The sequence below is a fragment of the Microcoleus sp. PH2017_12_PCY_D_A genome (assembly GCF_020738565.1).
Classification (GTDB): Bacteria; Cyanobacteriota; Cyanobacteriia; order Cyanobacteriales; family Microcoleaceae; genus Microcoleus.
The window spans coordinates 1-57,671 of the sequence record NZ_JAEQCI010000046.1; the positions used below are offsets into that span (position 1 = coordinate 1).

The following is a 57,671-nucleotide window of genomic DNA, read 5'->3' on the forward strand; positions in this document are numbered from 1 at the left end:
TAGCTAAGATTGTAGGAAGAAACCCGGTTTCTGAACCCCCGCGCACAGATCCCCCGCGCACATCCAAGAAACCTGGTTTCTACGATAATTTAAGCATCGCAGCTAAGATTTACGCAGAAACCCGGTTTCTTTATCGCAGTCAAAGAACCTCAGCCAGCAATAAACTTCATCGCCACACCATTCATGCAGTAGCGTTTACCAGTAGGTGCAGGCCCGTCATCAAATACATGACCCAAATGCCCGCCGCAGCGACGGCAATGCACCTCAATTCTAGTCCCAAACAGCGAATTATCGATCGATGTCGCGATCGCCCCTTTGATCGGATCGTAAAAACTCGGCCAACCAGTACCGCTATCAAATTTAGTTTGCGACGTATAAACTGGCAAATCACACCCAGCACAGGCATAAATTCCCTTCCCGTATTGCTTGTCGAGAATGCTAGTATGAGAGCGTTCAGTAGCGTGTTTTCGCAACACATTAAACTGTGCCGGAGTCAAAAGTTTGCGCCACTCTTCCTCAGTTTTAGCAACTTCAAAAACCTCCTTAGAAGCAGCCATAACATCTGAATTTCCAGGCACACAGGACGATAACCATGCCATGCTTACTGTTGCTATACCCGCTTTCAAAAATAATCGTTTCTTCATGATAGATATTCCACTTTTTGCTAATTAACTACATTATGACTTATATTATATCCGATCGATTAACATAACAAAAATGGTTCGTAGTGCGGACTTTAGTCCGCTCAATTTGCGGACTTCAGTCCGCACTACGAACCTTACTTATTGCGGTAAATCATCGCTCAGAAATACTGTAATCGATCGCCCTATGATACAAATCCTGTGAGGACTTTAATCCCCACAGGACTCACCGCCTTTCAAACATCAACCGCCTAAGCCATAGCCGGAGCACCAACAACCTCACCCTTCAGCATTCGACCAGCAGCATCAAGCAACTGTTCCTCCAAATAAGGCTTAGTGAAATAGCCCTTCGCACCCAAACTGTAAGCCATTTGGCGGTGTCTGTCAGCACCGCGAGAAGTTAGCATCGCGATCGGCAATTCGCACAAAACCGTATCCTTCTGCATCCGAGAAAGTAGTTCCAAACCATCCATTCTCGGCATCTCAATATCGCAGAACACGATATCGCAAGGCAGGCCAGACTTCATCTTTTCCCAAGCTTCCTTACCGTCGCGAGCTTCCTCAACTCGGTAGCCAGCCTTCTCAAAAGTAATCGACAAGAGCGATCGCACCGTAATCGAATCATCCACAATCAACACAGTAGGCTCAGTCTTCTCAACTTCCGCCTCAGCAGCAGCTCGATCGCTCTCATCCCAAAGCGTACCGCCAGCTTCCTTCCGCAGCCTTCCAGTAGCCAAATCGATCAATTCCAGAACATCCGCGATCGCCACAATCCGGCCATCCCCGAGCACCGTAGCACCCGCAATCCCGATCGGCTTCGGCACAGGCCCCTCCAACTGCTTGATCACGATTTCCTGTTCCGTCGAAACCTGATCCACCTGCACCGCCAAGAAATTGCCAGCAGAGCGCAGCACGATCACCGAAATCATGTCATCGTCAGTATTAAACCCGTAAACGCTGCCCCGGCCCAAATGGCGGTTGTAACCCAACAAATCCCGCAGCGGGCGGAACGGCAAAATCGAACCCCGCCACTCAATGCAAGGCAAACCGTCCGCCCCCGTCGTCACCTGATCGCGAGGCACATCGATCATGTCCTCCACCCCGTCCATCGGGAAAGCAATCCTTGCTCGATCGCTAATGCAAGTCAGAGCCTTAGAAATACTCAACACCAGAGGCAAACGGATGGTAAATACTGTACCTTTGCCGATCGTCGAATCAATCCCCACAGTCCCCCGAATTTCGTGCAGCGAGGTCTCTACAACGTTCATACCGACCCCCCGGCCCGCGTACTCCGTCGCCTGTTCCTGAGTGCTGAAACCGGGCATAAACAGCAAATTGTAAACTTCCGAGCGAGACATCCTCTGAGCCTGAGCCGCCGTCAGCAAATTCTGCTTGATCGCCTTCGCCTTCACCTTTTGCGGGTCAATTCCCGCCCCATCGTCAGAAACCGAAACCACCGTTTGATTCCCTTGGTGGAAAGCCCGAATCGTAATCCTGCCCATCGCAGGCTTCCCGGCCGCCAGACGCACCTCCGGCGCTTCGATCCCGTGGGTAATCGCATTGTTCACCAAGTGAGTCATCGGGTCATAAAGCTGATCCACAATCATCTTGTCGATCAAAATATCCTTACCCTCAACCTGCAACTGAGCCTGCTTGCCGCACTTAATCCCAATTTCCCGCACCGCCCGGAACAGCCTGTCCGTCGTCTCCGCAAACGGCTTCATCCGGGCGCGAGTCAAACCTTCTTGCAGTTGAGTCGTGACTTGGCGCAGTTGGCGAGTCACCTGATCCGCCTCATCCACCAAAAACTCAATGTCCGCCGCCGACTCCCGCACCCGCACGATCAGCTCGATAATCTCCTGAGCCAAACTGTGGAAAGGAGTAAACCTGTCCATTTCCTCTGGTCTCCAGGCACTTTCCCCCCGGTTTTGGGGCCCCTCCTCATTGCGCCAAGCCGATCGGTGTCCCTGACGGTTTGCTAGCAAAGCAATCTCCAAAAGACTCCGCTCGTAGAAATCCTGAGTCCGTTGGCTGACATCGCTCAGCAGCGTCACCTGGTGCAGCAAATTGTCCAAAAACTGCCGCATCCGTTCTTGGTCTTGCTCCAAACTGTTGCGGTTGACTACCAGTTCGCCCATCAAGTTGCTGAGGTTGTCCAGTTGCTTGACCGGTACGCGCATGGTTTGGTCGCCGAACCCGCCCGCGCGGGGATTCCGCCTGGGTCTGTTGTTGACCGCCGACTGTCCGATATTGGTTTCGCCTTGACGGCCGCTGTCCTTTGGATCTTCCAGCAGTTTTTCTAAGTCGCCAAATTCGTCGTCGCTCTCCGCAGCAGGAGGGGGTGGAGCTTTGCGGGCAGTTTTCGCCGGTGCTGGAATTTCCGGCATAGTTGCGCTCTCGCTCAGCAGATCTTCGAGATCGGAGAAAACTTCCGTCGTTACCGGACTTGGATTTGCACCCCCAGAGGCGGCCATTGCCACCCCAGCACCGCCTGCGATTAACAGCGCTTCTAAATCGTCAAAATTGCCTTCGGAATCCTCAGTGCCTGATTGAATGTCGCTAAAAAAGTCCGCCAGCGACTCATCTTCCAACTCCGCAGCACCGGCTTCGCTCGATTCTTCGTCATCGTCGCCAAAGCCCGTCAGTTCCGAAGTCACCAGAGGTCCAGCATCTAGCGAATCCAACAAGTCATCAAAAGCATCCAACTCTTCGGTATTGAGAGTCGCCCCGGTTTCGAGAGCAGCCAGCAAATCAGCATCGCCGTCAAACATACCATCGAGAGATTCTGCCGACAGCGCCTCTAAATCGCCAGCCGAAAAATCGGTTTCCAGCGCGGCAAACAAATCATCTTCCTCCTCGGATTCACTAGCGGCATCTGTTTGGGTTCGATCGAACAAATCCGCACCTTCAGACTCGAACAAACCCTCAGCAACTTCGGCCGACAACTCCTGCAAATCAAAATCAGCTTCGGCATCCACCGACGCAGGAGGCGCTTCGCCAAACATATCCTCCAACAAATCGAAACTGCCCTCATCAGACTCGGCACTGGCAATTTCTGGATCGGGACGATCGGACAATACTCCAAATTCAACCGCCGCCAAATCTGCCAAGCCTGCCTCCGAAACAGTCGCCTCCGAGTCCGAGAACAAACTCGCCAAGTCGCCCTCATCCGCAGCCGTACCAGCACTGGGCAATGGAGAATCCACATTTAAATTCAACCAATCCCCATCGACTTCTTCTGGCGAATCTTCCCCGTCATACTCAGTACCCGTAGGTACAGAACCGAACAGATCTGCCAAATCCGCCGCCTCTCGGGAAGGAACCGCCGGACGATCGCGCCCAGCCTCCTCATCCTCAGAAATCGAGTCCGAGGTAATATCCCCAAACAGCGCATCTAAATCTGTATCCTCCAGATCCAGGTTGGTTGATTGTGCAGACTCGTCTTCCAGGCCAAAAGCATCTTCTAGCCAATCTCCATCCGCAGAAATATCTAAATCAGAATCAGAATCAGAATTTGATGTCATGTTAACGCTGCCACTTTCCTCATTTGGTGTGCTGCCAGTAGCTGAAGATCGATGGCCCCTGCTCTCCCCACCTTCACCTTCAGAAGAAAGGAAATCAGAAGTAATGCTCAACAGCTCGCTGAAATCCGAGTCTTCCTCCACCTCAGAGAGCAACTCGAAATCATCTATTTCGGCTACAGCCGGTTTTTCTGCATCCCCTGAATCATTGCCACCACCTGCGGCATCCAAAAATTCTGCGTCGAAAGCATCAGGGTTGAGAGCATACTCCTCGGAGACTGCCGGCACAGCCGCTTCCTCAGATGAACCTAAATTGCCGAACAAGTTATCCAAATCAGCATCTGCCGTCACAACAGAAGTTTGGGCCGCCACTTCGTCCAAAAGCGTACCGAGAGCATCTTCATCAGCTTGCCTCCTGGTAATGCCCGCCCTGCCCTCTCCCCGATCCAAACCTTGCCTGTTACCAGTTTCAAGCTGTTTGCGAGTTGGCGGCTGCTTCAAACCCGCATTTTCCCGATCGGCTGCCACCGCCGAACCATCAGCCTCGCCTCCAAACAGCAAATCGTCCCCAAACAAACTCGTGAGGTCCTCCAAAGGATGCGCCGCATTCGTTTCCGAATTTTCCTCACCGTATTCGTCAAACAACAAATCAGTAAAATCGCCGGAATTGTCATCATCGTCTAATTCCATGATTCCCCCCGTCGGCATCCTAGAAGCAGATTGTACGTAGTCGAGATCTTCTTCTTCTTCCCAAGCGCCGTCGAGATCCGGAGATTCGCCTTCAAACAAGTCTGCTAAGGTGTTGAGTTCGGCCGCCCCCACTTCCGGGCCCGTGCGCGTCGAGATTCTAAAAGAACCAGTCTCTACATCTGATTCTCCGAAGCTCGGGGAAGTGTCCAACGGCGATCGACCTCCGGCGTAATCGTCGCTCTCGTCGCCGTCGAGTTGCTCGAACAGCTCGTCTATGCTCAGCCCTGAAATAGTTGGCTGCAACTTGTTCAATCCATCCGGGGAATCGCCGCCCAAAGCCAGATCCCAGGCTGCATCTTCAACAGAAACCGCCTTTGAACCCAACGTACCCGGTTGAGCGAAGGCCAGCAAGTCTTCAAAATCTGTTTCGGGAACCACAGCCACGGGTATCAGGGCCAGAAGTTTGGCACTGGGTGCGATCGACCCAGAATTACCCGAAAGTACCTGTTCTTGCGCTTGTTTGATGTCTTTGATGACCGTTGGGGCTAAGGTGCGGTAGGTATTTTCTGGGTTGGCGATCGCCTTTTCTACCGCAGCGATCAATTCTATCCACTCGGGCAGTTCAAAGTCCTCCCCCGCCATTTTCAAGTTCCGACAAATATTCCTAAGTTGTCGCCTGCTCTCAGAGCCCTCAGGCTGTTTGAACTCTTGCAGCATTTCCCGCATCCTCGCCGGCACATCCGAGTCAAATACCAGGTGCAGCGCGCTTTCTTCCGTTGCTGTGACATCAGATGCGTAACCTGAATCCGACTCCGCAAAACTCACTGATGAGTTAAACGCCCCGGCTCCCATTCGGGCCATAACTGCTTGTGGTACTGGCAGCGGGCTGCTCTCGTCATCGTTAACGCAGTGTCCGACAAGTCCTCCCAAGTGCCCGTTAAGTTCTTCAAATACAGGTTCTAATTCTCGAACCATCTGCTCTCCCAATTCCTCTGTCAGCCCAAAAGGCCCCGACAGTTGCTCTAACAGCCCTTGCAACGTGTCAAAAATTCGCAAAAACAGCGACTCTAGCTGTTGGTCAACTTTAACGCTGCACTCTTTTAAAATTTTAAAACTATCTTCCAGTCGGTGAGATGTTTGCTGAATGCTCGTCAGGCCTAGCATTGCGGCTCCTCCTTTGACAGAGTGAGCAGCCCTAAATACTTCGTTAACCAGTTCTGGGTCTTCGATCGTCGCTTGCAGGTTCAGCAACCCTTGCTCGATCGTATTGAGGTGGTCTTTTGCCTCCTCAATAAAGTAGCCCATAATCCTCTGTTGTTGTTCCGGCAGCATAGTTTTATTCCTGATTTTAAGCGTTATTGTATTGGGTCTATTTTAGTATTCTTAGAGAATGTCTCTGTAAATCTCTCCCCTTGACAACAGAATAATCTGACTGCGAGATATTGCAAATCTCCTAGCTATTTCTGCTTTCGAGATCCCCTCACCTAAAAGATAGCGAATCTGCTGCACCTGTTCGGGTTTTAGCTTGCGGGTAGGACATATCTTGCCCTGAACGAAAGGAAAGCGGTTTTTTTCTATAGAATCGCGGGAGTTATCGGCGGGAGTTCCTTCCCACAAATGATCGGGGTTGACACAACCGCGATCGTCGCAACTGTGACACGCAAAATAACCAGGTTTTACAGGTCGTCCCAGTTTGTGTTCCAGTACCAATCTGTGAGCGTAGAAACTTTTAGTTTTGCCATTAATTTTAGTACCCTTAATGGCGTAACCATCACTTCTTTTAGCCAAGATACAAATCATGCAGCCATTCGGCTGTATTTCGGCCCTAATACCGGGAATTATTTCTACGCCTCGCAGTTGTTTTTGAGGTTTAGGAGCAGATGTGCTTCCTACATCTTTAACCCGTCCTTTTCTAAACCTATCTTGAGAATTTTCCAGTCTAGATCCTTCCCATAAATGGTTGGGATTAATGCAGTTACGAACATCACAAGTATGGCAACAAAAGTATTCGGATCTAATCGGACGACCTAAAATATTTTCTAATACCAAACGATGAACAGTAAGCGTTTTCCATTCACCGTTAATCCGAACTCTTTTGTTGGAATAGCCACTGCTAGATCTGGTTAAAGTAGAGATAATACAGCCCGTCGGCTGAATCTCACCAAATATCCCAGGAATAACCTCTACTATGTTATCGTTCATCTGTACAACTCCTAGTTTGTTTAGGTGCTGAATTGGCATCCCCGCAGCGGTTTTAAGGCTGCGAGGTTGCTTTTTGTTTGCCATCATTGCCACACTAACGTGCTTGTAAATCAGGAAGTAAGAAAAGCATTAAACAATCAATTATTGTCTTTCTGCTGTTTCTACTCGGAACCTTTCCACCGATGTCAAAAGGTCGCGAGCAACGCCTACCAAATTTTGCAAAGCACCCGAAACTCGCTGCGCTTCTTGGGACGTTTCCTGAGCAGTTAGCTCGACAGCCTGCATCACAGCGGCCACCGAACGAGCTGTTTCATTCTGTTCTACAGTGTCCGCAGTAATCGATCGCACTAACACGTCAATGCGATTGGTAACTTGAATGATATCTTCAAGCGATCGCTTCGCCTGTTCTGCCAATCTTGTCCCCTCAATCACCTGCTGCGTCCCTTCTTCCATCGCCGTCATTACCGCGCCGGTTTCACTTTGAATTTGCATCACGATCTGTTCGATTTCTTTCAAAGATTTCGCCGATCGATCTGCCAACTGTCGCACCTCATCCGCCACGATCGCAAAACCCCTACCCGACTCCCCAGCTCTCGCCGCCTCAATACTAGCGTTAAGAGCCAACAAATTCGTCCGAGAGGCGATCGCCGCAATCAAACCCACAATCTTAGAAATTTCTTGAGAAGCTTCCGCCAACCTCTTGACTTTTCTCGTGGTTTCTGCTACAGTTTCTCGAATTTCCAAAATCCCGGCCACCGTCCGCTCCACAGCCTCGCCCCCTTTCAGAGCCGTTGCCGCCGCGCCCCGAGCCACTTCTTCCGCCTCTCTAGCACTCTCTGCGACCCGCTGAATCGCATCAGTGAGGACTTGCACCGAATTCAGCGTCGCCGCCAGTTCCTCAGCCTGCCGCAGCGCGTCAGAAGACAAATCGCCCGCAAACTTGGCACTATCCGTAGCGCCTTTGCTAACCTCCCGAGCCGCCTGCTTCACCTGATGGACGATTTCGCGCAGGTTTTGAATTGTCAAGTTAAACGAGTCAGCAACAGCGCCCAAAACGTCTGCCGTCACTTCCGCCGTCACCGTCAAGTCACCCCGAGCCGCTCCTTCCACGTCATCTAGCAAGCGAATCACTTGGCGCTGCAAATCTTCTTTTGCCTGTTCCTGCTCGTCAGACTTGCGTCTGGTATCGCTAATCGTAGTTTGGATCACCTTCGCCATGTGGTTGAATTTAGCAGCCATTTTGCCAAATTCATCTTCCGAGTAAATCGTAGCCCGAGCGTCCAAAGTTCCTTGAGATACAGCATCGAACTGAGCTTGCAAATTGTCCGAAGACTTGCGTACCTGCTTGGCGATCAACTGCCCGATGCCCCAAGAAGTCAAAAAGCTCGTAAAGCCTGCCGCTGCCGTCATTACCCAGCCTGTTTGGCGCAGGTAAACGATCGCCTCCGGCTTGTCTTGCTTCAGAGCTTGATAGGAAGCAATGTTCGTCACGAAAGCCACAGCTACCAGAGAAACCAATCCGGCCCCGATCGCCGTGTACAACTGTTTGGTAAACAGAGGGGCATTTTCCAAGAAAGCCAGTCCGCCCTGTTCTACAGTCACCGAAGTATCGATCGCTTCAGTGTCTGTGGGAGCAAAAGTCGGCACCGACGCATCAGCAGGGCCGGAAATGCTAAAAATTTCGTCGTCTCGAATTGCCGAGCCGTCGCTGTTGTCAAAGTCCAGACCGCTGCCGCTCGTACCCATCATGCCGCTGGTCGAGTTGCCAAAATTGGTGTTACCTCTCAGGATCGAACTGTTCGCATCTTCTGAGATATCAAAATCCGGCAAATTGCCCAAATCGTCAAAATCGTCAAATTCGTCTAAAAAGCCGCTGTGTTCTTGAGTGTTCCCTGTTTTTGACGACCAGTCGCTGCTGTTCTTGGTTGCAGCCCCGAAAGCAGTGGCTTGCTCGTTTTCATCCAGAGAGAAAGAATCGCTAAAAGCGTCGTCATCAAAAGCATCTAACTCAAAGCTGTCTATGGAGCCAAATGCCGGTGGTTCCGAGTCGCCGTAACCGTTTCTGTTAGAGTTCGATCGATCGGCCGAATTAAATTGTCCCCGGCTCGACCTTGACGAGTGAGAATTGGGGACAGCACCTCCCATCAACAGCGTTTCGTCTTCCGCCAGCGAATAATTTGACGAGTATTCCGAGTCAATATTCGGCTGCTTGCTTTGCGATCGAGAAGACCCAAAACCCGAGGACATCGGCTGAGCAAAAGGGTCTGCCTCTTCTGACAGGGGTGGCTTCTGACCTTGATTTTGCCCGGTCACGGGCGGGGATTGATAGTCGTAATCGTCATCATTCAAGTCAAGTTCGTCTGGCAAATCGAGCGGTGCAAAAGGTTCGCCAAAATTGTCAGACGGCCCGGTGGGGGAGTCTAATTGCTGCGAGTCGAAGGAATTCCCGCTTTGGGAACCAGCAAAACTTTGACCGTTGAGTACCTGAGTTGGAGCTTCTGAAAACAACTCTCCTGAATAAGGCGCCTTGGAACCAGAAACTTTGCTATCAGAGAAGTCACCAGCCTCAAACCCAGGGTCATCTAGGCCAAAAGGATCTCCCAAATCCGAGCCGAATTCGTCCATGTCTAGCGGCTCGGACGCATCAGCATAAGCTGCCATTGCGCCGCTGTCCCCAGCAAAGGGGTTACTTAAATCTTCGACAGAGGTTGCAGCACTGCTGTCTTGTGGTTCCCACTCCAACCCGCTCATGCCCAAATCTGCCAAGTCCTCGTTTTCCATATCCTGCGGCGATTGACTCCCATAGGACACGGATGGGGAATTTCCTTGGAAAAGTGCTAAATCCGGGTCTTCCAACCCTTCTTCCAGAGACAAGTCTGGGTAGAATTCCAATTCAGTTTCCGCAGACAAAGCCTCGAAACTTTCCGTGTGCAGTTCTCCGGATAAAAATTGGTCTGTGTGGCTAATACCGCCGTGAGCGTGTTCGACCAAACTCGGGTCGTCACTCAGGCTCAGCACCACCATGTACTGTTCCCGTGCCACCTCATACTGTTGCAGTCCGTAGCAGTAGATGTGCCCGCACAGCAGCCTAGCGCTCGGGTCTTCCGGGAAATCTTCTACTAATTGATAAACTAGGGCCGCGGCTTCTGAATAGTTGCCATCCATGTAGGCCGCTTCTGCCCGTTGGTAGTCCTGCTGAAAGTTGGTACTTGTTGCCATTTGCCGCCCTCTTTTGATTTTAGATTTTAGATTTGAGATTTTAGATTTTTATCTTGCTGGAATGTTTAGATGCGTGCCTCAAGTCCTGTGACTGTTGATAGTTAGACCCCAATCGAAAATCGCAAATCGCAAATCTAAAATCGATTTCACGCTGCCCACCGCGCAGAGCGCAGAATTTTCACTTGATCTAGCAGTCGGAGCACTTTAGTCGCTGGTGCACCTAACATCCATTCTCCCCTCAGAAATGGAATCATGCCGTCTGGTGCATTGTTCTGAGAGTGCAGTTGGTCTACGTCGAGCCAGTCCATCCCCACAATTCGATCGACTGCCAGCCCCAAAATCGTGTCTTGGTCTTCCACAGCCACGATCGGGATTTCGGGTCGATCGGTGTTCAGAGGTGTTTGGTCTCCCAGAAATTGGCCCAGATCGGCCACCCAAATCACTCGCCCTCTCATGTTTAGCGTACCTAAAAGCAAAGAGGAAACGTTAGGAATCGGTGTCATTCGGTCTGGGGAGGGGGATAGCACCTCTCTAATCCCTGTCGCCGGCAGTGCGAACTCGTTCCCCGAAGGAACGTAGAACCGCAGGTGCAGCTCGCCTTCGGGAGTTTCTAGTTCTTGGAATTCCGGAGCCTGATCTATGCCTTGTCCTGGTAATATAAAGTCTGGGCCGCCACTAATCATAATTCTTCTCTCTGGGAAACCCACATCGTACCCGTACTCAAGTCGGTGTTGGGAGGAAAATGGGAGTTCGGTCTCTGAAACATAACTATAACCGTCCTTTTTGTAAATGTGTTGGCAGTATTTATGACTAATTCCTTGCGCCAATCCTGCTGGGGTTGAGACCTAAAAACTTCCACTGGTGCAGGTTGCCTTTTTTCTACATAATTCCCTATTTTGTTGCTGCTATTAACTATCTGATACTTTTACCCTGAAGATTCGGATAATTTTAGACTTCCTGCTAGATGCTAAGTACAACACGAGGGAGCTCGGACATTAGCGATCGATATTTTATCCCACAAAGCTTTCCCCAAAATCTTTACAACCGGGGAATCTCTAGAAATTTCATACCCACAGTCAGGAAACTTACAATTTGGGCAACCACCCAATTTTAAGTATAATTTTTCCCACGGCACGAATGTTTTAGAGGTGGGTTCGTCTTTGCTCCCAACTAACTTGGAACCGTCAAGGCAACACAAGTTTTGTAAGGTTTTCCTGGATTTTTGCCAGCCAAATTCATCATTGATGTCGCCGTTTTACTCCTTAAAATGCGATTTTTTTGAATTACTCTTTTATACATCTCAAATGTCGGAAAAAATATAAAATCGTAAGTTGTGGCAAAAGCAGAAGCAATTTGTTTGTCACATTCCCAACCTAAATCATGAATCCTGGTTTTGAATGCTGCCAGCGTTCTAGGGATGCACCATTTAGGAATTAAACCTGATGTTTTTAGCACCATTTTTAAGCCTGGCTTTTCTCCACTATTGCTGATTCTGCTAAAACCTTGATGTTCGTCTAGGTAAGCAATTGAAATGTTGTAAACTTTGCGAACAGCGCTCACCCACTTTTTCCGGATTACCCCTAATTTATGGCACGGGTAAACTTGGTAACTAACGGTCTTGGCATACTTGCTGTTGGTATTTTCTGAGTCTGACACCCAGGCTGCAACTAAAGATGTGGATGATGGCGAGGACATCTTCAACGATTTCTCATTGTGGGCTAAAGTCGCCCGATTTGAGAAGCAATATCTCAGTTTTTGCGGGCGGGTTCGGACATGAGATAAGATTGAATCCCAACCTGCACCAACCAGCTTTGCGGGCAATGACAACCAACCCGACTTCTTTTGACAAAACGGATTCCAGTTTGGTTGGAAGGTCTTTTCTTGTGAATTTGAGTCCTGAGCCGATTTCGGTTTAGCCATAAAGCCAGTGTTTGCTTTACCGGGGAAATTTAACAGAAGATGTCTTGTATGTCCAGATAGTTCAGTCTGTTTGAAATTTGAGCTTCAAGGAGTCGTTGCTGTGCCCATCTGTTTTGGCGATCGGCTGCAAGTGGAGAACAAGTATATTATATTTGCACTTTGAGCGACTTCGGCCCCTTCGCGATCGAGAAATTGCACTGAGTTTGACAGACGCCGGACGGCGGGCGCGCGAATTTATACATTCTAGTTGATGGTGCGATCGCCCGCAGCAAAGAGCTTTCTGTCTCTGAATGTCGAGACTGCGCTGGCATCCTCGGCTACAAAAAAGCTGGAATCATGCCACCGGTGCGGAATTTATTTTGCTTCTAATTCGTCTTCTAGCTTAGACCCTAATAATTTTTCCGAGAGATTGGCCTCAGGATAGCCCGGCCCTACATATTTTTCTACCAGCATTAATAACTCGCTTTCGCCAAAAGGTTTGGTGAAGTAGTCAGTCGCCCCCGCCATGCGGGCTTTAACGCGATCGATAAATCCGTCGATCCCTGTCAGCATGACGATCGGCGTGTGCCGGAAAGCGCTAGAATTTCGCAGCATCGCGCAAATTTCGTAACCGTCGAGTTCGGGCATGGCGATGTCGCACAAAATTAAATCGGGTTTGAGTTTAAAAACCAAACTCAGGGCTTCGAGGGGACTGCTGATGCCAGTAGCTTCGTAACCTTGTTCGTTTAAAATTGACTCAACTGTTTTGCGAATCACATTGTCATCGTCTATACAGACAACTCTCTTGACCTTGGTTTCTGGAGACGACCACCCCCCCCTATTGTTGGCCGGGGCAACAGAGGGCTCATAAAATACTTGCACCAATCCCTGCTGCACGAAGGGGTAAATTGCCTTAGCGACAGTCAGCACGTCTCGGTTGAGGTAGCGCGCCATTTGGCGGATCGAAGTGTGACCGTCGGCCCAGCGTCTGAGAGTATTAAAGGTATTGGCAGGCAGGGCGACTCGGAGCTCGGCGGGATCTGAAATCATCGGGCATTGGTTGGGCGACTGAATGTGAGGGTGAAACTGCTTCCACTGCTGCACCTGTTGGACAATCTTCGCCAGCAGCGAGCTAATTTCTAAGCTGGTGAGTTGAGGAGCCAATGCTGAGCCCATTTCAAAAGTGAAGGAACCCTGGTGGAGGCTGAGCAAGTCAAACAGGGTTTCGTGGATCATGCTGTGGATGATGTTGCGCCCTTGAGCTGGGGTGAGGATGTGGTTTTCTAGCAGCGCCCACAGGTAGCCGTATTCTGGGGCATTGGTAGATGCCATATAGGGAAGTTGGATTTTGTCGAGGGCAGTGTCTGCTTTGTAGCGGCGCAGGTAGTCGCGCAAGCGAAACAAACTGCCCGCACTCTGGGTAGCGTAAATAACCTGACCGTTGAAGCAGAAGACATACCAGGATTGTCCTGCACCGGAGCGCTGGGTAGGTAGATTACCCGAGCTGCCGGTGAAGCTGTAGGCCTCTACGAACAGTTCTCCGGTGCGCTGACCTAACTCAATTAATTGCAGGATGCTGCGGATGTCAATTTCACTCAAATTTCCCTGCATGCAGCTAAAGTATCCTCCTTAAAACCGTTGGCGTCTGAAATTAGAAAGACTGTGCGATCGCGCTTATATTAACTTTAGTTTCTGTCAAGAATTTACGGGTTCGATGCCACTGGCACAATTAGGAATTGACGAAAGGGCGATTTTCTCTTGTTGACATACTCCCCAGCTATGGAGGCCTGGGGATTTTGAGCTTCGGGCAGCAATTTCAGGCATCAGCCTGTCTAGAATTAAGTCTTACAAGCCGCTTATAAAAACCTAGGCAAACCTAGGTAAACTCTGCGGTATAAGTTTGAAACATTCTTTCTTAGCGCTTTACGCTTCCTCAGTATCGAGGTTGACCAAGAAACGACCGTTAGAAACACGCTTGATAATCACAACGACGTGATATCATAGCGGAACGTTTGATTTTTTTATTCAGTTTGTTCCACTCGCTCCAAACGTGCTTTTCTGAATTCACTTCAGAATAGGCGGTTAAGGAGCAAGGTATTTTTTCACTTAACTTGCTTGCCCTACGAGCAATTACCAGTGCAGCCGCTTCGTCACTAGCTAAGCCATACATTCTCAGGTATTTCACCAAGCTGATAATGCTTGAATAAGCTGGATTGACCGTTGTCAACTCAATCCCACGATTCGACAAAATAGAACTGAGTTGTTTATAAAACTCACTATACGCCCAACCCGACAACATTCGAGCATACTTTCTACCTTTCTCTCCCAGCGATTGCTTTTTTGTTGAGAAATCAAGTTCTTCACAAACCACAGGACATTCAAATTCTGTGGCTTTTGCAGCTAGTTGCAGACAAGCATCAACAATTTGAGCCTGTTGCTTGCCGGAGGGTAAACCTATCTGCAATGGGATCTGCCCTTTGGCTTTGAGATTCCCTTCAGAATCGACATACACCCACCCAATAGAACCGGGATTTATGTCGATACCAATGCAACCGTACATTCTCTCTCTCGAAACCTGCTTCGCGGGATTTGGGGTAAACTGCACGGCAGTAACCCACTTTCCATTCTTGCGATAGAAATGCCAGGTTTTAGCACCGCATTCTGGCAGTCTGTTGATGTTGCGGCTGAAATCACCAACAAGAGAGGACACAGTTTTTCCAAATCGTGACTCTAAGCATTTGGGGACTCTAAAAGTTATTTTATCCCCATTCCACTGGCAGACTTGATTGCCAAAAGACTCATCCTTAGAGCCGACAACAAAAATATCCCTCATCGGGATGAAGACTTTGACTGGCGAAAGCCTTAAATGTTCTACTCTGTTAATTAACCCAGTCAGTTTACGCTTTTTGTTGTGAATTTGAAAGCGCAAATTCTGCCAGTTTGTGGATTTATATTGAAGTGAGCAGGCTAGGGGAAAATTGCAACCTGTTTTTGATTTCTGCCATTTTTTCTTGGCATAGAACTTACGAGCTAATACCAACTTGCGTTCGGCTTTCTTGAGCCACGCACCAATAGATTTAATTTTTCCTTCAAGAGCTTTTAGATGTAAAATCCTGTGTTCTTTAGCACCATCTACACGACCCTTGGCAGAACTGATTACACCATTGGCGTGGCGCTTATTGATGCCGTAGGTTTGCTGTAAATGCGTGTTCCAATCTGATTTCTTGAACTCTGTGCCTAAAAGTAAGTGGTCAACTGTTTCAATGCTTGCAGCCCTAAAAATTGGGGCGTAAGCTTCTAAGAACATCTCGAAATCTGTAAATCCTAGTTCGTTGAGTTCGTGTACTGGTGTGGGCAAGCCTTTGCAATAAGTTAGGGTAGCCATTGATTCGACCTCTCAATGTGTTTATCTCTTCGTATGTTAACAGCTTTAAAGCTCTGCTAACTCGCCAATACTCATCAATCTATCCATTGGCTTACCGAGAATCTAACTACTAAATCCTGGGTAAATCTAGGTAAATTGTTAACAGTCATCACCCCGGCATTGGTGCGTGGGGTTTATGACACACACAATTGTCTGGGCTTTTCGATCGTCGTCCAACGCTGGCAGGGACGACTGGTTCAAGTCTTCGACCGCCAAAATTTTGACGTTTACCTTGCGCTGTGCGTCCTTGCGGTTGGGTTCTGTCTTAAAGCATTGACCTTTTTGCTCAAGAGTAGATCTCGATGACAGGCTCGCGTGATTCCACTATTCTAAGGCAGTGCGGTTCAAATCCCTAGTCCGCCTGCGGAGAAGACGCGGTTTGGGCAATTAAAGGACGAGATGGCGATCGACCCTCACCGAAAGCCTGATACAATCAATGAAAGTTTTTGACTGACTGATCTTTTTCGGCTTTGGGCTATGGCAGTCCCCCCAGTTTTGCTAGTCTTGAATCAAGCGGCATTGATACTGCTCTCCCATTGGTTCAGAAAGCAGGCGGCGGCAGTGCTTTCTAGACGCAGTGCGAGAGAAGCAGTGCTGTCGGCGAGTGCTGAAGACAGTTGGAAAAGGATGCTATTCCCGATCGGGCAAACGACACCAAAGAGAGGACTATTAGTGTGCTGTATCTAGCAGAAGTACAAAAACAGAGAAGCGGCTTTGGTCTCGGTGGCGGTAAGGCTGAACTGAAACTGCTAGCTTGTCAGCGGGGCGAACACAACTGGAGCGCCGTACCAGGCGATGACTCGATCCCAGTTGAGGAAGCTAATAAGTTTAACGACGGCACGCTGGTGCTGGTGGAGTTGAGCGCTAACAAGCAAGTGCAGCGGATTCAGGAGGCTGCCCGCCAGTTGGTGAGCATTCTGCAAAATTTCTCCCGCTTGCAGGACAAGTTTAAGGATAAGGAAGAGGAAATTGAGCAGTGGAAGGCTTCTCTGACGTTTTCGAGTCAGGAACTCAATCGCCGGGAAATGGAAATGCAAGCCCGCGAAGAGCAGTTGGCTCAAATGGAGGAGGAGTTGGAGCGCCTGGAGGCTCAACGCTCGGAAATTGAAAATACTCGGGATGAAGCTAACCGACTGCGAGAAGAGGTCGATCGCAGCCGCACGGAAATGGAGACGGCTTGGGAACAGTTGCGGGGCGAACAGCAGCAGGTTGCCCAGCAGCAGTCTCAGGCTTCTCAGGGGGCGGTGGTTGACGAGGAACAGGCACGGAGGATTCAGGAGTTGATGAACAAGCTGGGAGGAGCAATTTCTGCAGCCCTTGGAGTTCGGGAACAACTCAATCAGTCTTTTGGTGTTGTGGGCGCTCAGCAGGCAATTCTGGATTTGCACTGGCAACAGTTGGAGCAAAAACGCACAAACGCTCAGCAACAGCAGGAAGAGGTCGATCGACTTGGGCAGAGCCTCCAAAGCCGCTGGCAGGAGTGGTATCAATCCCAAGATGCTTTGGCCGGGGCTCGGGCCCAACTCAAAGGGCAGCAATGTACCCTCAGCGCTAAGCAGGAACAGGCTCAGTCTATGTCTGTGCAGGTGAAGGCTGTTGAGAATATGTACCAGCAAATCTCCGGGTTGGCGTCTGGTTCGGGTGCTGGGGCTGTGGAGCAGGTAGTAGATGTGTCTGCTCTGGAGCAGATGCCGGTTGAGGAATTACAGGGGCTGGTGCAACACCTGCAAGAGGATTTGGAAAAGGTGTTCCGGTTTGTTAACGATCAAGAGGAGGAGTTGACTCTCCAGCGGGAAACAATCGAGGAGTTGCAAGCCAAAATTCAAGCGGCTTCCGAGTACGATCGCATGGCTTTGGAAAATGAAATGGCCGATGAACTCGAAAGTTATCAGATGTTGAATGAAACTTTGGTGGGACAGCGCCTCCGCTTGCAGGAACGGGAAAATGTTTTGAAGCAGCATCAGGCGGTGCTGTGGCGTCGCTTGGGTACTGCTAATCCTCAAAAAACAGAGCCCGGAGATATTGATTTGGGGCCGATCGTCTCACAGCTCAATACTCAACGCCAGCAGCAAAGCCAAGAATTGCAACGGCTGGAAACGGAAATTCAGCAGGTGCGGGATTCCATATCTCAAATTGAGGGAAATGTCAACCGTCAAAATGGGGAAAGTGAAGCGAAACGCAATGAACTTAAGCAGTTAGAGCAGAATTTGTTCAACCAGAAAGGTGCTGTGGCGGAACTCTGGGGCCGGGTGAATGTTTATCAAGAAATGTTGCAACCGGTGCAGGACAATTTGAGCGGGCTGCGCCAAAAGCTGGAAGCGGTGGGGGGAGAACTCGATCGCGTGCAGCAGACTGGAGAGCAGCAAGATCGGGTTGTTTCGGATCTGCGCCAAGCTCTTTCGAGTTTTCTGCCAAACGCCTAAAGTTAAAGATCGATCGCGATCCAAGGGTTTTCAACTCGGGCGATCGCTCCTCCAGGAAATGGATCGGTTTGCGATCGGTTGGGCGCTGCGATTAAGCTGGTGAGTTTTTCTACGCTGTCAAAACTGGGTGCACAGGGCAATATTTGCTGCAATACCTGCCGCATTGCCCGCCGTTGCAATGCTAGGGGTGCTGCTCGCAAAATTGGGCGATTTAACTTGACGGGGAGTTGAATTTTCACCTGCGGGTTGTCTGCAATTGGAGAGATGGCTCGCTGTAGCAATGCACTGGCTGCAATCTCGATATATTCGACATCGGCGCGCAGGAGTTCGGCTGTTTGGGCGAGGGCTGTCGATGCTCTTGGGTTGAAATGAGTTTCTAAATAAGGCAATAATTGCGATCGAATTCGGTTGCGGGCATATTGCAAGTCTTGATTGGTAGAATCTTCCCAAATTGGTAGCTTTTGCTCTTGACAAAATTGACCTGTTTGCGATCGGGTTATTTCGAGCAAAGGACGAACTAAGTATATTGTCGATTGTGGATTTTCCTCAGAATCCCCCAATCGCAAATCGGCAACGGGGCGCGTCCAAGTCAGGGCGGAAAGTCCGTCGGCGCCGCTACCGCGAATTAGGTTGTAGAGGAGTGTTTCCGCGCGATCGCTGGCTGTGTGGCCTGTCACAATGTAGGGGTAGTTGCGGGCGATCGCAACTTCGGTTAAAGCTTGATACCGCCACTGTCTGGCCGCTGCTTCGGTTTTAGGGATGTCCGGTGCCGTTTGCAAATAGTAGGATATTCCGAAATTTTTAGCTAAATTTTCTACATGATTTGCATTCTTTTGGGAATCAGAACGCCAGCAGTGATCGCAGTGAGCAATGGCTAGATTCCACCCCCATTTGGGCTGCAAATCGAGCAGTAATTTGAGCGTGCACAGAGAATCTTGCCCGCCGGATACTGCTACTAACAATCGCTGATTTGAGGGCAAAATTTGTCGTTGCAGCAGTGTCCGGTGCAGTTGAGCGTGGAGGTGCGTCCAATTGGCAGATTCAGGCATTACAGTTCATAGTTGTCAGTTGACAGTTGACAGTTGACAGTTGACAGTTGATACCAAATCCAGGTTTCCGATACCCTTGATGAACCAGTCGGCCTTACTGCCGACTTTGTTTGTATAGCAGCGGTTTCAACCGCCGAATGATAACGGGGATATCTAACCCCGATTTGGTATGACAAGTAGTCGTAGGGTGTGTCGCCAGAGAGCGTACCCAACAAAAGACAGAAAATCTTACAGCGACGCACCACCGACAATATTTGAGCAGACAAACTCAACTAAGAATGTTGCAGCAAGGATTTTTTAAATTGGTATCAGTTGTCAGTTGTATGAAGGATGCAATCATAAACTCCTCAACTCAAAACTCTGAACTTAAAATTTAAAAATCTTCCTCCTTTTCCTATCCCGTAAGTAGCAGCTTAGCTCCACATTCCTCGACTGTGGGGATTGCTGTCTGGATACCTAGAAACCGGAAAATCATTACTGATTTCTGTTGAATCGCTGACATCTAATGGCTCATTTGTATCAATTTGCTCAGACTCTGAGCTATCTTCGGCGTTGTTTTGAGCGGTGTCTGATTCTTCCGGGGCGGCGGGAAGGGCTTTTTGTTCTTTGACTTCAGGTTCGATCGGAACGAACTCCAGGCGCAATCTAACTTTTCCTTGTGTCCAGCCTTTTCCTGAACTTAAAAGCTCGCAATCCATCCCGTCTGACAATAATCTTTCTTCTAGCAATCTTGAATTCAGAATGGTCATATATTCGTTGACTTTGAACGTACATTGATACATCAAAGTGCTGGTAGGAGCCGACAAAACATCGTCTTCTTTGAGGAATATTTGTGAATCGTCCATATCAATTGTCATTTTAATGAAGGAAGAGGGAAGTTCGGCAACGGATTCTGTAACGGATGTAACGGATGTAACGAATTTCAGTCCGAGGTTCTAGGGAAGAAGTCCGAGGGAAGAAGGAAGAAAGAAAAGGGTTCTTCCTTCGGCTGCACTCAAGACAAGTCGGCTTCGCTCAGGGTGAAAAGAGGGAAGAGGGAAGAGGGAGTAAAACTTTACAGTCTCAGTAGTTTAGGAAAGTGGGCATTGCCTTATGTGTCAACTTAATATCAAATGTAGTAACGGTCTAAGGTACGTAGTTGGGCTTTAGCCTCCTTTATGCGTATAAAGAAAGAGGGCTGAAGCCCAACTACTTACCTAATGTCTCACCTTGCCTAGCCATTAAGAAGGAGGGACAGGAATGGATACAAATGATTCTAGGCTTAAATTGACACGTTTTGGTGAAAATAGCTGCCTACAACTCGAGATTATATTAATCCCTATTCGGTAATTTATTCCGTTTCTCTGGGACTGATTTGTGGCTCACAAATTAGAAAAACCAACCGTAGGAATGTAAACCTTTGCCTAACAGATTGACGCCTAGATAGCAAATCCAAACTACTACAAAACCTGTACCAGCTAAAATTGCTGGGCGTCTTCCCTGCCAGCCGCGAGTGATGCGGGCGTGCAGGTAGGCTGCAAATACTAACCAAGTAATCAGTGCCCAAGTTTCTTTCGGATCCCAACTCCAGTAAGAGCCCCAAGCTTCGTTCGCCCAAACGGCACCGGCAATAATCCCAACTGTGAGTAAGGGAAATCCTAAACCGATGATGCGATAGCTAATGTTATCAAGAGTTTCTGCTAGATTCAAGCGCTGGGGCGAGAGAAGTTCTGCGGTTTGAGTTGGGGCGGTTGATGCGGTTTGAATTGTTGCTGATTCTAGGACTGCGGTGGCGCCAAAACCGTTATTGTTGGAGTTGAAAGATGGTTCGCTGAAAGCTAAGGCGCTGTCGGCTAATGTTTCTAGGGTTTGAGGTTCGGGGTTTTGAGCGCGTTGCAGGCGGTAGTTGCCGTTGCGGTTGCCGTTGGTGCCGAAGGAACTACCTGTGAGTTCGATTTTTTGGCCGCGGGTGACGATTAAAAATGCGATCGCCAGCAATGCTCCTACCATTAAAGTTGAGTAACTGAGCATCATGACGCTAACGTGCATCATCAGCCAGTTGGATTTGAGGGCTGGTACTAGGGGCTCTGCCGATTGCATGGTGTCGGGCAGAGTCAGGGCTGCAAAGGCGGATATTGCCATTGCTACGGGGGATGTGGCTGCTCCGACTAGGCGGGAGCGGCTCATGTTTTCCGCGACTAGGTGGATGGCGGTGATTCCCCAAACTAGGAAAAATAGGGATTCGTAAAGGTTGCTTAAGGGGAAGTAGCCGGCTTCTATCCACCTAGAACCGAGTAAGGCGGCGATGGAGAGGTTGGCGACGGCCATTCCTGCGCTTCCCAAGGCTGATAGGTAGGGAATGCCGGGGAATGCTGTACCCACCCAGTAAATGAGCATTGTTGCGAACAAGATGGCGAAGGAGATGTTGTCCAGCCAGTTCTGGAGTACGACCAGATCCATATAATTTACTCCGGTAGTGTTTTTACTTATTTTTTGCTAACTAGATCGATCGTACTGGGATTGGGCAGTTTTGGGTTTGGGATTTTGAATTTTTGTGGCAATTATGAGTTTTTGGCGGTGGTTGAGGTCGGTGTCCCGGCGCGGCGGGCCCATCCACGCACATTCTGCACCCGCAGGTGGCACCTAGGGAATTGATTGCAATCAGATATCTTGAAAACCCCTGAGAGAACCGAGAGAAAGCGAGTAAAAATCAGCAATTAGCAGTAAGTGAGCCACCTATGACTCCACAATATTTAACAATTTCGACGCCCGCTAATATCTCAAATCACAGCAAATTCAGAAACACTTAAAATTATAAACAGAGATGAGATTACTAACCTTGTAAGATTACGATTGATAAATTTGTCGGATTTCATCGAGGTTGTTGGCTGCGATCGTATCAGAGGCGATCGCCTGCAAAACACCCACATCAGAAATTGCCGAAATTTCATCAAGCAGCACCAATCCTTCCTCTCCAAACTTCAGTTTCAAACCGAGTTCGATCATCTGGATAAATGCTCGTTTAGTCCGCGCTTGTTCCTCAAGTAACTGAGCATCTTTTTGAGATAACTCAGCATCTTTTTGAGATAGCTGAGCATCTTTTTGAGATAACTGAGCATCTTTTTGAGATAACTGAGCATTTTTTTGTGCTGCCAGTTCGCCGCCTGTAGGAATAGGAGCGCCGCTAGGATAGCACCAGCGCAACCAAGTACCAGTGACCTTTTCAAATTCACCTTCCCACAGAGTGAGTCCCAAACCGACTTCGGGAAACCAAGCATCAGTTTTGGGCCCGTAGGATTGATTCTGCAATTCAAAGACTCGCAGCGTGCTACCTCTCAACTCGCGTAGCGGATCGTAAACGACATAATACGGAATTCGCATTCTAGCGTAGTCTATTAAATTGCTGCCCAATTCATTGCCCGGAGTTGGGGAAACAATTTCGATCGCAATTTCAGGAGGTTTGCCAAATTCCCAAAATAAATACGATCGCACTTGTCTTTCCCACCAATCCTCAGCACCAGTAATATTCATACTGAGAAAAACATCCGGCGCGATTCCAGGTTGACGTATGCTGCTGAACAAACCAACATTTGCCGCCGCAATAAAGGGAACGGTAATCCCCGTATCGCCACCGCTATATAAAACCGTTGTCAGCAATCGCTGCTGTTTTTCGTTGATGAAGCTGTCCAAAGGAGTATCGTCTTCTAAAACTAAGTTGCTAATATCTGGCAACTGACTCGGATCGAGAATTAATGGCTCAGACATAGGTAGCCGAGGTGAGAACTATCTGCCAAAACAATTTTAACATAATCGGCATGGGGCATGGGGCATGGGGCATGGGGCATGGGGCATCTTCGCCTTTATAGAATTGGGAAGAAGGAAGGAGGAACAAAATCTTCCTTCTTCCTTTGCTAGCGGATTTGATATTACTCCCAGTCCAGAAGCCGAATAAAAATTTAATTGCAAAATTAATTGCAAAAAACACTTGACAGACTCGCAAACATAGTGTAATGTAGTAATTTGTGACCGATGCGGAACTGGCGGAATTGGTAGACGCGCATGATTCAGGTTCATGTGGTGCAAGCCTTCCGGGTTCAAGTCCCGGGTTCCGCATTCCCAAGGCAGAAAAAAGTTTGGGGTTAACCCGATACAGGCAATTAACCCCATTCGCTCTGCTGAATTAAACAACAATGCTCACAAGTATTCAAAACCCCTTAGTTAAAGAAATCCGCAGGCTGCACAGCTCTAAGGGACGCAGGGAACAACAGTTATTTTTACTCGAAGGTACGCATTTGCTGGAAGAAGCAAGCGCGGCAAAATACCCCCTAGCAACGGTTTGCTGCACTCCCGAATGGCTGGATCGGCACGGGAAATTGTGGGAGCAAATTGTTGGTTTAGCCGATCGCACAGAATTAGTCAGTGCAAAAGTATTAGAGTCGATCGCCACCACAGTCCAACCCGACGGCATTATCGCCACCGCACCGCGCACCGCAACACAACCGGCAGAAATCTCAACGTTAGGAATAGCCCTAGAAACAATCCAAGATCCCGGCAACTTAGGGGCGATCGTCCGCACGGCTGCGGCTGCTAATGCCGACGGCTTGCTGCTGAGCTCAGACAGCGCCGATTTAGACCATCCAAAGGTGCTGCGCGCCTCAGCAGGAGCTTGGTTTAAGCTGCCAATGGCAGTCACTCCAGATTTAAACGCCGAAGTCTCCGGGTATAAAAATCGGGGAATGCAAATTTTAGCAACCGTCGCCGGCGCCAGTTTAACCTATTGGGAAGTTGATTTGCGAGTGCCGACTCTGATCGTTTTGGGCAACGAAGGATCTGGGTTGTCGCCAGAATTGAGAAGTTTAGCCGATCGACAAATCCAGATCCCCCTAGGCCGCGGTGTAGAATCTCTCAATGTGTCGATCGCCTCCGCCCTCATCTTGTACGAAGCGGGGCGACAAAGAAGTCATTAGTCATCAGTCATCAGTCACCAGTCATTATCTGTTGGGGCGGGTGCATCAATATCTATAACTTCAAATTCAGGGTATTGAAAAGCTGTTGGGTATTTAAATTGTATTTTTTAATTGCGTTGTGGGAAAGCATCTGAGAGCATCTCCCCTCTCCCCAAGGCGTGTCAACTTAAGGCTGAAACCCTTGATAAATCTCGCTTAGAGCCGAGTCTAGATCCCCCTAAATCCCCCGTATAGTCGGGGGACTTTGAGTTGTGCCAGTCCCCCCCTTCCTAAGGGGGCCTAGGGGGGATCAGGGCTTAATCGTCAAACAGCCGTCTGTGACGACGTTTGACCTGGTTGTTGACACCAATGCCATCTCCCCCTCTCCCCCTCTCCCCCTCTCCCCCTCTCCTCATCCCCCCATCCCCCCATCTCCCCATCTCCCCCTCTGAGATTTACCCGATTTTGTTTAATATGATGCAACTGCAAAGCTAGGAAAGCGGGTACTCTCGTAGCAACAGTCCACGCTTCCATGAAATAAATGTAAAGAAATATAGCCAACTGCTCTCAGAAATGTTAAGATTCTTAACATAAGTAGCATTTTGCACGCCCAAGCAAAACCTAACCTGAGAGGGTGCTGACTGGGAGTAGCAGCTAGCTACCATAAAATTAAGCCTCTTTAAATGGAAGCAAAGCGCAAGTCCCCGCCCGCTTTCCTTCCTAGCTAAAGCTAGAGGTTTGCTATCCGACAAACCTTTAGAGGCACAGATCCTCAGCGGGAAAAGCTCATGAAAACTCTTAAGTCCTCAGATACAGATTCTGTTCGCGCTTACTTGCGGGAAATCGGTCGCGTTCCGCTGTTGACCCACGAGCAAGAAATACTCTACGGGAAACAGGTACAGCGCTCAGCCGCACTGCATCAGGAGAAAAATATTTTAGCCGAAGAGTTAGGCCGCAACCCGACGGCGGCTGAATGGGCACAGGCAGTCGGGCAGTCTGAGGAACAGTTGCAGCGGACGATCGACCAAGGCGAAAGGGCCAAGCGCCAAATGGTGGAAGCTAACCTCCGCCTGGTAGTGTCTGTTGCCAAAAAATATATCAAACGCAACGTAGATTTACTCGACCTCATTCAGGAAGGTACGATCGGGATGCAGCGCGGAGTAGAAAAATTTGACCCGACTAAGGGCTACAGATTTTCAACTTATGCTTATTGGTGGATCCGTCAGGCAATTACTCGGGCGATCGCCGAAAAAGGCCGCACCATCCGCTTACCGATCCACATTACCGAAAAACTCAACAAAATTAAAAAGGCTCAGCGCCAGCTAGCTCAACAGCTCGGCCGCTCGGCTACTGCTGCTGAATTGGCGTCAGAGTTAGACTTGACTCCCAAGCAAATTCGCGAATATCTCGATCGCGCGCGCCTGCCACTTTCACTGGACTTGCGCGTGGGAGACAATCAAGATACTGAGTTGGGCGATTTGTTGGAAGATACCGGTACTACCCCGGAAGATTTTGCCCTGCAAGCTTCCCTGCGGACTGACTTAGACCAACTGATGGCGGAACTGACTCAGCAACAGCGAGAAGTCCTGGCTTTGCGGTTCGGTTTAGAAGACGGCCAAACTTTAACTTTGGCAAAAATAGGCGATCGTCTCAACATCAGTCGGGAACGGGTGCGGCAAATTGAACGGGAAGCTTTGACCAAACTCCGCAAGCGCAAGCAAGATATCAACGATTATCTAGCCAGCTAGCACAATTGGGGATTGTGCGATCGGGACACACGCGATCGCCATTCCCCAATCTAAAATCGTAAAAACCGCCGCCTTTGATTCGGTTGTGCCCACTTGGTTGCTGCGACTGTCCTGCTACATTAGTAATTACTTGGTAATAAATATCAGCAGCGATCGGATAAGGGTTATTTAATTTAACCGCCCGCGTCTAAAATAACAAGCTGTCTCTGAAACGGAGGTACTCGTGAGCAACTCATCTAATAAATCCCCTGAATTCTTTGAAGAAGACGGAGAAAATACTAACTTATTATGGCAATACGTGCAGTCAATGGCTCCAGACACTGTTTCTCAGTTGTCTAAGCCTACTTCTCACGAAGTGTTTCAAGTAATGGAGCGAAATATTGTCGGGCTTTTAGGGAATTTACCTTCAGAACACTTCGGGGTGACAGTGACTACCAGTCGCGAACATTTGGGGAGATTGCTTGCCTCGGCTATGATTAGCGGCTATTTTCTCAAAAATGCCGAACAGCGAATGACTTTTGAAAAGTCCATCCAAGCTAGTGAGAGACACGGCTCTGATGATTAGTTGATTATTAACATTTAACTTGTACAAGTGTCAAGCCCCCTTCGCAAGATGGGGGCTTAAGATTTTAGATTTTAGATTTTGGATTTTAGATTAAATAATTGAATAATTATTGATATTATTCTTAAATTCCCAATTCGCAATTCGCAATTCGCAATTCCCAATTCGCAATTCCCAATTCGCAATTCCCAATTCCCAATTCCCAATTCCCAATTCCCAATTCCCAATTCCCAATTACCAAATATGTCTCTTACTCCTGTTGCCCACAAAGTTATCGGCGTTGCTGCAATCTGGAACGATCGCCAACAAATTTTGATTGACAAGCGCCGACAACACGGACTGCACGGCGGTTTTTGGGAGTTTCCGGGGGGTAAAATAGAGCCGGGGGAAACGATCGAAGCTTGCATACAACGGGAAATTATGGAGGAGTTGGGGATTGTTGTAGAAGTGGGCGATCGCCTGATTACAATTGACCACGACTACACTAAATTTACAGTGAGGCTTTACGTGCACCACTGCCGCTACATCAGCGGGGAACCGCAAACGATCGAATGCGATGAAATTCGCTGGGTGACACTCGACGAAATTGACCAGTTTACTTTTCCCAAAGCAAACGAACAGATTATCGCTGCCCTGCGTTCAAATTGAACTGTGATGTCAAATTCGGTTGCAACTATTAACCATCAACTGCCAAACGATTTTGGATTTTGGATTTTGGATTTTGGATTTTGAATTTTGGATTTTGGATTTTGGATTATCAACTGTCCCCGGGTAAACTGTCAACTCTTCCTTCTTCCTTATTCCTGAAATCCGTTACATCCGTTACATCCGTTACATCCCGTACACTGCTTCGTTGCCGAACTTCCTTCTTCCTTCGGGACAACTGTCAACTATTTTTGAATAGGCAAGGTAAAGTGAAAACAACTGCCTCGATCGGGTACGGAGTCTACCCAAATTTGACCGTAGTGGGCGCGGACGATCCCTTGACACAAAGACAGCCCAATGCCGTAACCGTCTTTTGATTTATCTCGCTGCAAGCGATAGCTGTCTTCAAAAATGCTCGCACAATCTTCTTCGGGAATTCCAGGGCCGCTATTGCAAATGCTGACTTGAACTTTGTAAGCGGTGCGGTGGAGAATAGAAAGATTAACAGTTCCTTGTTCTGGCGTGTACTTGCTGGCGTTGTCCAGCAGGTTGACCATGACTTGTTTGATGCGATCGGGATCGGCATAAACCAAGGGCAAATCTGCGGGAATGTCTGTTTCTAAATTCAGACTTTTAGCCTGAAATTTGTCGGCAAATTGCAGGATTACATCTTGACAAATTCCCCTCAGTTCGATTTTTTTGGGTTCAATGTGGAGTTGAGCGTTAGTACCCCGTGCTGCTTGCAGGATATCTGTAATCATGCGATCGACAATTCGGATTTGGCGGCGGGCTTGTTTCATCAAATGAGCCGCTAGAGTCGGTGTCAAACGGGACTTTTGCCCCTCCTTCACCTTCTGATTTGACTCCAAAGTTTCCAAAGCCAAAGATGCGGCTGTCAAGGGATTGCGTAAGTCGTGAGCCAGCATCGCAATAATCCGGTCTTTCAACTGCAACTGCTCTTGCAGGTGTTCTTTTTCCTGTTTGAGCCGAAAAACTTCATCCGCAAGCTGCACGAGTTCGGTGGCGCAAGCAACGGAATAGATGGGTTTTGGGTCTACCAGATTGGCAGCCAGAGCCTCCGCTGACTGCTGCTGAGCAGCGTATTCTTCTACAGAACGCTTCCAGCGGGGCCACGAGTGTTCGAGTTGGGCGATCAAATTGCTGCCGGCGAGAGTTTGTCTGGGCTCGGGATGAATTTTGAGCAGGGAGGGAGTGGCTACGAGTTTAAAGTGTTCGGCTAAATCCGGCTGTTCTCCTACGTCGATGACTTGAAGCTCAAATTCGCACTCTGCCTTCAAATCCTTTAGGTACTTGCGGATGTGTCTGGTCTGTTCCCTGGAAGAGGGACGCTTGTCTACGAACAGCAAAAGCTGTAAAAGCGGTGCGGAATTTGCCGCCTGTTCGGGAGAACAGTCGGTGTCGCCGGTGCCGGGTGTCGGATTGACGCTGTTGACTTTTTCGATCGGGTGAAAATAATTGACCATTGCCGAGCCGAGTTATTTCACTTCTACTTTAATTTAATACTTACTTTAGATTTATGCTATTGTCCGATGATTTCATTACGGCGGGCCAATGACATTTTTGAGATGGAAGAAAAATGAGTCGCTGCAGGTAGTGGTTAAAGTGGCGATCGCCTTTTTTGTGCTGTGCCTGCTGCTGACGCTGCACCGCTACTACAACTTCTACGCTACCTACGACCAAGGCATTTTCAATCAACTTTTTTGGAACGGCACTCGGGGTCACTTGTTTGAGAGTTCCCTGTCTTCGGCTTTGTCCACTAATGTCGTTCATGACAACCAGCTCCCGGAAGTATCCTACTATCGGTTGGGGCAGCATTTCACCCCGGCCCTAATGCTGTGGCTGCCAATTTACTCGCTGTTCCCCTCGCCAGTCACTTTGACGGTGTTGCAGGTGACTTTAATTACAGCGGCTGGTTTAGTTTTGTACGCTCTCGCCAGACACCATCTAGAACCGCGGTTGTCGGCGACAATTGTGGTGAGCTATTACGCAGCTAACGCGGTTATCGGCCCGACTATGGGCAATTTTCACGATGTTTGTCAAATTCCGCTTTATGTCTTCGGCTTGCTGCTGGCGATGGAGAAGCGCGCTTGGCCGCTGTTTGGGATTCTGGCAACTTTAATTTTGGCCGTGCGAGAAGATTCGGGAATTGTGTTGTTTGGCGTGGGGGCTTACATGATTTTGAGCCGGCGCTACCCTCGGACTGGTTTGGCTGTCTGCATTCTCAGTTTTGGTTACACGATCGCGCTAACTAATTTGATTATGCCTTTGTTTTCTGCTGATATCTCCCAGCGGTTTATGATGGAACGCTTCGGTCAATATGCCGATGGAGATGAAGCTTCGACGCTGGAAATTCTTTGGGGAATGGTTAGCAATCCGGGGCGGTTGCTGACTGAGCTATTTACGCCGTTTTTTGGTAAGATTAGATACCTACTCGGTCAGTGGTTGCCGCTAGCCTTGGTTCCTGCCGTAGCGCCCGCATCTTGGACGATCGCAGGTTTCCCGCTGCTGAAGCTATTTTCAGCTAAAGGAGAGTCGGTGTTGGCGATTAATATTCGCTATGCGATGACTGTAGTTCCTGGACTGTTTTACGGGGCAATCCTGTGGTGGGCTGCTCGTCAAAAGGAAGAAGATAAAATTAGGAGGGGAGAACAAACAATCTTGCGTTTTCCGAGTGCGATGTTTCCTTTCCCTTCGTCTTCAAAGTTTCGCCGCTTTTGGGCGTTTTGCATCTGCTTGTCGCTATTTTTTACCTTCACGTCTAACCCAAATCGGACTTTTTCGTTTATTTTGCCCGATGCGATCGATCCTTGGGTGCAGGTTCCTCTGATCAGACAGTGGCAGCACGTTTCTCAAGTGCGCCCGCTGTTGGCTCAAATTCCTGCTAATGCTAGCGTGGCTGCAACGAATACTATTGTGCCGATTTTGTCAAGCCGCCGCGAAATTCTCCGGTTTCCAATGTTTGAACTGCGGAATGATGCGGGAGAGGCCGTGAAGATGGAATATGTAATTGCCGATATGTGGCAGTTGCAGCAGTATCAAGCTGCGTTTAGGCGAGAACGGGGACAGTTGCGGGAAATCGTACCGGCGATCGATCGAATGTCCAAATCTGGAGAGTACGGGATTGTTGGCTTTGAAGACGGCGCGATTTTGATGCGGAAAGGTACTGCTTCCAATGCGGCACCGGCTGCGGCTTGGACTCGTTTTCGCCAGGAGTTGGCACCGATTTTGAAGCAAGGGTAATCGGGTACGCGCGATCTAAATTTTACAGTTTACAGTCAAGTTTGATGAATTCTTGTGGGGTGGGCGTCCCGCCCGCCCTAAAAATACAATGCAAGATGGCCGAGGGCTTATTATTGCTGTCAAATGTCAGCCCGAGGGCATAAATTGGCGATCTACCAACATTTTAGGGTGTGGATTATACAATAAATCTGTTAATCATAAACATTAAGATATATAAAAGCTGTGGAGGGAAGAAAGATGAAAATTTTGGTATTGGCATGGGAGTTTCCTCCCAGAATAGTAGGCGGTATCGCCCGCCACGTATCGGAACTGTATCCAGAATTGGTGAAGCTGGGCCACTCGATTCACTTAATTACAGTAGAGTTCGGCCACGCGCCGATGTACGAAGTGGTGGAAGGAATACACGTGCATCGGGTGGTGGTGGGACACGCGCGGGACTTTTTTCACTGGGTGGCGAACCTCAACCAAAGCATGGGGCACCAAGGCGGCAAACTAATGCTAGAAGAAGGCCCCTTTGATTTGATCCACGCTCACGATTGGTTGGTGGGAGATGCGGCGATCGCCCTCAAGCATACCTTTAAAGTACCGCTAATTGCCACCATCCACGCCACCGAATACGGGCGATTCAGCGGCCTCCACAATGACGGGCAGTGCTACATTAACGCCAAGGAAAACGACCTCGCTTACAACGCTTGGCGCGTCATTGTTTGCAGCGACTATATGCGGCGGGAAGCCGAACTGGTACTATCGACTCCGTGGAACAAAATAGAGGTAATTTATAACGGAATTAGACCGGAAAAAAAGCCGCGGAGGGACGAGTTTGACGCGATGGATTTCCGGCGCAAGTTTGCAGCAGACCACGAAAAAATAGTCTATTATGTAGGCAGAATTAGCTACGAAAAAGGCATTGCTGTATTTCTCAATGCGGCACCTCAAGTAATTAGGGAAATGGGGGGTAACGCCAAAATTGTTATTGTTGGTGGTGGCAATACAGACCATCTCAAAGTTATGGCTTGGAATTTAGGAATTTGGAATAAGTGTTATTTTACTGGCTTCATGTTTGAGGAACATCTCGACAAATTCCAGACGGTGGCTGACTGCGCGGTTTTCCCCAGTCTTTACGAACCTTTTGGGATTGTAGCATTAGAAAGCTTTGCTGCAAGAGTACCTGTGGTGGTCTCGAATGCGGGCGGCTTGCCGGAGGTAGTTCAGCATACGAAAACTGGTGTTGTTACTGAGGCAAACAATCGCGATTCTTTGGCCTGGGGGATTTTGGAGGTACTGAAAAATCCTGGTTACGGGCGGTGGCTGGTTGATAATGCTTATGAGGATTTGGAACGCCGATTTAGTTGGCCGAAGTTGGCGATGGAAACTGAGTGGGTTTATCAGCGGGTGGTGGAGGAAAGGGCAGAGGTTGATTGGTAAGAATGTTGACTGTTGACTGTTGACTGTTGACTGTTGACTGTTGACTGTTGACTGTTGACTGTGAGTCGAATATCAACTTTTTAGGTGGCAAATATTAAGGAATTGTAACACAATGATATAGATACACTCGACGTTAGCTTGAGTGGATTCGGAAGGTTTTACAGGAATTGGCATCTTGAATATTTTTAGGGACATCGAACCCCAACCCAAACGCAGCTTGGTGACTTTATTCACCGCAGGCTTGCTATTCTGGTGCAGTTTGGCTTCGCTGCTGCCAACTTTGCCTCTGTACGTTCAATCTGTGGGCGGTAGCAAGCAGCAAATTGGCTTTGTGATGGGTGCATTTGCGATCGGGCTTTTGCTATCGAGGCCGCAGTTGGGTAAAATAGCCGATCGCACGGGGCGAAAACAAGTTTTACTTATAGGAGTGTCAGTAGCTGCGATCGCCCCGATCGGCTACCTGTTAGCTCAATCTGTCCCATTACTGTTGTTTCTCCGGGCTTTTCACGGCATTAGCATCGCTGCTTTTACCACAGCTTACAGCGCTTTGGTAACAGATTTGTCGCCACCAGGAAAGCGGGGCGAATTAATCGGTTACATGAGTTTGGCCGCCCCTATCGGTTTGGCATTTGGCCCGGCGATGGGCGGATTTGTCCAAGCTGGGGTTGGTTATCCTGCTTTGTTTGCGATGTCGGCGGCTTTCGCAGCAATCGCTATATTTTTTACCAGCAAAATCGCGGAACCGAATTTTGCCGAGTTAACAAAGTCTGACTCGCTATCTGAGGACAAAAATAGCCAAAAATACTGGCAAATGCTGTGGAATCCCCGGGTGCGGATTCCGGCTTTGGTGCTATTGCTGGTTGGTTTGGTATTCGGAACTTTGAGCACTTTTATGCCTTTGTTTATCCAAGAAACTAAGGTTAATTTGAATCCGGGGTTGTTTTATTCTACGGCGGCTATCGCTAGTTTTAGTCTGCGGTTGGTGACGGGGCGGGCTTCGGACAAATACGGGCGCGGCTTGTTTATTTCTGGTGGCTTAATCTGTTACGCCCTATCTATGTTATTGTTGTATTCTGCTAAAAGTAGCGGTGCTTTTTTAATTGCGGCTTTGATTGAAGGTACGGCTGCCGGTACTGTTATGCCGATGATGGTGACGCTGATGTCGGACAGGTGCGAACCTCAAGAAAGAGGTCGTTTGTTTTCGATTTGTATTGGTGGGTTTGATTTGGGGATTGCGGTTGCTGGCCCGACTTTGGGCTTTGTTGCGGAACAAGTCGGCTACAGAAATATGTTTGGTTTGGCGGCTTCACTCGCTGGCTTGGCTTTGCTGATTTTTGTTACTTTGTCTAGCAAGAATTTGTCTCATTCGCTGAAATTTGCGATCGGGCGCGGCAAAGATGTTTATGCTTTGAATGAGTGATGATAACCTGTTTGTAGTAAGGACTTTAGTCCTTCTTAAATGAAACCAAAAGAGAGGACTGAAGTCCTTACTACGAACTTTAAGAGAGGACTGAAGTCCTTACTACTAACTTTAAGAGAGGACTGAAGTCCTTACTACTAACCTATATACAAAATAGAGGACTGAAGTCCTCACTACTAACCTATATAATTTTTTGGATGGGCTTGGAGGGATTCGAACCCCCGACCTCATGGTTCGTAGCCATGCACTCTATCCAACTAAGCTACAAGCCCCTGTCGAGTTCAGACTTAATCTAAAATTGATTAAGTTCTTTTCTCACAGAATCTAACAGTAACACCTTTACTAAAATAATGCAAGACCTTTCCGAAACTTTTTCTAAATTGCCCGATCGCGCGCAGCTAACTCACCTCGACAACAGCGGGGAAGCCCAGATGGTGGACATTTCAGCGAAAGTGGTAACTGTGCGACAAGCTGTGGCTGCAGGCCGGGTGCGGATGCTACCGGAGACGTTGGCGGCGATCGAAGCGGGGAATGCGCCGAAGGGTGATGTATTGGGCACTGCAAGGCTGGCTGGAATTATGGCGGCCAAGCAGACGGCGAATTTGATTCCTCTGTGTCACCCTCTGCCCATCAGCAGCGTGGAAGTGCAGTTGATTCCAGATGCGGAGTTGCCGGGGTATCAAATTCGGGCGACGGTGAAAATTAAGGGGGAAACTGGGGTGGAAATGGAGGCGATGACGGCGGTTTCGATCGCGGCCCTGACTCTGTACGATATGGCTAAGGCGTTGGAAAAGTCGATCGCCATTGAATCGATTCGCCTAGTCAGCAAAAGTGGCGGGAAATCGGGAGACTATGAAAATTTAGAGGCATAAAGTTCATGCCTTGGGGGGAGGCAGAATTCAAAAAGTAGCACTTATGATTAAAATAGGCACAGAACTACTAATATCAAGTGAAAAACTATGCCTCCTCGTTGGCCCCGCAAACCCGATCGCAAAGACCCAGAGTACCGTCAATTAGACGATCGCATGAATTTTGCGATCCACGTCGGTCTTTTTTCTGCTACCAATTCTGGTTTGTGGTTTCTTCAAAATTTGCAAAAGGCTGATTGGCCTTGGGCAGTTACAGTAACGGGTGTCTGGGCTCTAGTAGTTTTGGCCCACGCGATTTTCATTTTTGCGATCGCCGATTATTCGCCTCTGACTAAAGATTCGGGCTGATGGCAGTTGTCGGCGATTTGTTAACTGTGTTGATTGATAACAAATAACTTTCTTTTTTAATATGGCTAATACTACGCTGGCGATCGAATCCTTAGCCGCCCAAATCGGCGAAAATGTCTACATAGACATTGCCAAGTGGCATTTGTATCTCCGTGATGCTCACCTGCATACCGTTGTTGCCCAACAACTTTACCCGATGCTGGAAAATGGCAATTTAGATGCTGACAGAGTTAGACAAGTTTTGCAAGGAATTTCTGTTAAGTTGGGCGGCGGTAAGCGCGAAGTGCCCCTGGCTGATTTGATTCCGATGCAGTGTCAAGTTCAGTTGATGGATGTGCTTGAGGAATTTCAACGGGATATGTGATCTGATGTGCGATCGATCGTGCATAATTGTTGTAGATACTGTCTTGACCTGTCAAGGGGTAGCAAGCAAATAAGTTGGAACGAAAGGCTTTTGGGATTTTAAAATGCCAAAAGCCAAATGCACCAACTTCCTCATAAGCGCACCAATTACCTGCATTTTGACCTTACCTCGACCCAATAATCGCTCAGTCATGGCTTTGAGCAAAGGATTACAACGCATCGCCACCACCGCAGGCATATACAATGCCTTTCGCAATCTGACATTTCCCGTACAAGACAAACGAGTTTTGCCATGTACAGAAGTTCCTGAGCTACGCTCACAGGGAGTTAAACCAGCGTATGCTGCTAATTGACGAGCATTCTTGTAATCTTCAATCCGACCAACTTCAGCCAACTCTTGCAGCAGCCGTCTGTTCTCCCATACCTGGAATCGAAGTCAAAAGCTCACGCTGCTGTTTTAAATGTGGATGTCGATCAAAATGATCGCTAATCATTTTTTTGATTTCTGCTTGTTGTTCTTTGATGTATGACCAATGAGCTCTCCTAAGTTTAGCTACAGTTTCCGTAGCTGTTTCCTCTCCGATTCTCTTCCTGTTGATACATCTGAGTCAAAGATTCTAGTCGTCGCAGTAAAGCTTGTAATTCCTTGACTTCAAACGGGGTTGGCTTCCAAGATGAAGGTTTAATTGCCGCACAAAAACGAGCAATCAATGCTGCATCTACCGAGTCAGTTTTGGTAAGCAAAAGTTCGCTTTTAGCAAACCATGAAAATCCGAGCCGGATTAAGCACACTCACCTGGTAGCCTGCTTCATACAGAAATTCAGCTAGGGCATCCCCGTAAATGCTGGTGGCTGACCTACAGGCATGAACTTCTTCAACACCTTGTTTTTTGAGCCACTGATTTAAGCTCTCAAATCCTGCGGTATTATTCGTGAACTTTTTTGGTTTTGAGCCACGTTCTTCTTTCAGTAAAACGACATGAAAGTCGTTTTTACTGATATCTATGCCTAAAAATGTGGGTGTCATTGTTTGCTCCCTGCTCCCTGTTTGCATGAAAGAACATGACAGGCAATTTAACTAACCTTATAAATGCAGGCTGTCCCGTGAAAACGAGCGCCTAAGATACTGTCCAGTTTTTTTATGTGCGCCTGTCATCAGTCATGGGAGCTTATCTACGCAACAGACTTTTTTCGTCTAAGGGGCGGGCCAACTTCACCAATTTCTGATGTCCGATCACAACACTTTCTACTGTCATTTGTACCTTAAGCAAGAAACTTTAATGGTTTCTTTATCTTTACTCGTGTTACGATTCAGTTACAACCGTGTCTGCGGTTTGATTACAACCGTGTCTGCGGTTCTATAGCCTGCGGTCTACGGTTTGATCGCCTGACTCTTTTAAGATACAAGGGGCGGGTTCGCCGATATCTATGAAACCCACAAACAATCTGATAAACCCGCCCCATCCCAGCGATTATTTACTTGGGTGGGGGCGGGTTTATGAGATTATTCATTTTTACCATGAATGGTTGGCGAGGAGAGCCCCTACAGATTTGGGTGATTGTTATCAATTTATATTGATATTGTATCAATAAATTAACTGTAAATTATTATTGTTTGTTGGGTGGGGCGAGTTTAAGAGATTATTTGTTTTTGCCATGAATGCTTGGCGAGGAGAGCCCCTACGAATCAGATGGCAACAAAAACAATATTATTTCCCAAAACGGCCGCGAATGCGATCGACAAACATCTCAACTTCCGGCAACTTCATCTGATTGACAAACAGGGCAAAAACTGCCAATCCTGCCAAACTCGCCACACCCAACTGCACTAATTGAATGACCAAACCTTCTGTACCCAAAACTCTTTGACAAGCTTGCAGAGTAGCCAAAGACACGAAAGCAGTTAGAGAACTACCACAAGCTAACCCCAAAAAAGGCAAACTCCACTCTCCCCAAGGCAAGCCACCCAACTTTTTATCTAATAAGTACAAAAACATAATCGTCGAAACCAGATTCACTCCCACCGTCGCCAGAACTAATCCGGGCGCGCCGAAAGCTCCTACTAACAAATAATCCAGCAGTCCGTTCAAAAAGATATTGATAATACTGACCCTAAAAGGCGTTTCCCCATCTCCCAAAGCGTAAAACACCCGTACCAAAACGTCGCGGCCCAAATACACAAACATTCCAATACCGTAAGCCATCAATATCGGGGTGACAAACTGCGATGCTGACTGATTAAAAGCATAGCGTTCGTAAACAATGCGGACGATCGGCCCGGCAAGTGTTACCATTAAAGCGCTCAGCGGTAGCATTGTCAGCGCAGTCAAAATTAAAGCTTGACGAATTTTATCTTTTAATTCCGGCCAGTCTTCGGGTTCGGCAAGGCGAGAAAAAATTGGCAAAAATGGTACTAAAATTACATTAGAAATAATGCCTAAAGGAGTCATGACCAACAAGCCTGCATAACCCATGGCAGATGCAGCTTGAGGGATGTAGGATGCGAAGAATAAGTCGGTATAGACATTTATTTGCAGCATTCCCGAAGACAAGGTAGCAGGAACCATCACCTTAACTACTTCTTGCACTCCGGGGCGTTTAAAATTAAACCGCAAACGCAATTTTCCCAAGCCCGCGCGCCACTGCGCCGTCAGTTGCACCAACCACTGCAAAACTGCTCCCGCTAAAGTTCCCCAAGCTAATACTAAGCCGCCGATTAGTGCGTATTGCGGATCAGTTATTTTGTCTCCGAGTTGCAGTGCGAGAATTCCTAAACCGCCGACAAGTGCAACGCTGGAAAATAAAGGGCTGATAGATGGAAGCCAGTACATATCGGCGGCGTTGAGTGTGCCGAAACCAATGCCGATTAAGCCTGAAAGTAATGCCATCGGCGCCATAATCCGAAATTGTTGGACGGCTATTGCTTTGATTTCTAAACCTTCGGGTGTTCTGTTTAATCCCGGTGCTACTAAATCGATCGCCGGATCTGCAAAAATAATTAAAGCAATTGTTACCAGCAGCAATATGCCGCCAACTAAGGTGGTGATTGTCTCGACTAAGGGTGCAGCTTCTTTTTTGTCGCGACGGGATAAAACGCTGACGATCGCGCTGTGAAACGGCCCGTTAATGCCTCCGAGCAAAATAAATAGGAAACCGGGGATGACGTAGGCGTAGTTGTAGGCATCGACGGCGACACCGACTCCAAAGGCTGCGGCGATCGCAATTTGGCGTACCAATCCAAAGACTTTGCTAATCAGAGTGGCGACTGCGACAATGCCGGCAATCCCTGCTAGGGAACGAGAGGGCTTCTGGGTTTCAGACACAAATGGTTACTAACGCTAGTGCTAAAAGGCTTTGCTAAGTTTAATAGCAAATGTGGAAGATCGTAACATGAATTGTAATTGCTCAACTACCCCCCTCCCCTGAAACTGCCTCAAGCGAGATAGATTTTGGCTGTTTTGGTAGAGTTGCTTACCCAGCTATCGTCAACAGTTTATTGAATTATACCAAACGGTTTACTTGCAAGCCTTATCCGTCAAGAAAAGATGTCAAATGAGTTCTATAGGTCTTAAGACCTAGAAGGTATGTAGGATGAGTCGGTAGCCTCATGTTCTATCAATAAGCTAAAGCTACGATTGATTTATTGAAGGGTGCATCTCAGTTTTGTAATAAGCATTTTTAAAAGAGCGGACACTCTTGACGTACTACGAACCTTTTTTGAAGCGGGATAGCACTGTAAATGCAAAATATCGCCATTCTTTAATTGAAGGAGCAACACGGTATGAAACCCTTTTTGAAATATACGCTTGCGGGAGTGGTTGGATTACTAATCGGTCTTTCTTTCTTATCTTGCGGGCGGCAGACAGGCGGCATTCAAAGCGAGACAGAACTCACCTATAAGTTTATCTCCGGCGAAAAAGATAGCCAAAACCGACTCTTAGAAATTCAAATTAACGGCCCCATTCTCAATTCTTCCTCTGACGCATTTGGTTTTCCTGGAACGATCGCCTATGGCTATGAAATTGAACGATTATTAGAACGCGCCAGCAAAGATGATAAGATTAAAGGAGTCTTTTTACGATTGTCCACACCGGGCGGCACGATCGTTGGCTCAAACGCGGTTTTTGAAGCCTTAAAACGCTACCGCGAAACGACGAAAAAGCCTGTGGTGGCTTATATCGATGGATTATCAGCATCCGGCGGTGTAATGTCCATGGTTGGTGCTGATGTCGTCTATGCGGCACCGGGCAGTTTAATCGGTAGCATTGGTGTCGTCGGCGCACAGTTGATTTATTATGACACTCCCACTGCGATCGATAATGGCATTCTCGGTGGCGGAATCACCACGCGCAACGGCATTCAACAAACCATCATCTCGGCAGGGCGCAGTAAAGATATTGGCAATCCATTTCGCAAACCCACGGAAGAGGAATTGAGGGTGTTGCGCCAAGGAACGATCGCAGAATACAACAACTTCGTAGATCGAGTAGCACAAGCGCGCAAGATCGATCCAAAACTGATTCGAGACAAGATGGGCGCGCTGTTGTTTGATAATAAAACCGCCCAGCAATTTAAATTAATTGACGGTACGAAAAATCAGAAAGATGCGATCGCCGATTTGGCAAACCGCGCCAAAGTCGGCCAAAATTTCCAACTCATTCGCCCCCAACAACAAACAGATATTTTAGCGGGATTATTCGCCGCTCAAACTCCTCCTTCTCAAGAAGCCCTGCAAGCCACCGCACAACGCGATCTCTGCGCTGTTATAACCAGTCGCCAGCCAATGGTCTACTACGGTAATGTGAATCGCCTCTGCCCTCAAAAATTGGAACACTGACCCTATTAAATTGTTAGATCGCGCTCAATTTGCTGCAAAAAATTTTTCTCATCACATCACAAGACTCAAGGTTCTAAGACTTTGCTATTTACCATGAACGATCCATTTAATCCGAGTTCTAAAACAGACAGTCCAACAGTTACGATCGAAAACAGCATCGTTCCGCCTCCGCTGCCATTACAAGGCAAAGCCACAGTTATCCAAATCATAAACGGTCAACCAGTTACCATCGAAGTTGACGGTACGAATGCCCCGATTACTGCTGGAAATTTTGTCGATTTAGTCGAACGCGGAATTTACGACGGGACGATGTTTCACCGAGTCGTCCGCCAGCCAGAACCCTTTGTAGTCCAAGGGGGAAATCCGCGCAGCAGAGATACTTCAATTCCAGCCGAACGATTAGAAGTCGGCGGTTTTGTTGACCCGGAGACTAATCAAACGCGATCGATTCCTTTGGAAATCAAACCGCTAGTAGCAGCGCAACCGGTATACAATAAATTAGTCCCCGAAAGACCGCAGTTACGGCACACTCGCGGGGCCGTGGCAATGGCGAGGGCTACTGCTTTAAATACGGCTTCTTCGCAGTTTTATTTTAGTTTAGGTGACTGGCCGTTTCTAGATGGGAGTTATGCAGTTTTTGGTTATGTAACTCAAGGTTTTGATACGGTCGATCGAGTGAAACAGGGCGATCGCATTTCCAGTGCCAAAGTAGTTCAAGGAATTGTTCCCAGTCGGGTTTCTAACATAGTTAAAGATGTTAACTGGCTCAACAATGCCATCAATACTACCAACCTTCTCGATCTGCCTTTGCGATCGCTCAGATTGTCTGATGGCGGCGATAACTATCAAGTAACGTCTCAAGATTCCCAGCAAAATCCCGGCGGCGTGCGGGGCGGGGCGGGAAACGATCGAATCGTCGGTTCGCCAACTAATGATGCAATTAATGGCGATCGAGGCAACGATACGATAACCGGAGAAGGCGGTGACGACTATCTCAGAGGCGGCAAAGGTAGCGACTTAATTAGTGGCGGTGCAGGCAACGATATTCTGAGTGGAAATTTCGGCAACGACACTTTAAATGGCGATGCCGGTAATGACTTTTTGCGCGGCGGTGTGGGCGATGATGTCTTAAATGGTGGCGACGGTAACGATATTTTGATTGGCGATCCGGGCATCAATACTCTTACTGGAGGTAGCGGTGCGGATACTTTTGTTGCGATCGGAGTCGATCCCGCTACTTTGCCTTTTATTCTGCTACTTCCGACGAATCAGACAATAGTTGATTTTAGACCCCAAGAGGGCGATCGCATTGCCCTAACAGGAAATTTAGCCGACATTGAATTCATTCAATCGGGAAACAACACTGTAATTAATTTGGCAGGATCTGGGGCGATCGTGCAAAATACTACTGTTGCATCGGTACGCAATGCAGTCTTTACAATTGGGATACCTGGGATTCGCCGTCCCGACGATTTACCGACTGGCGATGCGGCTTTGAGAATCGAGTAAGCTGTCATACATTTAAATTGTATATTTAGAGCGGGCGAGACGCCCAGCCCACTTATTGTTTGATTATTTGTGATATGCAATTTAAATGCAGAACAGCTTAATACCAAATTCGGGTTAAATATCCCCGCAAGACTCGGCGGTTGAAACCGCTACTATACAAACAAAACCCGCCTGCGCGGGTTTGAGGGATAAAGGGGGTTGGAAACCCGGATTTGGTATAAGATTAAGCTTTCTCAGTGAGGCGAGGTACAGGGTAGAGGAAACTCCTTAAAGTAAGCCGAGTCACAGAAAGAGGAAGCCCAACAATGAAGCCCAAACAATGATGTTAACAATCCCCGGCGTTCCGCGGCGGGGACTTGATTCTTGAAATTTCATGATTTTCGAGTGTTTCTTTGTACCTCACCTATAGCAGTCATAAATCATTTGTAAATTTTTTACCCCACCCCAACCCTCCCCTTACTAAGGGGAGGGGGCAAGATATTTACAAATCATTTGCGATCGCCTCCACATAATTGCTCTATGAAAATTCCTACATTTGCATTATCCTTCAAGCCACACCCCTTTGGGCTCCTCTTAAGATTAGAGTGGATTTTATTGGGAATGACTATATTTAAGTTGCTCAGTCCTGAGCTGATCGAAATGCCGCTCTGGGGGCAACCGATCTCCTTAAGGGAATTAGGCTTTCCCGAAAGGAATCCATCTTACCCCATGCAAGTTCTAGGATTTGTTGGGTTGCTAACTGTCTTTGGGCTGTTAGGTTTCAGATTGCCAACCGATCGCTTGAGTAAATTCTGTTATATAAGTTTCTCCTTTTTAACGATCGGGGCAATTGGATATATCAATGTAGGTGAATTACTACCCTTGGTAACTATCCTTGTGATGCGAGGCTGTTTAATTTTTCAACGACGCGGACGATGGATGATTGCGAGTTTAGTCTGGCTGAGTTATGTGGTGACAACCTTGCTTGCTCTGTTCCTGTTCTGGGTGACTACTTTTCAATCTAAGACGATTAAAGACTTGCTCAGTATGATTCCTGGATTGGTTGTTCTGGGTGATGGGGGCATACAGTGGACATTAAATCTTTCTGCGACTCAAGTGAGTCAATTCATTATCTTGTCAAAACGTACATTATTCCCCTTTCTACTTGACACGTTTCTCTCTTCTGGGTTGATTCTTCTCTTTATGTTGCTCTTGGTGGATTCATTGGTGAATGAACGTCAAGGACGTAAAAAACTTGCAATTGCCCACCAACAGCTTTATCAATATTCCTTACAAATCGAAGACCAAGCTACCCTTCAAGAACGTACTCGCATTGCCCGCGAAATTCATGATTCCTTAGGACATTTACTGACAGCACAAAGTGTAATGCTGGAAAATACAACGATGTCTCTTGATGGCGCAAATGATGGTGAAAATGATGGTAAAAATGATGCACGATCGTTTCTAGATGAGAGTCAAAGATTGGGAAAAGAAGCGCGACGAGAACTCCGACAGGCTGTCTGGATGCTGCGGACTGACCCGATGCAAGGCAAATCTCTCCCTCAAGCGATCGCCGATTTAGTCCAACAATTTATGCAGGTAACTGGTATTCGTCCAGTGGTCGATCTGGATCCGAACCTGACATTACCGGGGCGTTATCAAGTTGTCCTCTATCGGATTCTGGAAGAAGCCCTCACCAATATTCAAAAACACAGTCAAGCCGATCGCGTCACCATTCACCTAATACTTGAAACCAGTGAGGACGAAATCCCTCAGATATTGCTCAAAGTTATGGATAATGGGATTGGATTCAATCCGCAGCAAACCCGATCGGGTTTTGGGCTGCAAGGGATGCGGGAGAGGGTTGAAAGTCTTTCTGGAACCCTTGAATTCGAGGTTCAATCCGGTTGCTGCATCATTGTTCGTATCCCTTTGTTGGAGGTTTCCAGATGATTCGTGTCTTGATTGTGGAAGATCAAACGATCGTTCGACAAGGATTGCGGCGACTGTTGGAAGCGCAGCCTGACTTACAGATTGTTGGTGAAGCTGAAAATGGACAACAGGCGATCGAGCAAGTTGCTCAATATTTACCGGATCTAGTTTTGATGGATATCCGAATGCCAATTATGGATGGCTTGACTGCAACACCAATCATTTGCGATCGCTTTCCAAAGGTGAAGGTTTTAATTCTAACGACTTTTGATGATGAACAATATATTGAAAAATTAATGCAAATTGGCGCAGTGGGTTATCTTTTGAAAGATACGCCATCAGAAGAATTAGCTCAAGCTATTCGATCGGCCCATCGCGGCTATACCCAATTTAGTCCAGGATTATTTGACAAAATATTTCCCCAGCGCTCAAATTCTTTACTCGCGATTAGATCGGGTTTAGTTCAGGATAAGAACCCTGTCGAAGAGCTAACCCCTCGCGAACAAGAGGTTTTAAGTTTGATCGCGATCGGATCTAGTAATCGTGAAATTGCAGAGATGCTCTGTATTTCTGAAAAAACGGTTAAAAATCACGTCTCCAGTATTCTCAGCCGTCTGAATCTGCGCGATCGAACTCAAGCTGCTGTCTTTGCCCATTCTTTGCCAGCTTCCACCCAGGATTGATAGGTTTGACACCCCCTACGGACAAAAATAAAATATCTGAAACCCTTTGTAGGCAAGTATTGCCAAGTTTGAAGACAATTATTTCATGTTTCAGTTTCGATCGCTGAAACCCTCATTCTCTCCTTAATTTTATTGAAGAAGAAGCTTTTTGCTTAAAATTCACAAATTCAAAATTCACTATCTGAAACTGTCTCGCTTGAGGCTGCTTCAGAAGAGGGGGGTAGTTGAGCAATTACCATAAATTTGGCATTTTTCTATGTATCTGGGTTTCGTGCTAGGATGTTTTGGCGTTAATTGGCTCTAGTAACGGGTGCATCTCAGTTTTGCATTTACAGTGCGATCCCCGCTCAAAAAAGGTTCGTAGTACGTCAGTAGAGTCCGCTCTTTAAAAAATGCTTCTTGCAAAACAGAGATGCACTCTCTAATAACTCCCAAGATTTTAGTAATTTGACTTTTAGGAGATTTGACTTTGCTGAAACTTTATTATAATCCGCTCTCTAGTAATGCTCGCCGTGTCTGGATTGCTTTGCTGGAAAAAGAGATTGAGTTTGAATTGGTGGCACTCAAATTAAACGGCGATCAGTTTCAACCGAATTTTTTGGCTATTAGCCCTTTTCACCACGTCCCGGTTTTGGCTGATGGCGATTTTCATGTAATAGAAAGTCTGGCTATTCTGGATTATCTGGAAGCTAAGTATCCGGCGATCGCCCTATTGCCGCAGAATCCTCGGGATTTGGCGATCGTCCGCATGGTAGAAACAGTCACGGTTAACGAATTGACGCCAGCGCTGAGTCCCTTTGTCCGTCAGACTTTCGGCGGTGCAGGCGACCCGGAAAAGCTGGAAAAATCCGGGCAGCAAGTGGCGGCGGTATTGAGCTTTTTTGAGGAGTTGTTGGGCGATCGAGCTTTTTTTGGTGGCAGTAACACGATTACCCTCGCGGATGTTGTGGCTGGTGTTTCCGTGCCTTGGTTGCCCGAGCTAGGCCTGTCGTTGGAAAATTACCCCAAATTGCAGGCTTGGTGCGATCGCTTAAATTCCCGCGCTTCTTGGCAACAAACACAAGCCAGTCCCGAACTGGTGGAAGCTTTTAAAGTGCAGATGAAACAGTTGATGAAAGGTCAGTCAAATCAGTCTTTGAATGATGAGATTAATCAGTTGAGAAAAGAAGATAAACAGTTGACAGTTGACGGTTGACTGTTGACAGTGATTTACGGTTGGGTGGGGGCGGGTTTTTGAGATTGTCAATTATTGGCTGGTATTGTTGGTTAACCCGCCCCTACAATAATTATGTCTATTTACTAATGCCCCAGGCCCCATGACTGACTTAATTTACAAATATCCTCCTCTTTTGCCCGGAACTTTAATCAAGCGGTACAAACGATTTTTCGCCGAAATCGAATTAGATTCGGGAGAAATCATCACCGCGCACTGTCCGAATACGGGGCCGATGACTGGTGTTTTAATTCCCGGCAATCCCGTGCTAGTATCTCCCAGCGACAATCCCAAACGCAAATTAGCTTACACTTGGGAATTAATTAAAGTTTGCGATACTGTGCCAACTTGGGTGGGAGTTAATACCGGACTGCCAAATCGAGTAATTAAATTAGCTTTGGAATTGCAATTGTTTCCTGAGTTGGGAAATTATAGTTTAATTCAGCCGGAAGTTGTTTATGGAAAAGATAAAAAAAGTAGAGTTGATTTCTGGCTGACTGGTGGGGAAAAACCGATTTTTCTGGAAGTTAAAAATACAACTTATGTCAAAGATACATTGGCTTTATTTCCCGATACAGTGACGGAGAGGGGACAGAAACATTTGAGAGAATTGATCGATGTGGTGCGGCAGGGTTCGAGGGCTGTAATGCTGTATTTTATTAATCGCGGCGATTGTACGGATTTTGCTCCGGGCGATAATGCCGATCGCCTTTACGGACAATTGTTCAGACAGGCGATGAGTGAAGGTGTGGAAGTTTTGCCTTGCCGGTTTGACGTAACTCCCGAAGGTTTGCGGTATTTGGGTTTGGCAAAACTGGATATTTGAGACTTGCTAAAGCATCGGTAACTCCTATCGTTCATATTGTCCCATCTTGGGAACGGGCAAGATGCCCATTCCACTTTTTTGGGGAACAAGCAAGATGCCTATTCCACAACAGATCAAGTTTGTTGTGGGGAGTAGGGGTTGGATATCCTGCCCGCACCAAAAGACAATTTAGATGCCTATTTCACAACACATTAAGTTTGTTGTGGGTAGGCATCCTGCCCGCACCAAAATACAATTTATACCAATTGAAAAAAAGAATGCAACAGTATTCTTCTCCCCCCCTTAGCAAGGGGCGCTAGGGGGGTCGAAGAGTGTTGTACACTGTTATAAAAATGGTATTAATCAGCTAAATCTGGGAAAACTTCGCGCACAGCCGGATGCACCAATTGGTGATTCTGCACGTTCAAACCCTTCGCCAAACTCGGATTCATTTCCAAAGCTTTAATCCCGTTATTTGCCAACTGCAAAACATAAGGCAAAGTGCTGTTATTCAAAGCTTGAGTTGCAGTCCAAGGCACGGCACCCGGCATATTTGGTACGCCGTAATGCACAACTCCTTCCTCTACATAGGTAGGATTGGTGTGAGAAGTTACTCGCAAAGTTTCCACGCAGCCACCTTGATCGACGGCTACGTCAACAATTACAGAACCGGGCTGCATTTTGGCGACAAATTCGCGCGAAAGTAGCACCGGAGCTCTTTTTCCTAAGACTAAAACTGCGCCGATTAATAAGTCAGCATCGGGAACAACTGCTTCTATTTGCAAAGGACTGCTGTAGAGGTATTCTACTCTGGAACCGAATAGAGTTTCTAAATAAGCGAGCCGATCGACATTTACATCCAAAATCTGCACCCTAGCGCCCATTCCTACAGCAATGCGGGCTGCTTCTGTGCCGACGATTCCGCCGCCCAAAATTACAACTTTGCCCGGTCTTACCCCCGGTACGCCCCCCAAAAGTACGCCTCTGCCACCTTGCTGCCGTTCCAGAAACCGAGCACCGAACTGCACGGCCAAACGCCCTGCAATAATGCTCATCGGTGTCAGCAGCGGCAATTTTCTGTCGGGGAGTTCGACGGTTTCGTAGGCGATAGCCTGGACTCCGCTGCTGATTAAGTGCTCGGTTAATGTGCGATCGGCAGCCAAGTGCAAATATGTAAATAGCAACTGCTCTTTTTCAATCAGCGGGTACTCAGCAGGTAGGGGTTCCTTAACTTTAACAATTAGTTGTCGGTTCCAGACATCTGAAGCTTTTGAGACAATTTTAGCCCCGGCTTGAAGGTAGTCCTCGTCGGCAAAACCGGCCCCAGCACCAGCATTGGTTTCGACAAAAACTGTGTGGCCTTTGTCCGAACAAGCCCGGACACTGGTTGGACTGAGCCCAACTCGAAACTCCAAATCTTTGATTTCCTTGGGGACGCCTATTTCCATCTATACCTCTAATCTCAGGCTTATGTCGATCGAATTTAACCTACAGGACTGACGCATCCAGACCAAAGAAACCGGGTTTTTTACCCAATCTGCGGGTAACAACGAAGGATTTTCAGAAAAAACCCGGTTTCTCACCACTCGTGCGTAAGTCCTAACCTAAAAACCATCCCCGCTGGGATAATACCATTGTAGATTGTAGATTCGGAAATCAGACTCAGCTAGGAAAACAAATTTTTGATTTTCAGCCATTGCGATCGCAATTTCCAAAATTTATCATTTTCCATAAAGTCGATCGCCCTTTTAGCCTGCTCTAACTCTAACTCAAGCTGCTGCATCCGAGCTTGCGAACCCTGCAACTCTGACTTAGCCTCCTGTAACTGAATTCGCACCTCCTTTTCCCAGGTATTTTTCTTAATCGCAATATCGTGATAGCCTAGAGACTGAAGCGCTAGAAATACTACTTCCCAGTTATTTGCGATACAAAACTCATTCACCGCTCTCGCCACACCGTAAGGTATGAACTCACCTACAGACCAATTCGTATAATCGTTAAAAACCATCATGCCGTGGGGCTTGACTTTAGAATAGCCTTGCTGAATATCTTTGCACACACCTTCATAGGCGTGGTCAGCATCGATATATATCCAGTCGAAATACTCATCAGGAAAGCTGCTTAAAATTGTCGAAGAATCGCCTTCGTGAAGTTCGATAGAGCCGTTTTCTATACCCTCTTGAAAGATATTTTTTTGTTTTTGACTTACCTCTTCTTTAAACAAGTCAAAACTATAATCTATGAGATGCAGTTTTTGGGGTTTTGTAATAGAATAAATTTTCTCAGCAAAGCGCCCGTATTGAGTGCCCACCTCAGCCACCACACTATTTTTAGGCAGATATTCCAACATCTTCGGCCGACTTTCAACTAAGCGACAATTCTTAACGTGACAATCTTGAAGAATTGGGGAAGAAATCACGAAGGGATTTTCATTTAAATTGCTCCATTTATCGTTATCCCAGCCCTCAGTAGCGTTGAAAAAATTTTGTTTGTGTCTGATAAAGTCAAACATATTTTTCTGATAATAAGTGAACTCGGATCGTTGCAAAAATCTTTAGAAACAGGTTTGTAGTAAGGACTTCAGTCCTTTCTTACCAGGTTCGTAGTAAGGACTTCAGTCCTTTCTTACCAGGTTCGTAGTAAGGACTTCAGTCCTTTCTTACCAACTCACTAGCAAGGACTAAAGTCCGGGATCATCTCAGTTTTGAATTTACAGTGCTGCCCCGCTCAAAAAAGGGTTCGTAGTGCGTCAGTAGAGTCCGCTCTTTAAAAATGCTTCTTGCAAAACTGAGATGCTCCCCTAAAGTCCTGACTACAAACTTTTGACAGTTTCGCAAACTTATCTGCTAAGAAAATGGTAAAAATCTCAACAAACAGCCCCTAACAGTATAAAGTAGATTGTGGTTGAATAGATTTGGTTAAAAAAAAACTAACTTATAGAGAGTCTGGTGTCAAGATATTTTATCGATCGCCTATAATTTAACAGGCATAACTCGCCCCCTAGCTCAAAAAATGCCACGCATACCAACATTAACATTCGATCGCGGAACGCTCGTGCTGCACCCGCCGCCCAGAGGCCGAGACTGGGTGGACTTTGCGACGTGGGACGATCGCGTCGAAAAATACCGAATTCGAGCAATTCACTACCGCCCGCTGGTAGAATCGCTTCAGGCCGACTGTACCAACTTCACCGACGAAGCCCGGGGCTACGAACTACTCGAACTCGTACCCAGCGTGGCAATGCAGCCTTACCCGCACCAACAAGAAGCCCTCGCAGCTTGGCAAGAAGCAGGAAGCCAAGGAGTAGTCATCCTTCCCACGGCTTCCGGCAAAACTTATCTGGCACAATTAGCCATGCAAGTCACAGGTCGCAGTACATTAGTCGTAGTACCAACTCTCGATTTAATGCACCAGTGGTACGCCAATTTAAAAGCAGCATTTCCCGAAATCGAAATTGGATTGTTGGGCGGAGGTTCGCGGGACAAAACGCCAATTTTAGTCGCAACCTACGACAGCGCCAGCATTCACGCCGAAACCTTAGGGAATAAATACGGCTTGCTAGTGTTTGACGAATGCCACCATTTACCAACCGACTTTTATCGAGTAATATCCGAATATGCGATCGCGCCTTTTCGACTCGGACTGACAGCAACACCCGATCGCACAGACGGACGCCACAGCGACTTGCATTTTCTCATCGGCCCGACAGTATATAGCAAAAAACCCGAAAATTTAGCAGGCGACGCCTTAGCAGATCACAAAATAGTTCAAATCATGGTCAAACTGTCAAAAGAAGAAACCGACCGCTACAGCGAAGCCATGAACATTCGCAACGACTTCCTCAAACAGTCCAACATCAAAATATCCAGCCTCGAAGGATGGAAACAGTTTATCATGGCCAGCGCGCGATCGCCCTTAGGAAGGCGCGCCATGATCGCCCACCGCCAAGCCAAAGAAATCGCCCTTTGTACCGAAGGAAAACTGCGAATATTAGCTCAAATACTAGCCGAACACTCTCCGCAGCGCACCCTAATCTTCACCGGAGACAACGCCACAGTCTACCGAATTTCCCAAGAATTTCTCATCCCCACAATTACCCACCAAACCCCAGTCAAAGAAAGGCACGAAATCCTCGCTAAATTTCGCAGCGGCGAATACAAAACCCTAGTCGCCTCCCACGTATTAAACGAAGGAGTAGACGTTCCCGATGCGAGAATTGCTATCATACTTTCAGGCACTGGTAGCGAACGGGAATACATCCAGAGATTAGGTAGAGTTCTCCGCAAAAGCAGCGATGCAAACAAACTAGCAATTCTCTACGAAGTCGTCACCGAAGACACCAGCGAAGAAAGAACATCTCAGCGCCGGCGAGGCGGAATGCAAGTTCACAAACCCCAACCAAAAGTACAACAAATAGAACCACCACCAACCGAATATCCGAAATTAGAAACTGTCAAACCAACACCCATTTACGGAGTCAACCGAGACACAACAAAAAAAGCAGCAGAATCACCCGCAAAATGGGGAGACGATGATATTCCCAAGACAACAAAAAAAGCAGCAGAATCACCCACAAAATGGGGAGATGATGATGACATTCCCTGGTAGCACGCCTAAATTCTTCCTTCTTCCTTCTTCCTTCTTCCCTTCGCGCCCTTCGCGCCTTCGCGGTTCGTTAAAAATAAAACTATAATGCTACCCACCGATTTATTAAGCCACCGCCAAAATGGCGAATCAATTATCCCATTACGCCTTAAGATAGATGCTAAAAACTTAGAAGCAGCTACCGAAATGATAAACTGCTTCCAAGAGTCGATCGGCAAAACCCAAGGCGAACTCGACGGACGCTTGCTAGAGTTAGAAGGCGACAGCCCCGACTATCGGCTGAAACGGGGATTAGCGCACCTCCTCAAAGGCGGTTTCTGCACCTTGGAAGTCATCAGTCCCTTAGAACCATCGGACTTGCGACAGCGGGTATTTGCGTTGTCCGCGCGATCGACTCCCAGCGTACAATCCACCCAAATAACCCTCGAAACCGTAGCCACAGAGCTCAGCCAAGACTTAAACAGAGAAGTTTTAACCGAGGAAATCAAAACAGGTTTGTACGCCGATTTAAACGAAAACAAAATCCTCACCCAATTTGACGCACCAACACCGGAAAACCTGCTTCACAGATACAACCTTTCCCAAGTCCAAGGCATATTTTACCGAGCAAGTCAAGTCCAATTAACCGCCCACCGCAACGATCCCGGAGAATACAAACTCCTATTTCGCTATCTGAAACTATTTCAATTAATGACCTACATCGAAGGCGACGCAGACCACGGATTTACCCTCACAATCGACGGCCCCACAAGCTTGTTCAAACCCAGCACTCGCTACGGCTTAGCCCTCGCCAAAATGCTACCCGCACTCCTGCACGTTACCAAGTGGAGCATGCACTCAACCCTGCAAACCAAAGATGCTTTCAGCGGCGTTGTCAAAACAGGTAAATTTACCCTAAATTCCGACTGCGGTTTAGTCAGCCACTATCCCCCAGGCAAGCCCTATGATAGTATGTTAGAGGCAGCATTTGCCGATCGCTGGGACGGCTTAAAAACCGAGTGGAAACTCGAACGAGAAGTCGATCTAATTCCGATTCCCGGAAGCGTGATGATTCCCGACTTTCGGTTAGTCCATCCCGACGGACGAGTATTTATATTAGAAATAGTCGGCTATTGGCGGCCCGAGTATTTGCAAAAGAAATTTGCACAAGTACACAAATCTGGATGCGACAACTTGATTTTAGCTATTTCCGAACGGCTAAATCTAGAAAAAGCCGGAGTAAATGTCAAAGAAGTTCCTGCAAAAGTTGTTTGGTTTAAAGATAAATTGCAGCCAAAATCCGTCCTAGAAGTCCTCGAATAGTAAGCCAATCCACCCATAAATTGCAAACTTCTTTCTATCCTCTCTTCCTCTGCGCCCTCTGCGCCCTCTGCGGTAAAAAAAATCTTAAGAAATCGATATCAGTCCTACAAATCCTCGAATAATAGACCAATCCACCCATAAATTGCAAACTTCTTTCTATCCTCTCTTCCTCTGCGCCCTCTGCGCCCTCTGCGGTAAAAAAAATCTTAAAAGATCGATCGCACATTCCAAACTCCATTAAAATACAAACATCCCCAAATCTCTACCACCGCCTACCCTCACCCAAAACCGATCGAAAAATGGCAGACACAAGTATTGTCGAAAAAATCAAAAAGCTGTTAGCCCTCGCCACCTCATCCAATGAAAACGAATCGACTGCTGCGGCCGAAAAAGCTTCCCTTTTACTAGCACAGTACAATCTGGATCTCGCCGATTTAGGCCCGAATCACCAAGAAGAGATTGAGGAAAACTCAGTTGAAACAACATCCAAATTCGTCACTTGGAAAATGATGCTGCTGTCGGGAATTGCTGAAGCTAACGGTTGTACTGGTATGCGGAACACTTATACTGGTAGTATGTTTTTGGTGGGAAGTTCTACCAACCTGATTGTTTGCACGCACTTGTATGAGTATTTGAGTTCTGCGATCGAGCAAAGGGCGAAATACCGCAAAGGAAATGGCAGGGGACTGGCGTATCTGAATGCTTTTCGGGTGGGATGCGCGACAAGGTTGCGGCAAAGGCTGCTGGAACAAAAGCGGGAGATGGAGGAGTCGGGGATTCCTGGCTCGGCTGATACGGCGGGTACTCCTGCTATTGTAGTGCGATCGATGTTTGAAAAGAATCAACTGGCGATCGCCGATTATTTAGAAAGCCGAGGGGTTAAAGTTAAAACGAGAACAGATTCTCAAATCAGCAGCGAAGCCGGTTTTAATTCTGGCTATGAAGTGGGCGACAAAATTAGTTTGCAGAAGCAAGTGCAGCCGGAAGGAGAACAAAAACAGCTCAATGAAAGTCTTTGAGTTCTGGATTTAAAAAACTGCTTCCTAGGCTATAATTGAAAGAAGTGAATAAGATAGATAGGTAAAAATATGACTGTTTATGAGGCAACTATTTCTAAAATTAGCCAACTACCAGAGTCGCTTGTTCAAGAAGTGAATGATTTCATAGACTTTTTGCTCCTCAAATACAACAGTGAATTGCCACAGCTTACTGAATCAGACTTTTCTGACTATTTAAAGAATTTAGAAGCCTACGAAGAAAAGTTAGCCCGTGGAGAGGTTCAATGGTAGCAGCTTCATCAGTAAATCCAACATATACAAGAGGAGATGTCGTGTTATGCGATTTGAATCCGGTAGTTGGTACGGAGCAAGCTGGTATAAGACCTGTTGTCATCTTACAGATCGATCGCGCTAATGCAGTAAGTCCTCATACTATTATTGCACCGTTTACTACTAAAATTCGTCGCGCTCTTTTACCTTCTCATGTATTTGTTCCATCTGGAGTTGGGGGTTTAAATCAAGATTCAGTAATACTTTGCGAACAGATTCGAGTCATCGACAAATCCAGGGTTATTAGGGTAATCGGTCATTTAGATGAAAATTTTATGGATGAGCTGGCAGTAGCCCTAGGTGTGATTTTAGGCTTGTGAGCGATCGCTCTTAATCATTTTTGAGGCGATCGCATCTTAATCTCTCATCATAAATCAATAGTTTCAGCTACTGTTAAGTTCATTGGATGAGAGCTAAGTGCTGCTGATTGCATTCCATTGCTTTGTCATACTTTCTTAAAGCACAGAAAGCTCTGACTAGATTAAGTAAAGCCCGCTCTTGTGCGTGGCGTTGTCCGATTTCCCGTACAATAGTTAAACTCTGTTGGTGATAGTTGATGGCTTCAGCATATTTTCCTAGAGAATAGTAAGCAACTCCCATATCTGACAGTGTGATTCCTTCAGTGTTGCGATCGCCAATTTCCCTTGCAATGATTAAACTTTGTTGGAGATACTCAATGGCTTGGGTATAATCTTCTAGCAAACCGCAAACAAGTCCTAGATTTCCCAGTGCTTTTCCTTCACCGTTGCGATCGCCAATTTCCTGGAAAATAGTTAAACTCTTCTGGAAATACTCAATGGCTTGGGGATAATCTTCCAACGAATTGTAAGCCTTTCCCAGATTTCCCAACGCGCATCCCTCACTGTTGCGATTACCGATTGACTTTGCAATGACTAAACTTTGTTTGAGATATTCGATGGCTTGGCCATAATTTCCCAACGAATTGCAAGCATCTCCCAGACTTCCCAACGCGCATCCCTCACCGTTGCGGTCGCCGATTTCCCTTGCAATACTTAAACTCTGTTTGTGGTAGTCAATCGCTTTGAGATAGTATTCTAGCGAATTATAAGCATTGCCCAGATTTCCCAGTGCCCTTCCCTCAGCTTCGCGATCGCGAATTGCCCGTGCAATACTTAAACTCTGTTGATAATAGTCAATTGCTTGGAAATATTTTCCTAGTCCATAGTAAGCATTGCCCAAATTATTGCAAAGATTGGCGATAAAAATAGCATCATGATTAAGGCTTAATTTGCCCCAAAGTTGGTTGTACAGCTCAATCAGTTCCCTATAGTAGCCCCAGAGTAATAATTGATGATGCAATTCGTCATTGGTATGTGTATCGAGTTGAGTTGATATAATTTTGCTACTTCGTATCCAATCTTCCACCTGACAAAGATGGTGAAACGCTTCCAAGTATCCCTTTACTTTCTCTAAATTGGAAGCACCCGGCTTCGATTTATAATCAGTTAGCCACTGTACAACTGCTCTGTACTGAAGCCGCTGCTCGCGATTTGGAAAATGGACACTGAGATTATGAGGATTGATACCTAATTGTTCCAAAACCTTATCTCCCGATGGTGTCAGGTTATTTGTCATGGTGAATTTATCCAATTTCTTCAGTTTTTTGGTAGCATCAATCGGCGATCGATCGCCACACTGCGGATCAAATTATGTTGTCCCACCAGCCGATTATCTTCATCATCAATTCCTCCATCTTCAACTAAATAGCGATCGCGCAGAGTTTGCATTGCTGCCTTTTGCTGTTCCTCACTATAACCCTCATCTTCTAAATTAATCAGCCACCAAGTTTCCTTGACTTCGCATCGATAAATCGAAGCCATACAAAGTAAACAATAAGCATCATACGCATCATTTTTTAAACGATCGAATGTCCGATCGATCCGTTCCTTAACTTTCCTTCGCAAGACTTTCGTGTATGATGCTAACTGCCACCTATCCTCATCTCCTTTAACTATTCCTCGATCGCGAGCTTCGTCAATAGCCTCTTTCACCTCTTCAATGTAACGGCTATTCTCTTTCCAGTAAGCACTGACTTTCCTACCATAAGACTCTTTAATTTCTCCAGCGATCGTCCGCAAAGCCAAAGGATGCCCGTCATAAACTTCTCCAATTACTCGCAGGGGACTGTGTGCTAGTTCCAAATCGCCATCCAGTTCAGCTTTTTGAAATAACTCCACTTGTTCGGGTATTTCTAATCCTTTCAAAAGTTGGCAATACCAACGATTTTTATAGCGATCGCACTCCGCTTTCTCAAACTTAGTTGGCAAATCCTGAGAAGTCAGAATAAATCGACTTTGACAATCTGATTCTGCCAAGAAACTTACAAAAAACTTACCCCACCACTCATCAGCAAAATCACCCCAGCCATCCTCTGCATTCCCTGTCAATAGGTACTCAAGAGAATCCATCAGGATTAAATACCGATTTTCGCGCAGGTGTTTGACTAACCGCCGTAATAATTGTTCTGGTTTGCGATCGTCTTTTGGGACAGATTCTCCCCACTTCTCCAGCCATTGCAGCGCGACGCTGGCAAAATCTGAAACTTTTTTCTCATCTTCAAAATTATCCCTGTGTTCCCTCCAATCTCCTCGCAATTCCTGAACGACACGTTCCGCCAAAGCAGTTTTACCGATACCAGTAATGCCAACTATAAGTAAGACTCGACAAGATCCGCACACCTTCTCGATCGATTCATCAATTAGTGTCTCCCGACCTACCCAGCCATCATCACAGACCAAAAACTCCATGTATGAAGCCTGAGTTGCGCTGTTATCAACGTATGTCTCCCAGTTTTTTATCCCGACAGCCTTGAAAAGTGCGACAAAGTTTTCCTGCCTAATGTTTCTCCCTTGCTCTAGTGCCTGCACGGTTGAGCGCCGAACACCACTTTGAGTAAGCAAAGCATCAGCTTCTTGATTCCATCTCTTGTTTTCTCTTGCCTCCTTAAATTTTTCCCGTCCTTCTTTCGATGCTTTGATTGTAGCCACCATGCTTGCCCTCTAACTAGCTCCTATTAGCTTCAATTTTGACTCATTTTTGCAGCAGTAGCAGAAGTCAGTCAAAAGTCAGTCAAAAAGTCAGTCAAAAAGTCAAGCGTTGAAACCCCTACACATCAGGCATTCTGAAGATGCGGACAGCAAAAAGTTAACTAACTTACTTGCCCCGCAGTCAATCACTTACCCTAGATGAGTAGAACAATCATGACTTTGAAACATCAAGCTTACCCAAAACAACTAGAACTACCAGGCGTTTTACCTAAAAAAATGGACACCCTCAAGCAAATGGAAGAAGCAATCCAAGGAATGCTAGACCTAACATGGAAAACTGTGCTACTTCACATATCACCACGCACTACTAAAGAACTCATGCGACAGCACGGTAAACTCGTTGCTCTCAATGATGGGGAAGCAAGAATTAAAGTATCGTCAACAGCACTTTTGCTAATGGCAATTCAAAAACTACCCGACATTGAATCAGCCTTCAGAAAAGCCTTTGGTGCTACCGTCAAAATCCGCATCGAAGTATAACTGACATCTTGCACTCGCTGCGATCGCTCCAGCTAACCGAAAAGAGCGATCGCCCTCAATCGACAAACTCATAATATATGTCTGGGTCTGGCCAAGCTAGAAATTCTTCTAAAGTCAGTTTGGTTCCGATTCCTACCATGACTCCCAGCCCTCTCGCTGATTAATTCAAATATCAATTATACAAAATTTCCCAATATTCCAAAAAAAAGACCCGGCGGTTGAAACCGCGGCTATACAAACAAAACAAGCCGGACGCCGGTTGAAGAATAGGCGGTGAAAATTACGTTTTACATTATTCTCTTAAGTCCGCGGAGGCGGACATCGTTTGTGTAGACGCGGTTTCAACCGCCGTCGGATCTTTGTTTGACTTTCTGGCGGTTTCAACCGCCGTCTTACTTCACCCAAGCCCGATGAGCCATCAAAGCCGCAAACGGCTGCACTCCCCGCAACTGATTCGACAGCGGCAAATGACCCCTAGGCGCGCTCAAATCCCAAATAAACTCTTGCGGATACCGCGTCCAATTATTCCCCTTCTTCCAGCCAATTAACGGCCACAACTTATCCCAATTCTTGCCCGAACTCAGCCAAATTTCCCGCTGTACCGAAAAGCCAAATTTGCCTTCGGAATGCACTTTCCACAGGGTATTAATTGTTTGCAAATCTGCCACGGGCAAACTTTCAACTTCTGTAAAATACAGCCACTTTCTCGCCGAAGCTGTCTCGCCCGCCAACCCACAAAGTTTGTTTAAAGTCAATAGATCGGCTTCTTGAAATTCCTGTAGGGCCAATAATTGTTGCAGCGGAGTGTAGTCAATGTTAGAGTCCGATCGCAGCGGCACAATTCCCGTCGGAAAATTCGATCGCAAAAACTCACTCGCTCTCGGAGAGTCAGCGCTATAAAGAATTTGGTAAACCTTACCCATTACCGCCGTCGGTTCCTCCGACTGGCGCTCTAATAAAAATTCCATCAATACATCCCAACCCGCATCTGCTATGTGTTGTTGCAGCAGTTGCAGTTGAGTTTTCTCTGAACCCGACCTCAACTGTGAGCGGAGTTCGGCTGTATCGGCGGCCGAGTCTAATGGAGAAGTAGAAATCGAGTCAGTCATGGGAAACTATCAGCTATCAGCTATCAGCTATCAGCAATTAGCTGAAGCCCTGGTTTTCCCCCATTGTACAATGGTACTGACTTCGATTTACTTCTCTGTACTCGGATGTCTGCGCGCAATGTCGCCTATTCCAGCTCGATCGCACACTCGACAGCCCATCGCAGCCATCACCAAAGGTTAATCATCT

Annotated in this window: 49 protein-coding genes and 2 tRNA genes; 26 read left to right on the plus strand and 25 right to left on the minus strand. The window is 47.2% G+C overall.

Translation table 11 applies throughout. The features are described 5' to 3' along the window. Positions 1-149 precede the first annotated feature (149 nt). The 9 genes from msrB to JGK39_RS14675 all read right to left on the minus strand — a co-directional run bounded on the left by msrB (position 150) and on the right by JGK39_RS14675 (position 15,557). A complete protein-coding gene (gene msrB / locus JGK39_RS14635; RefSeq protein WP_293250980.1) occupies positions 150-557 on the minus strand; it encodes a peptide-methionine (R)-S-oxide reductase MsrB in 408 nt (135 codons plus the stop codon). A gap of 335 nt (positions 558-892) precedes the next feature. Beyond that, positions 893-6,184: a response regulator gene (locus tag JGK39_RS14640; RefSeq protein ID WP_293250983.1), complete on the minus strand. Its 5,292-nt coding sequence runs from the start codon at positions 6,182-6,184 to the stop codon at positions 893-895. A gap of 51 nt (positions 6,185-6,235) precedes the next feature. Further along, on the minus strand, positions 6,236-7,054 hold the full coding sequence (locus JGK39_RS14645) for an HNH endonuclease (protein ID WP_293250986.1): 819 nt from the start codon (positions 7,052-7,054) through the stop codon (positions 6,236-6,238). 141 nt (positions 7,055-7,195) lie between these two features. Further along, entirely contained in the window at positions 7,196-10,273 is a 3,078-nt protein-coding gene (locus JGK39_RS14650; protein WP_293250989.1) for a methyl-accepting chemotaxis protein, read from the minus strand. 146 nt (positions 10,274-10,419) lie between these two features. After that, entirely contained in the window at positions 10,420-10,953 is a 534-nt protein-coding gene (locus JGK39_RS14655; RefSeq protein WP_293251166.1) for a chemotaxis protein CheW, read from the minus strand. A 490-nt stretch (positions 10,954-11,443) separates the two neighbouring features. After that, on the minus strand, positions 11,444-12,193 hold the full coding sequence (locus JGK39_RS14660; RefSeq protein ID WP_293250992.1) for a hypothetical protein: 750 nt from the start codon (positions 12,191-12,193) through the stop codon (positions 11,444-11,446). Between the two features lie 146 nt (positions 12,194-12,339). Continuing rightward, entirely contained in the window at positions 12,340-12,504 is a 165-nt protein-coding gene (locus JGK39_RS14665; protein WP_293250995.1) for a hypothetical protein, read from the minus strand. Positions 12,505-12,547: 43 nt separating this feature from the next. Continuing rightward, complete coding sequence (locus tag JGK39_RS14670; protein WP_293250998.1) at positions 12,548-13,783, minus strand: response regulator; 1,236 nt, start codon at positions 13,781-13,783, stop codon at positions 12,548-12,550. 352 nt (positions 13,784-14,135) lie between these two features. Next, positions 14,136-15,557 carry a hypothetical protein gene (locus JGK39_RS14675; protein WP_293251001.1) on the minus strand — a complete coding sequence of 474 codons (1,422 nt, stop codon included), beginning with the start codon at positions 15,555-15,557 and terminating at the stop codon, positions 14,136-14,138. A gap of 656 nt (positions 15,558-16,213) precedes the next feature. Between JGK39_RS14675 and hmpF the strand changes: the two genes are divergently transcribed. Next, positions 16,214-18,019 carry a pilus motility taxis protein HmpF gene (gene hmpF / locus JGK39_RS14680; protein WP_366048887.1) on the plus strand — a complete coding sequence of 602 codons (1,806 nt, stop codon included), beginning with the start codon at positions 16,214-16,216 and terminating at the stop codon, positions 18,017-18,019. 2 nt (positions 18,020-18,021) lie between these two features. On the opposite strand, the gene tilS is transcribed toward hmpF, so the two are convergent. From tilS to JGK39_RS14705, 5 genes are all read right to left on the minus strand, one after another. Then, positions 18,022-19,068 carry a tRNA lysidine(34) synthetase TilS gene (gene tilS, locus JGK39_RS14685; protein ID WP_293251004.1) on the minus strand — a complete coding sequence of 349 codons (1,047 nt, stop codon included), beginning with the start codon at positions 19,066-19,068 and terminating at the stop codon, positions 18,022-18,024. A 413-nt stretch (positions 19,069-19,481) separates the two neighbouring features. Next, positions 19,482-19,913 carry a KGK domain-containing protein gene (locus JGK39_RS14690; protein ID WP_293251007.1) on the minus strand — a complete coding sequence of 144 codons (432 nt, stop codon included), beginning with the start codon at positions 19,911-19,913 and terminating at the stop codon, positions 19,482-19,484. A 523-nt stretch (positions 19,914-20,436) separates the two neighbouring features. Then, the gene (gene ccsB, locus JGK39_RS14695; protein ID WP_293251010.1) at positions 20,437-21,507 is read right to left on the minus strand and encodes a c-type cytochrome biogenesis protein CcsB; all 1,071 of its coding nucleotides are present in this window, start codon (positions 21,505-21,507) and stop codon (positions 20,437-20,439) included. Positions 21,508-21,543: 36 nt separating this feature from the next. Continuing rightward, positions 21,544-21,690 carry a hypothetical protein gene (locus JGK39_RS14700; protein ID WP_293251013.1) on the minus strand — a complete coding sequence of 49 codons (147 nt, stop codon included), beginning with the start codon at positions 21,688-21,690 and terminating at the stop codon, positions 21,544-21,546. Positions 21,691-21,894: 204 nt separating this feature from the next. Then, a complete protein-coding gene (locus tag JGK39_RS14705; RefSeq protein ID WP_293251016.1) occupies positions 21,895-22,812 on the minus strand; it encodes a Uma2 family endonuclease in 918 nt (305 codons plus the stop codon). A gap of 64 nt (positions 22,813-22,876) precedes the next feature. Between JGK39_RS14705 and JGK39_RS14710 the strand changes: the two genes are divergently transcribed. The 6 genes from JGK39_RS14710 to mutT all read left to right on the plus strand — a co-directional run bounded on the left by JGK39_RS14710 (position 22,877) and on the right by mutT (position 26,951). After that, positions 22,877-22,999: a hypothetical protein gene (locus JGK39_RS14710; RefSeq protein WP_293251019.1), complete on the plus strand. Its 123-nt coding sequence runs from the start codon at positions 22,877-22,879 to the stop codon at positions 22,997-22,999. A 79-nt stretch (positions 23,000-23,078) separates the two neighbouring features. Further along, positions 23,079-23,160 (plus strand) — tRNA-Leu (locus JGK39_RS14715). A 77-nt stretch (positions 23,161-23,237) separates the two neighbouring features. Continuing rightward, complete coding sequence (locus JGK39_RS14720; protein WP_293251022.1) at positions 23,238-24,014, plus strand: RNA methyltransferase; 777 nt, start codon at positions 23,238-23,240, stop codon at positions 24,012-24,014. A 767-nt stretch (positions 24,015-24,781) separates the two neighbouring features. Next, positions 24,782-25,741: an RNA polymerase sigma factor, RpoD/SigA family gene (locus tag JGK39_RS14725; protein ID WP_293251025.1), complete on the plus strand. Its 960-nt coding sequence runs from the start codon at positions 24,782-24,784 to the stop codon at positions 25,739-25,741. A gap of 223 nt (positions 25,742-25,964) precedes the next feature. Next, positions 25,965-26,306, plus strand: a complete 342-nt coding sequence (locus tag JGK39_RS14730; protein ID WP_015174476.1) for a DUF760 domain-containing protein — start codon at positions 25,965-25,967, stop codon at positions 26,304-26,306. A gap of 240 nt (positions 26,307-26,546) precedes the next feature. Beyond that, entirely contained in the window at positions 26,547-26,951 is a 405-nt protein-coding gene (gene mutT, locus JGK39_RS14735) for an 8-oxo-dGTP diphosphatase MutT (RefSeq protein WP_293251031.1), read from the plus strand. 242 nt (positions 26,952-27,193) lie between these two features. On the opposite strand, the gene JGK39_RS14740 is transcribed toward mutT, so the two are convergent. Then, positions 27,194-28,432, minus strand: coding sequence for a histidine kinase (locus JGK39_RS14740; RefSeq protein ID WP_293251034.1), 1,239 nt, complete (start codon positions 28,430-28,432; stop codon positions 27,194-27,196). A gap of 88 nt (positions 28,433-28,520) precedes the next feature. Here JGK39_RS14740 and JGK39_RS14745 point away from each other — a divergent pair, with 88 nt between their 5' ends. The 3 genes from JGK39_RS14745 to JGK39_RS14755 all read left to right on the plus strand — a co-directional run bounded on the left by JGK39_RS14745 (position 28,521) and on the right by JGK39_RS14755 (position 33,054). After that, complete coding sequence (locus JGK39_RS14745; protein WP_293251037.1) at positions 28,521-30,209, plus strand: DUF2079 domain-containing protein; 1,689 nt, start codon at positions 28,521-28,523, stop codon at positions 30,207-30,209. A gap of 237 nt (positions 30,210-30,446) precedes the next feature. Further along, positions 30,447-31,634, plus strand: coding sequence for a glycosyltransferase family 4 protein (locus JGK39_RS14750; protein WP_293251040.1), 1,188 nt, complete (start codon positions 30,447-30,449; stop codon positions 31,632-31,634). A 175-nt stretch (positions 31,635-31,809) separates the two neighbouring features. Next, on the plus strand, positions 31,810-33,054 hold the full coding sequence (locus JGK39_RS14755) for an MFS transporter (RefSeq protein ID WP_293251043.1): 1,245 nt from the start codon (positions 31,810-31,812) through the stop codon (positions 33,052-33,054). Positions 33,055-33,252: 198 nt separating this feature from the next. Here the strand turns inward: JGK39_RS14755 and JGK39_RS14760 are convergent. Beyond that, a tRNA-Arg gene (locus JGK39_RS14760) sits at positions 33,253-33,326 on the minus strand. Between the two features lie 78 nt (positions 33,327-33,404). Here JGK39_RS14760 and moaC point away from each other — a divergent pair. The 3 genes from moaC (at position 33,405) to JGK39_RS14775 (ending at position 34,635) form a co-directional block, all read left to right on the plus strand. Further along, positions 33,405-33,926, plus strand: a complete 522-nt coding sequence (gene moaC / locus JGK39_RS14765; RefSeq protein ID WP_293251046.1) for a cyclic pyranopterin monophosphate synthase MoaC — start codon at positions 33,405-33,407, stop codon at positions 33,924-33,926. An 87-nt stretch (positions 33,927-34,013) separates the two neighbouring features. After that, positions 34,014-34,271 (plus strand): 2TM domain-containing protein, encoded by a 258-nt coding sequence (locus JGK39_RS14770; RefSeq protein WP_293251049.1) that lies wholly within the window; start codon positions 34,014-34,016, stop codon positions 34,269-34,271. A 61-nt stretch (positions 34,272-34,332) separates the two neighbouring features. After that, positions 34,333-34,635: a DUF3181 family protein gene (locus tag JGK39_RS14775; RefSeq protein ID WP_293251052.1), complete on the plus strand. Its 303-nt coding sequence runs from the start codon at positions 34,333-34,335 to the stop codon at positions 34,633-34,635. Positions 34,636-34,686: 51 nt separating this feature from the next. Here JGK39_RS14775 and JGK39_RS14780 read toward each other — a convergent pair whose 3' ends face one another. The 4 genes from JGK39_RS14780 to murJ form a co-directional block, all read right to left on the minus strand. After that, positions 34,687-35,028, minus strand: a complete 342-nt coding sequence (locus JGK39_RS14780; protein WP_293251055.1) for a transposase — start codon at positions 35,026-35,028, stop codon at positions 34,687-34,689. Between the two features lie 155 nt (positions 35,029-35,183). Next, positions 35,184-35,378: a transposase gene (locus tag JGK39_RS14785; RefSeq protein ID WP_293251058.1), complete on the minus strand. Its 195-nt coding sequence runs from the start codon at positions 35,376-35,378 to the stop codon at positions 35,184-35,186. A gap of 10 nt (positions 35,379-35,388) precedes the next feature. Next, complete coding sequence (locus tag JGK39_RS14790; protein ID WP_293251061.1) at positions 35,389-35,661, minus strand: transposase; 273 nt, start codon at positions 35,659-35,661, stop codon at positions 35,389-35,391. Positions 35,662-36,343: 682 nt separating this feature from the next. Further along, positions 36,344-37,957 carry a murein biosynthesis integral membrane protein MurJ gene (murJ, locus tag JGK39_RS14795; protein WP_293251064.1) on the minus strand — a complete coding sequence of 538 codons (1,614 nt, stop codon included), beginning with the start codon at positions 37,955-37,957 and terminating at the stop codon, positions 36,344-36,346. Positions 37,958-38,415: 458 nt separating this feature from the next. Here murJ and JGK39_RS14800 point away from each other — a divergent pair, with 458 nt between their 5' ends. The 6 genes from JGK39_RS14800 to sfsA all read left to right on the plus strand — a co-directional run bounded on the left by JGK39_RS14800 (position 38,416) and on the right by sfsA (position 45,613). After that, a complete protein-coding gene (locus tag JGK39_RS14800; RefSeq protein WP_293251067.1) occupies positions 38,416-39,471 on the plus strand; it encodes a S49 family peptidase in 1,056 nt (351 codons plus the stop codon). Between the two features lie 93 nt (positions 39,472-39,564). Then, positions 39,565-40,980 (plus strand): peptidylprolyl isomerase, encoded by a 1,416-nt coding sequence (locus tag JGK39_RS33595; protein ID WP_366048889.1) that lies wholly within the window; start codon positions 39,565-39,567, stop codon positions 40,978-40,980. A 918-nt stretch (positions 40,981-41,898) separates the two neighbouring features. Beyond that, positions 41,899-42,912, plus strand: coding sequence for a sensor histidine kinase (locus tag JGK39_RS14815; RefSeq protein WP_293251070.1), 1,014 nt, complete (start codon positions 41,899-41,901; stop codon positions 42,910-42,912). Then, entirely contained in the window at positions 42,909-43,574 is a 666-nt protein-coding gene (locus JGK39_RS14820) for a response regulator transcription factor (RefSeq protein ID WP_293251073.1), read from the plus strand. The genes JGK39_RS14815 and JGK39_RS14820 overlap by 4 nt, the downstream gene beginning before the upstream one ends. Positions 43,575-44,043: 469 nt before the next feature. After that, positions 44,044-44,769, plus strand: coding sequence for a glutathione S-transferase family protein (locus JGK39_RS14825; RefSeq protein WP_293251076.1), 726 nt, complete (start codon positions 44,044-44,046; stop codon positions 44,767-44,769). 121 nt (positions 44,770-44,890) lie between these two features. Continuing rightward, a complete protein-coding gene (gene sfsA / locus JGK39_RS14830; RefSeq protein WP_293251079.1) occupies positions 44,891-45,613 on the plus strand; it encodes a DNA/RNA nuclease SfsA in 723 nt (240 codons plus the stop codon). 338 nt (positions 45,614-45,951) lie between these two features. Here sfsA and ald read toward each other — a convergent pair whose 3' ends face one another. Both ald and JGK39_RS14840 read right to left on the minus strand, forming a co-directional pair. Then, a complete protein-coding gene (ald, locus tag JGK39_RS14835) occupies positions 45,952-47,040 on the minus strand; it encodes an alanine dehydrogenase (protein WP_293251083.1) in 1,089 nt (362 codons plus the stop codon). A 218-nt stretch (positions 47,041-47,258) separates the two neighbouring features. Beyond that, positions 47,259-48,104: a class I SAM-dependent methyltransferase gene (locus JGK39_RS14840; RefSeq protein ID WP_293251086.1), complete on the minus strand. Its 846-nt coding sequence runs from the start codon at positions 48,102-48,104 to the stop codon at positions 47,259-47,261. Positions 48,105-48,604: 500 nt separating this feature from the next. Here JGK39_RS14840 and JGK39_RS14845 point away from each other — a divergent pair, with 500 nt between their 5' ends. The 5 genes from JGK39_RS14845 to JGK39_RS14865 all read left to right on the plus strand — a co-directional run bounded on the left by JGK39_RS14845 (position 48,605) and on the right by JGK39_RS14865 (position 53,147). Beyond that, positions 48,605-50,200 carry a DEAD/DEAH box helicase family protein gene (locus tag JGK39_RS14845; protein WP_293251089.1) on the plus strand — a complete coding sequence of 532 codons (1,596 nt, stop codon included), beginning with the start codon at positions 48,605-48,607 and terminating at the stop codon, positions 50,198-50,200. Positions 50,201-50,284: 84 nt separating this feature from the next. Further along, a complete protein-coding gene (locus tag JGK39_RS14850) occupies positions 50,285-51,499 on the plus strand; it encodes a DUF790 family protein (protein WP_293251092.1) in 1,215 nt (404 codons plus the stop codon). A gap of 299 nt (positions 51,500-51,798) precedes the next feature. Beyond that, positions 51,799-52,518 carry a DUF2786 domain-containing protein gene (locus JGK39_RS14855; protein WP_293251095.1) on the plus strand — a complete coding sequence of 240 codons (720 nt, stop codon included), beginning with the start codon at positions 51,799-51,801 and terminating at the stop codon, positions 52,516-52,518. Positions 52,519-52,587: 69 nt separating this feature from the next. After that, positions 52,588-52,788, plus strand: a complete 201-nt coding sequence (locus tag JGK39_RS14860) for a DUF2281 domain-containing protein (protein WP_293251098.1) — start codon at positions 52,588-52,590, stop codon at positions 52,786-52,788. Next, the gene (locus tag JGK39_RS14865; protein WP_293251100.1) at positions 52,782-53,147 is read left to right on the plus strand and encodes a type II toxin-antitoxin system PemK/MazF family toxin; all 366 of its coding nucleotides are present in this window, start codon (positions 52,782-52,784) and stop codon (positions 53,145-53,147) included. The genes JGK39_RS14860 and JGK39_RS14865 overlap by 7 nt, the downstream gene beginning before the upstream one ends. A gap of 79 nt (positions 53,148-53,226) precedes the next feature. Here JGK39_RS14865 and JGK39_RS14870 read toward each other — a convergent pair whose 3' ends face one another. Together JGK39_RS14870 and JGK39_RS14875 are read right to left on the minus strand one after the other, a co-directional pair. Then, positions 53,227-54,423 (minus strand): tetratricopeptide repeat protein, encoded by a 1,197-nt coding sequence (locus JGK39_RS14870; RefSeq protein WP_293251102.1) that lies wholly within the window; start codon positions 54,421-54,423, stop codon positions 53,227-53,229. Between the two features lie 20 nt (positions 54,424-54,443). After that, entirely contained in the window at positions 54,444-55,838 is a 1,395-nt protein-coding gene (locus JGK39_RS14875; RefSeq protein ID WP_293251104.1) for a helix-turn-helix domain-containing protein, read from the minus strand. 195 nt (positions 55,839-56,033) lie between these two features. On the opposite strand from JGK39_RS14875, the gene JGK39_RS14880 reads away from it, so the two are divergent. Then, positions 56,034-56,375, plus strand: a complete 342-nt coding sequence (locus tag JGK39_RS14880; protein WP_293302576.1) for a hypothetical protein — start codon at positions 56,034-56,036, stop codon at positions 56,373-56,375. A gap of 392 nt (positions 56,376-56,767) precedes the next feature. On the opposite strand, the gene JGK39_RS14885 is transcribed toward JGK39_RS14880, so the two are convergent. Further along, entirely contained in the window at positions 56,768-57,484 is a 717-nt protein-coding gene (locus tag JGK39_RS14885; RefSeq protein WP_293251108.1) for a GUN4 domain-containing protein, read from the minus strand. Here JGK39_RS14885 and JGK39_RS14890 point away from each other — a divergent pair. Continuing rightward, positions 57,483-57,665: a hypothetical protein gene (locus JGK39_RS14890; RefSeq protein WP_293251110.1), complete on the plus strand. Its 183-nt coding sequence runs from the start codon at positions 57,483-57,485 to the stop codon at positions 57,663-57,665. The two genes, JGK39_RS14885 and JGK39_RS14890, sit on opposite strands and share 2 nt — an antisense overlap. Positions 57,666-57,671: the final 6 nt, after the last annotated feature.

Bases quoted from the DNA above. Each gene is read 5' to 3' on its own strand.
- JGK39_RS14840 (WP_293251086.1), bottom strand. From the start codon at position 48,104: ATGTTTGACTTTATCAGACACAAACAAAATTTTTTCAACGCTACTGAG.
- JGK39_RS14710 (WP_293251019.1), top strand. From the start codon at position 22,877: ATGGGGCATGGGGCATGGGGCATCTTCGCCTTTATAGAATTGGGAAGA.
- JGK39_RS14845 (WP_293251089.1), top strand. From the start codon at position 48,605: ATGCCACGCATACCAACATTAACATTCGATCGCGGAACGCTCGTGCTG.
- tilS (WP_293251004.1), bottom strand. From the start codon at position 19,068: ATGCCTGAATCTGCCAATTGGACGCACCTCCACGCTCAACTGCACCGG.
- JGK39_RS14690 (WP_293251007.1), bottom strand. From the start codon at position 19,913: ATGGACGATTCACAAATATTCCTCAAAGAAGACGATGTTTTGTCGGCT.
- JGK39_RS14865 (WP_293251100.1), top strand. From the start codon at position 52,782: ATGGTAGCAGCTTCATCAGTAAATCCAACATATACAAGAGGAGATGTC.
- JGK39_RS14675 (WP_293251001.1), bottom strand. From the start codon at position 15,557: ATGGCTACCCTAACTTATTGCAAAGGCTTGCCCACACCAGTACACGAA.
- JGK39_RS14705 (WP_293251016.1), bottom strand. From the start codon at position 22,812: ATGTCTGAGCCATTAATTCTCGATCCGAGTCAGTTGCCAGATATTAGC.
- JGK39_RS14875 (WP_293251104.1), bottom strand. From the start codon at position 55,838: ATGGTGGCTACAATCAAAGCATCGAAAGAAGGACGGGAAAAATTTAAG.
- JGK39_RS14860 (WP_293251098.1), top strand. From the start codon at position 52,588: ATGACTGTTTATGAGGCAACTATTTCTAAAATTAGCCAACTACCAGAG.
- JGK39_RS14790 (WP_293251061.1), bottom strand. From the start codon at position 35,661: ATGACACCCACATTTTTAGGCATAGATATCAGTAAAAACGACTTTCAT.
- mutT (WP_293251031.1), top strand. From the start codon at position 26,547: ATGTCTCTTACTCCTGTTGCCCACAAAGTTATCGGCGTTGCTGCAATC.
- JGK39_RS14740 (WP_293251034.1), bottom strand. From the start codon at position 28,432: ATGGTCAATTATTTTCACCCGATCGAAAAAGTCAACAGCGTCAATCCG.
- JGK39_RS14640 (WP_293250983.1), bottom strand. From the start codon at position 6,184: ATGCTGCCGGAACAACAACAGAGGATTATGGGCTACTTTATTGAGGAG.
- JGK39_RS14660 (WP_293250992.1), bottom strand. From the start codon at position 12,193: ATGGCTAAACCGAAATCGGCTCAGGACTCAAATTCACAAGAAAAGACC.
- JGK39_RS14815 (WP_293251070.1), top strand. From the start codon at position 41,899: ATGATTGCGAGTTTAGTCTGGCTGAGTTATGTGGTGACAACCTTGCTT.
- JGK39_RS14880 (WP_293302576.1), top strand. From the start codon at position 56,034: ATGAGTAGAACAATCATGACTTTGAAACATCAAGCTTACCCAAAACAA.
- JGK39_RS14650 (WP_293250989.1), bottom strand. From the start codon at position 10,273: ATGGCAACAAGTACCAACTTTCAGCAGGACTACCAACGGGCAGAAGCG.
- JGK39_RS14885 (WP_293251108.1), bottom strand. From the start codon at position 57,484: ATGACTGACTCGATTTCTACTTCTCCATTAGACTCGGCCGCCGATACA.
- JGK39_RS14850 (WP_293251092.1), top strand. From the start codon at position 50,285: ATGCTACCCACCGATTTATTAAGCCACCGCCAAAATGGCGAATCAATT.
- JGK39_RS14670 (WP_293250998.1), bottom strand. From the start codon at position 13,783: ATGCAGGGAAATTTGAGTGAAATTGACATCCGCAGCATCCTGCAATTA.
- JGK39_RS14775 (WP_293251052.1), top strand. From the start codon at position 34,333: ATGGCTAATACTACGCTGGCGATCGAATCCTTAGCCGCCCAAATCGGC.
- JGK39_RS14725 (WP_293251025.1), top strand. From the start codon at position 24,782: ATGAAAACTCTTAAGTCCTCAGATACAGATTCTGTTCGCGCTTACTTG.
- JGK39_RS14855 (WP_293251095.1), top strand. From the start codon at position 51,799: ATGGCAGACACAAGTATTGTCGAAAAAATCAAAAAGCTGTTAGCCCTC.
- JGK39_RS14870 (WP_293251102.1), bottom strand. From the start codon at position 54,423: ATGACAAATAACCTGACACCATCGGGAGATAAGGTTTTGGAACAATTA.
- JGK39_RS14890 (WP_293251110.1), top strand. From the start codon at position 57,483: ATGGGAAACTATCAGCTATCAGCTATCAGCTATCAGCAATTAGCTGAA.
- JGK39_RS14770 (WP_293251049.1), top strand. From the start codon at position 34,014: ATGCCTCCTCGTTGGCCCCGCAAACCCGATCGCAAAGACCCAGAGTAC.
- JGK39_RS14720 (WP_293251022.1), top strand. From the start codon at position 23,238: ATGCTCACAAGTATTCAAAACCCCTTAGTTAAAGAAATCCGCAGGCTG.
- moaC (WP_293251046.1), top strand. From the start codon at position 33,405: ATGCAAGACCTTTCCGAAACTTTTTCTAAATTGCCCGATCGCGCGCAG.
- JGK39_RS33595 (WP_366048889.1), top strand. From the start codon at position 39,565: ATGAACGATCCATTTAATCCGAGTTCTAAAACAGACAGTCCAACAGTT.
- JGK39_RS14750 (WP_293251040.1), top strand. From the start codon at position 30,447: ATGAAAATTTTGGTATTGGCATGGGAGTTTCCTCCCAGAATAGTAGGC.
- ccsB (WP_293251010.1), bottom strand. From the start codon at position 21,507: ATGGATCTGGTCGTACTCCAGAACTGGCTGGACAACATCTCCTTCGCC.
- JGK39_RS14745 (WP_293251037.1), top strand. From the start codon at position 28,521: ATGACATTTTTGAGATGGAAGAAAAATGAGTCGCTGCAGGTAGTGGTT.
- JGK39_RS14800 (WP_293251067.1), top strand. From the start codon at position 38,416: ATGAAACCCTTTTTGAAATATACGCTTGCGGGAGTGGTTGGATTACTA.
- ald (WP_293251083.1), bottom strand. From the start codon at position 47,040: ATGGAAATAGGCGTCCCCAAGGAAATCAAAGATTTGGAGTTTCGAGTT.
- JGK39_RS14645 (WP_293250986.1), bottom strand. From the start codon at position 7,054: ATGAACGATAACATAGTAGAGGTTATTCCTGGGATATTTGGTGAGATT.
- sfsA (WP_293251079.1), top strand. From the start codon at position 44,891: ATGACTGACTTAATTTACAAATATCCTCCTCTTTTGCCCGGAACTTTA.
- JGK39_RS14820 (WP_293251073.1), top strand. From the start codon at position 42,909: ATGATTCGTGTCTTGATTGTGGAAGATCAAACGATCGTTCGACAAGGA.
- msrB (WP_293250980.1), bottom strand. From the start codon at position 557: ATGGCTGCTTCTAAGGAGGTTTTTGAAGTTGCTAAAACTGAGGAAGAG.
- JGK39_RS14665 (WP_293250995.1), bottom strand. From the start codon at position 12,504: ATGCCAGCGCAGTCTCGACATTCAGAGACAGAAAGCTCTTTGCTGCGG.